At 64.1% G+C, this 57,671-nt stretch carries 40 protein-coding genes (1 of these 40 running past the window's edge); 20 read left to right on the top strand and 20 right to left on the bottom strand.

Annotated elements, in window-relative coordinates; translation table 11 throughout:
* From CAF78_RS26385 to CAF78_RS26355, 7 genes are all read left to right on the top strand, one after another.
* A protein-coding gene (locus CAF78_RS26385; RefSeq protein ID WP_085673034.1) for a DMT family transporter crosses the window boundary here: on the top strand, window positions 1-23 show its 3' end. The gene continues 928 nt to the left of window position 1, outside the view; the window shows 23 of its 951 coding nt (coding positions 929-951); its start codon lies off the left edge, out of view; the stop codon is at window positions 21-23.
* A gap of 149 nt (window positions 24-172) precedes the next feature.
* The gene (locus tag CAF78_RS26380) at window positions 173-3,088 is read left to right on the top strand and encodes a monovalent cation/H+ antiporter subunit A (protein ID WP_085673032.1); all 2,916 of its coding nucleotides are present in this window, start codon (window positions 173-175) and stop codon (window positions 3,086-3,088) included.
* Window positions 3,088-3,432 carry a Na+/H+ antiporter subunit C gene (locus tag CAF78_RS26375; RefSeq protein WP_003250128.1) on the top strand — a complete coding sequence of 115 codons (345 nt, stop codon included), beginning with the start codon at window positions 3,088-3,090 and terminating at the stop codon, window positions 3,430-3,432. The genes CAF78_RS26380 and CAF78_RS26375 overlap by 1 nt, the downstream gene beginning before the upstream one ends.
* Complete coding sequence (locus CAF78_RS26370) at window positions 3,429-5,108, top strand: monovalent cation/H+ antiporter subunit D (RefSeq protein ID WP_085673030.1); 1,680 nt, start codon at window positions 3,429-3,431, stop codon at window positions 5,106-5,108. The genes CAF78_RS26375 and CAF78_RS26370 overlap by 4 nt, the downstream gene beginning before the upstream one ends.
* A complete protein-coding gene (locus CAF78_RS26365; RefSeq protein WP_085673028.1) occupies window positions 5,105-5,593 on the top strand; it encodes a Na+/H+ antiporter subunit E in 489 nt (162 codons plus the stop codon). The genes CAF78_RS26370 and CAF78_RS26365 overlap by 4 nt, the downstream gene beginning before the upstream one ends.
* Complete coding sequence (locus CAF78_RS26360; protein WP_003250109.1) at window positions 5,590-5,868, top strand: K+/H+ antiporter subunit F; 279 nt, start codon at window positions 5,590-5,592, stop codon at window positions 5,866-5,868. Before CAF78_RS26365 ends, CAF78_RS26360 begins: the two co-directional genes overlap by 4 nt.
* Window positions 5,865-6,230, top strand: coding sequence for a Na+/H+ antiporter subunit G (locus tag CAF78_RS26355; protein WP_085673026.1), 366 nt, complete (start codon window positions 5,865-5,867; stop codon window positions 6,228-6,230). The genes CAF78_RS26360 and CAF78_RS26355 overlap by 4 nt, the downstream gene beginning before the upstream one ends.
* Before the next feature lie 10 nt (window positions 6,231-6,240).
* Here the strand turns inward: CAF78_RS26355 and CAF78_RS26350 are convergent, their stop codons facing one another.
* Window positions 6,241-6,453: a hypothetical protein gene (locus CAF78_RS26350; protein ID WP_085673024.1), complete on the bottom strand. Its 213-nt coding sequence runs from the start codon at window positions 6,451-6,453 to the stop codon at window positions 6,241-6,243.
* Entirely contained in the window at window positions 6,450-6,920 is a 471-nt protein-coding gene (locus tag CAF78_RS26345) for a hypothetical protein (RefSeq protein ID WP_085673022.1), read from the bottom strand. The genes CAF78_RS26350 and CAF78_RS26345 overlap by 4 nt, the downstream gene beginning before the upstream one ends.
* 307 nt (window positions 6,921-7,227) lie before the next feature.
* On the opposite strand from CAF78_RS26345, the gene CAF78_RS26340 reads away from it, so the two are divergent.
* A complete protein-coding gene (locus CAF78_RS26340; protein WP_085673020.1) occupies window positions 7,228-7,425 on the top strand; it encodes a hypothetical protein in 198 nt (65 codons plus the stop codon).
* Window positions 7,426-7,431: 6 nt separating this feature from the next.
* Here the strand turns inward: CAF78_RS26340 and CAF78_RS26335 are convergent, their stop codons facing one another.
* Together CAF78_RS26335 and CAF78_RS26330 are read right to left on the bottom strand one after the other, a co-directional pair.
* Window positions 7,432-7,626, bottom strand: a complete 195-nt coding sequence (locus tag CAF78_RS26335; protein WP_085673018.1) for a hypothetical protein — start codon at window positions 7,624-7,626, stop codon at window positions 7,432-7,434.
* Between the two features lie 187 nt (window positions 7,627-7,813).
* A complete protein-coding gene (locus CAF78_RS26330) occupies window positions 7,814-8,218 on the bottom strand; it encodes a TraR/DksA C4-type zinc finger protein (RefSeq protein WP_027919101.1) in 405 nt (134 codons plus the stop codon).
* 299 nt (window positions 8,219-8,517) lie between these two features.
* Here CAF78_RS26330 and CAF78_RS26325 point away from each other — a divergent pair, with 299 nt between their 5' ends.
* Window positions 8,518-13,056: a hypothetical protein gene (locus CAF78_RS26325; RefSeq protein ID WP_085673016.1), complete on the top strand. Its 4,539-nt coding sequence runs from the start codon at window positions 8,518-8,520 to the stop codon at window positions 13,054-13,056.
* Between the two features lie 37 nt (window positions 13,057-13,093).
* Here CAF78_RS26325 and CAF78_RS26320 read toward each other — a convergent pair whose 3' ends face one another.
* The 9 genes from CAF78_RS26320 to CAF78_RS26280 form a co-directional block, all read right to left on the bottom strand.
* Window positions 13,094-13,867, bottom strand: a complete 774-nt coding sequence (locus tag CAF78_RS26320) for an enoyl-CoA hydratase (protein ID WP_085673014.1) — start codon at window positions 13,865-13,867, stop codon at window positions 13,094-13,096.
* Between the two features lie 13 nt (window positions 13,868-13,880).
* Window positions 13,881-15,008 (bottom strand): acyl-CoA dehydrogenase, encoded by a 1,128-nt coding sequence (locus CAF78_RS26315; RefSeq protein ID WP_085673012.1) that lies wholly within the window; start codon window positions 15,006-15,008, stop codon window positions 13,881-13,883.
* An 8-nt stretch (window positions 15,009-15,016) separates the two neighbouring features.
* On the bottom strand, window positions 15,017-16,210 hold the full coding sequence (locus CAF78_RS26310) for an acetyl-CoA C-acyltransferase (protein ID WP_085673010.1): 1,194 nt from the start codon (window positions 16,208-16,210) through the stop codon (window positions 15,017-15,019).
* An 11-nt stretch (window positions 16,211-16,221) separates the two neighbouring features.
* On the bottom strand, window positions 16,222-16,989 hold the full coding sequence (locus tag CAF78_RS26305; protein WP_085673008.1) for an SDR family NAD(P)-dependent oxidoreductase: 768 nt from the start codon (window positions 16,987-16,989) through the stop codon (window positions 16,222-16,224).
* 14 nt (window positions 16,990-17,003) lie between these two features.
* Complete coding sequence (locus tag CAF78_RS26300) at window positions 17,004-18,650, bottom strand: acyl-CoA synthetase (protein ID WP_085673006.1); 1,647 nt, start codon at window positions 18,648-18,650, stop codon at window positions 17,004-17,006.
* A 128-nt stretch (window positions 18,651-18,778) separates the two neighbouring features.
* On the bottom strand, window positions 18,779-23,329 hold the full coding sequence (locus CAF78_RS26295) for an NEL-type E3 ubiquitin ligase domain-containing protein (RefSeq protein ID WP_085673004.1): 4,551 nt from the start codon (window positions 23,327-23,329) through the stop codon (window positions 18,779-18,781).
* A 72-nt stretch (window positions 23,330-23,401) separates the two neighbouring features.
* Complete coding sequence (locus tag CAF78_RS26290) at window positions 23,402-27,919, bottom strand: NEL-type E3 ubiquitin ligase domain-containing protein (protein WP_085673002.1); 4,518 nt, start codon at window positions 27,917-27,919, stop codon at window positions 23,402-23,404.
* Window positions 27,920-27,997: 78 nt separating this feature from the next.
* Complete coding sequence (locus tag CAF78_RS26285) at window positions 27,998-29,011, bottom strand: AraC family transcriptional regulator (protein WP_085673000.1); 1,014 nt, start codon at window positions 29,009-29,011, stop codon at window positions 27,998-28,000.
* Between the two features lie 64 nt (window positions 29,012-29,075).
* Window positions 29,076-29,939 (bottom strand): LysR substrate-binding domain-containing protein, encoded by an 864-nt coding sequence (locus CAF78_RS26280; protein ID WP_085672998.1) that lies wholly within the window; start codon window positions 29,937-29,939, stop codon window positions 29,076-29,078.
* Window positions 29,940-30,051: 112 nt separating this feature from the next.
* Between CAF78_RS26280 and CAF78_RS26275 the strand changes: the two genes are divergently transcribed.
* On the top strand, window positions 30,052-31,158 hold the full coding sequence (locus tag CAF78_RS26275; RefSeq protein WP_085672996.1) for a 2-aminoethylphosphonate--pyruvate transaminase: 1,107 nt from the start codon (window positions 30,052-30,054) through the stop codon (window positions 31,156-31,158).
* Between the two features lie 34 nt (window positions 31,159-31,192).
* Window positions 31,193-32,020 carry a phosphonoacetaldehyde hydrolase gene (gene phnX, locus CAF78_RS26270; RefSeq protein WP_085672994.1) on the top strand — a complete coding sequence of 276 codons (828 nt, stop codon included), beginning with the start codon at window positions 31,193-31,195 and terminating at the stop codon, window positions 32,018-32,020.
* A gap of 86 nt (window positions 32,021-32,106) precedes the next feature.
* On the opposite strand, the gene CAF78_RS26265 is transcribed toward phnX, so the two are convergent.
* Window positions 32,107-36,564, bottom strand: a complete 4,458-nt coding sequence (locus CAF78_RS26265) for an NEL-type E3 ubiquitin ligase domain-containing protein (protein ID WP_085672992.1) — start codon at window positions 36,562-36,564, stop codon at window positions 32,107-32,109.
* 124 nt (window positions 36,565-36,688) lie between these two features.
* The gene (locus tag CAF78_RS26260) at window positions 36,689-37,249 is read right to left on the bottom strand and encodes an NADPH-dependent FMN reductase (protein WP_085672990.1); all 561 of its coding nucleotides are present in this window, start codon (window positions 37,247-37,249) and stop codon (window positions 36,689-36,691) included.
* Between the two features lie 158 nt (window positions 37,250-37,407).
* On the opposite strand from CAF78_RS26260, the gene CAF78_RS26255 reads away from it, so the two are divergent.
* Window positions 37,408-37,626, top strand: coding sequence for a hypothetical protein (locus CAF78_RS26255; protein ID WP_085672988.1), 219 nt, complete (start codon window positions 37,408-37,410; stop codon window positions 37,624-37,626).
* Here CAF78_RS26255 and CAF78_RS26250 read toward each other — a convergent pair.
* The 4 genes from CAF78_RS26250 to CAF78_RS26235 form a co-directional block, all read right to left on the bottom strand.
* Entirely contained in the window at window positions 37,610-39,859 is a 2,250-nt protein-coding gene (locus CAF78_RS26250; protein ID WP_085672986.1) for an Orn/Lys/Arg decarboxylase N-terminal domain-containing protein, read from the bottom strand. The two genes, CAF78_RS26255 and CAF78_RS26250, sit on opposite strands and share 17 nt — an antisense overlap.
* A gap of 158 nt (window positions 39,860-40,017) precedes the next feature.
* Window positions 40,018-40,773, bottom strand: a complete 756-nt coding sequence (dnaQ, locus tag CAF78_RS26245; protein ID WP_085672984.1) for a DNA polymerase III subunit epsilon — start codon at window positions 40,771-40,773, stop codon at window positions 40,018-40,020.
* A gap of 51 nt (window positions 40,774-40,824) precedes the next feature.
* Window positions 40,825-41,271, bottom strand: a complete 447-nt coding sequence (rnhA, locus tag CAF78_RS26240) for a ribonuclease HI (RefSeq protein WP_054884018.1) — start codon at window positions 41,269-41,271, stop codon at window positions 40,825-40,827.
* A 13-nt stretch (window positions 41,272-41,284) separates the two neighbouring features.
* Entirely contained in the window at window positions 41,285-42,058 is a 774-nt protein-coding gene (locus tag CAF78_RS26235) for a class I SAM-dependent methyltransferase (RefSeq protein WP_085672982.1), read from the bottom strand.
* An 85-nt stretch (window positions 42,059-42,143) separates the two neighbouring features.
* On the opposite strand from CAF78_RS26235, the gene gloB reads away from it, so the two are divergent.
* The 7 genes from gloB (at window position 42,144) to CAF78_RS26200 (ending at window position 51,920) form a co-directional block, all read left to right on the top strand.
* Entirely contained in the window at window positions 42,144-42,923 is a 780-nt protein-coding gene (gene gloB, locus CAF78_RS26230; RefSeq protein ID WP_085672980.1) for a hydroxyacylglutathione hydrolase, read from the top strand.
* 100 nt (window positions 42,924-43,023) lie between these two features.
* Window positions 43,024-44,448, top strand: coding sequence for a lytic transglycosylase domain-containing protein (locus CAF78_RS26225; RefSeq protein WP_085672978.1), 1,425 nt, complete (start codon window positions 43,024-43,026; stop codon window positions 44,446-44,448).
* A 177-nt stretch (window positions 44,449-44,625) separates the two neighbouring features.
* The gene (locus CAF78_RS26220) at window positions 44,626-46,398 is read left to right on the top strand and encodes an extracellular solute-binding protein (protein ID WP_085672976.1); all 1,773 of its coding nucleotides are present in this window, start codon (window positions 44,626-44,628) and stop codon (window positions 46,396-46,398) included.
* Window positions 46,395-48,221: an extracellular solute-binding protein gene (locus CAF78_RS26215; RefSeq protein ID WP_085672974.1), complete on the top strand. Its 1,827-nt coding sequence runs from the start codon at window positions 46,395-46,397 to the stop codon at window positions 48,219-48,221. The genes CAF78_RS26220 and CAF78_RS26215 overlap by 4 nt, the downstream gene beginning before the upstream one ends.
* A gap of 1 nt (window position 48,222) precedes the next feature.
* The gene (locus CAF78_RS26210; protein WP_085672973.1) at window positions 48,223-49,296 is read left to right on the top strand and encodes a microcin C ABC transporter permease YejB; all 1,074 of its coding nucleotides are present in this window, start codon (window positions 48,223-48,225) and stop codon (window positions 49,294-49,296) included.
* 1 nt (window position 49,297) lies between these two features.
* Window positions 49,298-50,317: an ABC transporter permease gene (locus tag CAF78_RS26205; protein ID WP_085672972.1), complete on the top strand. Its 1,020-nt coding sequence runs from the start codon at window positions 49,298-49,300 to the stop codon at window positions 50,315-50,317.
* A gap of 1 nt (window position 50,318) precedes the next feature.
* Window positions 50,319-51,920: an ABC transporter ATP-binding protein gene (locus tag CAF78_RS26200; RefSeq protein WP_085672971.1), complete on the top strand. Its 1,602-nt coding sequence runs from the start codon at window positions 50,319-50,321 to the stop codon at window positions 51,918-51,920.
* A gap of 286 nt (window positions 51,921-52,206) precedes the next feature.
* On the opposite strand, the gene CAF78_RS26190 is transcribed toward CAF78_RS26200, so the two are convergent.
* Window positions 52,207-54,396: a TonB-dependent siderophore receptor gene (locus CAF78_RS26190; RefSeq protein WP_085680010.1), complete on the bottom strand. Its 2,190-nt coding sequence runs from the start codon at window positions 54,394-54,396 to the stop codon at window positions 52,207-52,209.
* A 193-nt stretch (window positions 54,397-54,589) separates the two neighbouring features.
* On the opposite strand from CAF78_RS26190, the gene CAF78_RS26185 reads away from it, so the two are divergent.
* On the top strand, window positions 54,590-57,520 hold the full coding sequence (locus CAF78_RS26185; protein WP_085680013.1) for an aminotransferase: 2,931 nt from the start codon (window positions 54,590-54,592) through the stop codon (window positions 57,518-57,520).
* Window positions 57,521-57,671 lie beyond the last annotated feature (151 nt).

Raw genomic sequence — 57,671 nt, 5'->3', positions numbered from 1 at the left:
GCGAACAGGAAGCCGGCCTGTAAAGCGCCCGGCAACGTCTATGCTCTGTAAAAAACTGTTATAAAAAAACAGCTTGTCACAGCGCTTTTGTACGATTCTGCGACAGCTTGCGTGTTGGTGATCAACGGCCCGGCACGTATGATCCTTGCGAACCTTTCCAGAATAGAACGCTATGTCCTTGATAGTGCTACTGCTTCTGCCGTTCGTGGGCAGTTGCCTGGCAGCTGCGCTGCCGCACAACGCACGTAACGCCGAGTCCATCCTTGCCGGGCTCGTGGCCTTGGTCGGCACCGTCCAGGTAGCACTGCTGTACCCTCAGATTGCCGATGGCGGCGTGATCCGCGAAGAACTGCTGTGGCTGCCCAGCCTGGGCCTGAACCTGGTCCTGCGCATGGACGGTTTCGCCTGGCTGTTCTCATTGCTGGTTCTGGGCATCGGCACGCTGGTGTCGCTGTATGCGCGCTACTACATGTCGCCACAGGACCCGGTGCCGCGCTTCTTCGCCTTCTTCCTGGCATTCATGGGTGCCATGCTCGGCCTGGTGATCTCCGGCAACCTGATCCAGCTGGTGTTCTTCTGGGAACTGACCAGCCTGTTCTCGTTCCTGCTCATCGGTTACTGGCACCACCGCGCCGATGCCCGCCGCGGCGCCTACATGGCCCTGATGGTGACGGGGGCCGGGGGCCTGTGCCTGCTGGTCGGGGCCCTGCTGCTCGGCCATGTGGTCGGCAGCTACGACCTGGACAAGGTCCTGGCTGCCGGCGAAACCATCCGCCAGCACGCATTGTACCCGGTGCTGCTCCCTCTTATCCTGATCGGCGCACTGAGCAAGAGTGCGCAATTCCCCTTCCAGTTCTGGCTGCCCCATGCCATGGCGGCCCCCACTCCGGTTTCCGCCTATCTGCACTCGGCGACCATGGTCAAGGCCGGCGTGTTCCTGCTGGCGCGCCTCTGGCCGGTGCTGTCGGGCAGTGACGAATGGTTCTGGATCGTCGGCGGCGCGGGCGCCGTGACCCTGTTGCTGGGCGCCTTCGCGGCAATGTTCCAGAACGACCTCAAGGGCCTGCTTGCCTACTCGACCATCAGCCACCTCGGCCTGATCACCTTGCTGCTGGGCCTCAACAGCCCGCTGGCCGCAGTCGCCGCGGTGTTCCACATTCTCAACCACGCCACCTTCAAGGCCTCGCTGTTCATGGCCGCCGGCATCATCGACCATGAAAGCGGCACCCGTGACATCCGCCGCCTGAGCGGCCTGATACGCCTGGTGCCCTACACCGCGACCCTGGCCATGGTGGCCAGCGCCTCGATGGCTGGCGTGCCGTTGATGAACGGTTTCCTGTCCAAGGAAATGTTCTTTGCCGAAACCGTGTTCATCTCCTCCACTGCCTGGGTCGAAGCCGCACTGCCGGTGATCGCCACCCTCGCCGGAACCTTCAGCGTCGCCTACGCCTTGCGCTTCACCGTCGACGTGTTCTTCGGGCCCAAGGCCGAGGACCTGCCACACACGCCGCACGAGCCACCACGCTGGATGCGCGCGCCGGTCGAACTGCTGGTGCTGACCTGCCTGGTGGTGGGCATCTTCCCGGCGCAGTCGGTCGGCCCGCTGCTGGCCGCCGCTGCACAGCCGGTAGTGGGCGGCACGCTGCCGGAGTACAGCCTGGCCATCTGGCATGGCTGGAATGCGCCACTGATCATGAGCCTGGTGGCCATGAGCGGCGGTATCGTCCTCTACCTGCTGCTGCGCAACCAGCTGCGCCGTGGACGCTTCCCGTATCCGCCGCTGATCGAGCGTTTCAATGGCAAGCGCCTGTTCGAACACGGCCAGGTCCGGCTGATGCTGCTGGCGCGACGCGTCGAGCGGTTGCTGACCAGCCGCCGTCTGCAGTCGCAACTTTTCATGCTGGTGCTGGCGGCCTTCATTGCCGGCCTCACGCCGATGCTGTACAGCGGCCTGAGCTGGGGCGAGCGGCCGAAAATCCCCGGTTCCGGCGTGTTCGTCGCGCTGTGGCTGATCGCGATCGCCTGCGCCATCGGCGCCGCCTACCAGGCCAAGTACCACCGCCTGGCAGCATTGATCATGGTCAGCGTCTGCGGCCTGATGACCTGCATCACGTTCGTCTGGTTCTCCGCCCCGGACCTGGCCCTGACCCAGCTGGTGGTCGAGGTGGTTACCACGGTACTGATCCTGCTCGGCCTGCGCTGGCTGCCGCGGCGTATCGAAGGCGTCTCGCCGCTGCCCGGCAGCCTCGACCGCGCCCGCGCCCGGCGCCTGCGCGACCTGCTGCTGGCGGTGCTGGTCGGCGCCGGCATGGCGGTGCTGTCGTACGCCATGCTGACCCGGCCGACGCCCAACGACATCTCGTCGTTCTACCTCAGCCGCGCCCTGCCGCAAGGCGGCGGCACCAACGTGGTCAACGTGATGCTGGTGGACTTCCGTGGTTTCGATACCCTCGGCGAGATCACCGTGCTGGTGGCCGTGGCGCTGACCGTATTCGCCCTGCTGCGGCGCTTCCGCCCGCCGAAGGAGAGCATGCAGTTGCCAGCCCAGCAGCGTCAGTTGGCGCCGGATGTGGTCACCGACCTGATCAACCCGCGGCATGCCGCCGACACGGCCCTGGGCTTCATGATGGTGCCCGCCGTGCTGGTACGCCTGCTGCTGCCAATCGCCCTGCTGGTGTCGATGTACCTGTTCATGCGCGGCCATAACCAGCCGGGCGGCGGTTTCGTTGCCGGCCTGGTGATGTCGGTGGCGTTCATCCTTCAGTACATGGTGGCCGGCACCCAGTGGGTCGAAGCACAGATGAGCCTGCGGCCACTGCGCTGGATGGGTACCGGGCTGCTCTGCGCGACCTTGACCGGGGTCGGCGCCATGCTGCTCGGCTACCCGTTCCTCACCACCCATACCGCTCACCTGCACCTGCCGCTGCTCGGCGACGTGCACGTGGCCAGCGCGCTGTTCTTCGACATCGGCGTGTTCACCGTGGTGGTCGGCTCGACCCTGCTGATCCTCACCGCCCTCGCGCACCAGTCGGTGCGGGCCTACCGCCCGGGCAACCCGTCGAAGTCCAGCCAAGCAGGAGCCGCCTGATGGAAGAAGTCATTGCAGTCGCCATCGGTGTACTGGCCGCCTCGGGGGTGTGGCTGATCCTGCGCCCGCGCACCTACCAGGTGATCATGGGCCTGTGCCTGCTGTCGTACGGGGTCAACCTGTTCATCTTCAGCATGGGCAGCCTGTTCATCGGCAAGGAGCCGATCATCAAGGACGGCGTGACCCAGGACCTGCTGCACTACACCGACCCGCTGCCGCAGGCGCTGGTGCTCACTGCCATCGTCATCAGCTTTGCCATGACCGCACTGTTCCTGGTGGTACTGCTGGCATCGCGCGGCCTGACCGGCACCGACCATGTGGACGGCCGGGAGCGTGACGAATGAGCGGCATGAGTCAACTGATCGTCGCCCCTATCCTGCTACCGCTGCTGACGGCGGCAGTGATGCTGTTGCTGGGCGAAAAACACCGTCAGGTCAAGGCCCGCCTGAACCTGCTTTCGACCTTTGCCGGGCTGGCCATCGCCGTCAGCCTGTTACTGTGGGTGCGCACCCAGGGGCAGGCGGAATCGATCGGTGTCTACCTGCCTGGCAACTGGCCTGCGCCCTTTGGCATCGTGCTGGTGGTGGATCACCTGTCAGCGCTGCTGCTGACCCTGACTGGCGTCATCGGCATCAGCGCCCTCTTGTTCGCCCGCGCCCGCTGGGATGGCGCCGGCGCCAGCTTCCATGCGCTGTTCCAGATCCAGCTGATGGGCCTGTACGGCGCCTTCCTGACCGCCGACCTGTTCAACCTGTTCGTGTTCTTCGAGGTGTTGCTGGCCGCCTCCTACGGCCTGCTGCTGCACGGCTCGGGCCGCGCACGGGTGCGAGCCGGGCTGCATTACATCGCCATCAACCTGTTCGCCTCCTCGCTGTTCCTGATTGGCGCAGCGATGCTGTATGGCGTAACCGGCACCCTCAACATGGCCGACCTGGCCCTGAAGATCCCGCTGGTGCCAGAAGCCGACCGCGGCCTGCTGCACGCGGGCGCAGCGATCCTGGCCATGGCCTTCCTGGTCAAGGCCGGCATCTGGCCACTGAACTTCTGGCTGGTGCCTGCCTACGCCTCGGCCAGTGCGCCGGTTGCCGCGCTGTTCGCCATCATGACCAAGGTTGGCCTTTACGCCGTACTGCGCCTGTGGACCCTGCTGTTCTCCGGGCAGGCCGGTGCGTCGGCGCATTTCGGCGGCCAATGGCTGGTCTACGGGGGGCTGGTCACCCTGGCCGTGGCGGCGGTGTCGATACTGGCCGCGCAACGCCTGGAGCGCATGGCCGCGCTGAGCATCCTGGTTTCCGCCGGCACCCTGCTCGGCGCGGTCGGTTTCGCCCAGCCAGCACTCACTGGCGCGGCGCTGTTCTACCTGGTCAACTCGACCCTGGCGCTGTGCGCGCTGTTCCTGCTCGCCGAACTGGTGGAGCGCTCGCGCTCGGCCAACGAAGCGCCGCTGGATGAAGAAGAAGACGCCATGCCTTCACCGCTCGAGTCGCTGCACCCGCCCAAAGGCATCAACCTCGACGACGAGCAGAAGGTGGTCATCGGCCAGATCATCCCCTGGACCATGGCGTTCCTCGGCCTGAGCTTCATCGCCTGCGCCCTGCTGATCATCGGCATGCCGCCGCTATCCGGATTCGTCAGCAAGCTCAACCTGATCAGCGCGCTGTTCAATCCACAGGGGCTGGGCATGCCAGCGGAGCAACCCCTGTCGGCGGCGGGCTGGGTGCTGGTAGCCTTGCTGATCCTCTCGGGCATGGCCTCGCTGATCGCCTTCGGCCGGGTCGGCATCCAGCGCTTCTGGAAGCCCGAGGAGCGCCCCTCACCTGTACTGCGCCGCTATGAGTGCCTGCCAATCGTGGTCCTGCTCGGCCTGTGCATCATCCTCAGCTTCAGGGCCGAGCCGCTGCTGCGCTACACCCAGGACACCGCCGCCAGCCTGCAGGCACCAGACACCTACATCGAAGCCGTGATGGCCGCCCGCCCCGTCCCTGGCCCGACCACACTCGACGTACAGGTGCAGCCATGAGCCGACTGTTCCCCGCACCGCTGCTGTCGGCCGCATTGTTCGTGCTGTGGCTGCTGTTGAACCTCTCGGTCAGCCCCGGCAATCTGTTGCTGGGCGCAGCACTGGGCGTGCTGGCCCCGCTGCTGATGGCACCGCTGCGCCCGCAACATGCGCACGTGCGCAAGCCGTGGGTGGTGGCAAGGCTGATTGGCCGGGTCGGCATCGATGTCGTCCACTCCAACCTGCTGGTGGCCATCGGCGTGCTGCGCGCCGGGCAACGCCCGCCCCGTTCCGCCTTCGTGCACATTCCACTGGACCTGCGCGACGCCCACGGCCTGGCGGCACTGTCGATGATCACCACCGTGGTACCCGGCACCGTGTGGTCGGAACTGGCCCTGGACCGCAGCGTACTGCTGCTGCATGTGTTCGATCTGAGCGACGAAGCGGCCTTCATCGAGCACTTCAAGCGCACCTACGAACGCCCATTGATGGAGATCTTCGAATGACAGGCCTGCTCGCCAACGCAGTCCTCGCCAGCCTGTTCATCTTCGCCCTGGCCATGGGCCTGGCGTTGATCCGGCTATTTCGCGGCCCCTCCGCCCAGGACCGGGTGCTGGCGCTGGACTATCTGTACATCCTGGCCATGCTGACGATGCTGGTGCTGGGGATCCGCTATGCCAGCGACACCTACTTCGAGGGCGCATTGCTGATTGCCCTGTTCGGCTTTGTCGGATCGTTCGCCCTGGCCAAGTTCCTGCTGCGTGGCGAGGTGATCGAATGACCGAAACCCTTGAACTGCCGTTCTGGCTGGAACTGGTCACTGCCGCGCTGCTGCTGATCGGCAGCCTCTTCGCCCTGATCGGCGCCATTGGCCTGCTGCGCCTGAAAGACTACTTCCAGCGCATGCACCCACCGGCGCTGGCGTCGACGATCGGTGCCTGGTGCGTGGCACTGGCGTCGATCATCTACTTCTCCTGGCTCAAGGATCGCCCCGTGCTGCACGCCTGGCTGATCCCGATCCTGCTGTCGATCACCGTACCGGTCACCACACTGCTGCTGGCTCGGGCGGCGCTGTTCCGCAAGCGCATGTCGAAAGAGGCTGTACCTGAAGAAGTGAGCAGCGGCCGCGATCACGGCCACTGAACGGCTGGCCTCAGCCTTGAGCCAGGCGCTGCAACTCGCGCCGGACCATGGCGGCATAGGGTGGCGGGCTCAGCTGATACAGCTGGGCCGCTACCCAGCTCAGCCAGCCCCCAGCCATCACCTCACGCTGCGCCAACAGGCGCTGAGCCTCAGCCAGGGCTTGCGCCTGGTACTGCCGATGAAACTCGGCACGCGTACCCGGCGCTTCGTCACTCGTGTTCATTCACTGGCCTTGAAGGTGGTCAGCTCGCCCTTGCGCCACTTGGCGACCTTGCCGGTCACCGCCTTGAGCAACTTGCCCAGGCCTTCCTGAACCTGCTGCTGCGCGGCGAACACCAGCATCACGCCCTGGCCTTCGCGGAACACGATGCCCTCGCCTTCCGGCACCGAAACAAACGCGTAGTCGCCCACACCGTAGACGTTCAGCTTGATTTCGCGAAAGCGCATTTCCAGTTTGCCACCTTCGCGGCTAGGCAACACGGCGGCGCGGAAGTGATCACCGACCTTCAGTTCCAGGCGCTGCTTGTCATCGACCACCAAGGCACTTTCGGTGTCGATCTCGGCCATGTACAGGCCTTCGGGGTTCTGTTCGGTGACATAGATGAAACGGCCCTGAAACAGCTTGGCCAACTTACCGCGCAAATCGCCCAGGGCAAACAAGGCGTGGGTATCCAGTGTACTGACTGCCAATGAAGTAATCCTCAAACCGGTGACATCCGCCCTCACTCGGAGTCGGTGAGGCGCGGCCATTTCAATTCGATAGGCGAAAAGAATAATAAAGTGATGCACGAAACGTCTGTGCCTGCTGACGATGCAGCACGCAGGAAACTTTACTCTGGCTTGCCAGATATGGCCTCTAAGCAGGCTTTCGGCATATTCCCCGTCAGGGAAGCGTAATGTCTGACAACAAACCCGCCAGAAAAGATGCAATAGATAACTGCAAGCCCCTCGGCAGAACGGGCTCAGGTATCCATCAGCGTATTACCGGGGAATGAATATGCACGAAAACACTGAAATCCGTCGAGAGGTAAAGAACATTTCTTACCTCACATGCGCCAGCAACAGGCCACGCTATGTGGTCATCCCTGCCGGTATCGAGTTCTTCCACGTTACCGAAAGCGCCACGGGCAGGGTCAAGGGTTTTCGCCGCCTGCACCGCGATGCCTGCGCACTGGCCCGCAGCCTGGAAGCCTGAAACCGCTCAGGCCGCGTGGCCTTCTTGCATGAGCTGCAACCAGGCGGCCTGGCATTCCATGGCCTCCCCACGGGTGGCGAATGCTGTACCTCGGCGCTCGCCATTGACCAGGACCACCCAACATACCCGCTTGCCCAACGCCTGCAGGCTGGCTGGCACACCTGAACCGATCATGACCGCTACATCGACTCGGCTGTTCATCATTCCCTCCGGCACTTAGATAGCACCCTAACGATAAGGTCATGATACGCCCAGCCAATGCCGTGTAACAGCGCATCCTGGTACAAGCAGTGTTACGCCTTGAGCAATAAATGCCGCAAGGCCCTTCAGGCAGCAAACGCAAAAAGCCCCAAGGATTGCTCCATGGGGCTTTGCACACTGCGCCGGGTCAGACCTGGCGCTGGTGGCGGTCGAGCTGCTCGTGGCGCTCCTGGGCCTCGATGCAGTACTTGGTGGTCGGGCTGATCAGCAGACGTTTGAGGCCAATCGGCTCACCGCTGTCATCGCACCAGCCGAAGCTCTCGTCGGAGATGCGGTCCAGGGCCATTTCCAGTTGCGGCAGCAAGCGCTGGTCGCGGTCGATGGCATTGACCAGCCAGCTACGCTCTTCTTCGACCGACGCCACGTCGGCAGGATCCGACGGGGTATCCAGGCCTTCGATGGTGGCACGGCTCAGCTCGATGCGTTCATGGGTTTCGACTTTCATCGCCTGCAGCAGGCCAGCGAAGAAAGCCAGCTGGTCAGCGTTCATGTAGTCATCGGCCGACATGGCCAGCAACTGTTCCTTGGTCATCGATTTCTCTATGAAAAAATGTGCATTTGGGCGATTCAGGTGCCGCCGGCGCCTTGGCATCGGCAGCGGAATTCTTCAAGCGCCAACCGGCACTCTTTTACAGGGGGCGGCAGTCTAAGGCGCCAAGCCGCCATGAGCAACAGCAATCACCGGGGAAATTACCCCAAAGGGCTGGAATCTGCTCGCCGGCACCCTGAGGCACAGCACGTAACAGATGCCCCGCGGGTGTCAACGGGCTAATACAGCCACCCGGATCAAATGTCGCCTGATGACTGTTTCCAGCAGATGAGCGACAGATCATGACCGACACCCTCGTCCAGCGCCTGGCGCTGCACACCAATCTCGACTGCCAGGTGGCCCGCCGCTTCGCAAAACGCCCCACGCTGCTTGACACAGCCACCTCCATGGTGCGGTCACGATGGCGGCAACACGGGCTGAGCGCGACTCTGGAGCCAGCCAGTCTCAATCTGGTCAGTTGGGTGCCATGGCACGGCACGGTGTGGATCCGGCCATTGGCGCAAGCGGTGGTTGAAGCCTACTGCAGCAAACTCACCCTGCATCTTACTGAAGGCGATGATTATCTCACCCATCATCATCAGCCTGACCCCGCCTGGGCCCTGACTGTCGAACTTTCCGCGGTAGAGCAACTGATCAATCAGGTCGCCCCGTGCCTGATCGATGAGCACCTGCAGCAACTGATCGCCTACTGGGACCAGCCCGATGAAAGCGGGCAATCGCCCTGGAACTGGTATGCGGGTTACCTGCGACGAGTATTCGGGCAATCCATCGACAGCCACTATCAGACAGGTAGCCTGCCCTCGCTGGCCCTGGGCACCGCTCGGCTGCTGCACGATTATCCAAAAGCCGCCTCGCGGCAAGCCTGGAGCAACACGGCGATGCTGGCGGTCAGTGAACTGAGCATCGATTGCTCGAGCGACGGCAAGCTGGATGTCGACCTGGCCAGCGCCCTGCTCATCGAGCGCGCCGACAGCCAGCCGACAGCCGCCATCACGCTGCTGTACACGCTGACGGGCAGGCTCCTCGATTTCAGCTCCCGCCAGGCGCTGCTGGAAGACATAGGCATCCGCTGGCCTGCAGCAGCTCGTAACGCGCCGCGCAGGGTCACCCTCCAGCCGTCCACGGGGGATGCGTTCGAGCACCAGTCGCGGGGCATGCTGGCGCAACAACTTCGAGCGATCCAGCACGTCGGCAAGCAGTCCACCCCAGTACCGGACCCGATTGCCCTGACCCTGCTGGTCGATCAACTCAGCGCCATGTTCGACCAATGCGATGACCTTGAAACCGCCCGTCGCGCCTCGCTCAACGAGCGCCTGCCCGACTGGCTGCGTAACGCCGACAGCCCTGTTTTGCTGCATTACAGCAATCTGCTGGCCGACATCGCTGAAGGGTATGACCGGGCGCAGGGCCAGTTCTGGCTGGACGGCATCGACAACGCTGAAGACTTTGCCAACCATCGACTTTCAACACGCATGCAGCACGATCACCCCGACAGCGCGCCTGAGCCCAGCCAGGTGAAGGTGATCAACCACCAGGTCACCGCCACTGCCGTGCCCGGGCAAGGCGGAGTGATCCAGGCCGGTGAAATCACGCCTGTCACCTTCAGCCTGGCCCAGCTGGCCATTGGCAACCTGGGCTTGCTCAAGCCGGGCAAAGTCACCCTCACTCGCGACGGCGGCGCGCTCCCGGCCTGGCTGAGCGAAAGCTACCTGCGCACGATCATCACAGAACTCGACATCGGCAGCGCGTACCCGGCCATGCTCCGCCAGAAAATGCTCGACGATCCGCTTCAACGACAGGAGCGCGTGCAATTGCTGACCCGGCAACTCCGTTCCCAGCTGCCCGCGCAAGCGTTGGAAATGCACCTGAGGGGTCAGGACATCGACAAGGATGCTGCCGAACGCATTGCCCTGGCGCTCAACCCGCAACTGGCGACCGGCTCGCCACGCTGGGTGATCCGGCCACTGGGCTTCATCAGCTCGCCAGGAGCAACCGCTGATCACCCGCACAACACCTGGTTGATCGAAGCAGAGACCCCCGCGCGGTTACCGTGCCTTCTGTACCGGCCGCTGCATACCCCCACGCTCCTGCAATTCGCCGACCGCCTGGCGCTGTTCGTCGCGCTCGGCACGCCGGGCGAACTGCAGACCGACATGCTGCAGCGGCTGGCGCCGGACGTGCGGAAAATCTACGCCCACGGTGGATTCCTCGAACCGCATCTGTTCCACCCGCTGGATGACACCAGCCAGATCCCGCTGAGCACCCCCGCCCCTGTCCAGCTGACCATCGAACCCGCCTCGACCGACCCCGGCGCGGCGATCTACCAGGCGTGCGTGGAAGAAACCATCGACCGCTTCCGCCAGCATGCAGCGACCAGCGAGCAAACCCGGGTGCTGAGCTGGGGAAAACTCGGCTGGCTGTTGCTCAACTCAGTGCTCCCCGTGGCCGGCAAGCTGGTCAACACTATCGCCTGGCTGGCGCAGATGGAGGTGGCACTGGCGGCATACGTCGAATCTGCCGACGAGCAGAACCCGACCGAGCATCGCATGGCGTTGGTGAACCTGTTGGTCAATATCGCCATGTTGCTGTTTTCCCACGCGCTGTTTCGGGAACGCCTGGAACTGCTGCCAGAACCACCCGCCGAACCAGGCGGACAGACTCCGCCAGCCTCTGCCGCCGCTTCGATGCCGCAAACCAGCATTACGCCAGCGCAGCCCGAGCTTCTGGATTTCAGCTGGGCATCCGCCAGGCGCAAGCTCTCGGCCAGCCAACGGCAACAACTGAAGTCCCTGCAGGCCGTCGTAGCGGTATCGCAGTTGCACAGCCCCGCGCCGAGCGGGCCGCTGGGCGGGCTGTACCTGCACGAAAACCGCTTGCATGCCGTCATCGACGGACAGCCCTTCGAGGTGACGGCAGATTCGGACACCGACCAGATTCGCATCATCGGCCCCGACCGCACGCCTGGCCCCTGGCTCAAGCGCGACCAGAACGGCAGCTGGCAGCTGGACCTGGGCTTGCGCCTGCAGGGCGGCATGCCCCTGGGCAAACGTATTCAGCAAACCCGGGAAGCCAACCGCCAGGCCCTGCAAGAGGTGACGGCGCGTATCGGGGCGACCAGCAGTCGCGCCCACGCGCAAACCGACGCGCTGGCGGCCGAAGTGGCAAAAATGGATACCGCCGACCCCGCCACCCTGAAAGCTTCGCTGGCCCGGGTGCAAGCCTTGGCCCAGTTCTGGGAGCAGTATCTCGACGACTTCGAACGACTGGATACACTCACTGGCGGAACCCGTGACTTCAAGCTCAACCGTGCCAAGCTGCTGTATCAGGCCGGCATGGCGCGGCAAACCATGCTCAGCGCGCTGCATGAGCTCTACCAAGGGCAACGGGAGCAATTACTCAAGCTTGCGCACAAGCAGACACTGGGGGAGTCACTCAGCGATGCGGACAGCAGGATCGCCGGGCAACGCCTGAGCGAACTGGCGCCGTTGCTCGATCAGCTGATGGACACCACCCGTATCCTCGGCCAACATCAGGCCCGGCTGCAGCAGTCCAGTAGCCGTAGCCAACCCGACATCAACCGATGGTACGAGTCGATCACGCAACTCAAGGTTACCCGTGAGCAGCCCGTGGCGCTGCGGTTCCTGCATGTCGAGACGCTGATCAATCGCCTGACATTCGTGCATGCGCTGGGTGAAGAGGGCCTGTACTGGCTGGAACGCCTGTGGAACGGAATCCAGCTGGTGATGGGCCAGCGCGTTCAGTTCCTGACCACCGACATCGCCAGTGACGAGGCCAAGGTCCGTTTGCTGCAAGGCCTGGGCGAAAAGCTGGCCAGCGTGCGCCGGCAACTGCAGAACCTTGACGCTACCCAGGCCGACACGGCGACCAAACGCACCCTCGCCGAGCTGGCCAATGACCTGGATGACATCGACAATGGCGTCAAGGCCGATCTCGATGAGCTGCCTTCCTACCCGCCCACCGTGACCGTGGCGCAATTGCGCCGGCAATTGCCAGGCCTGATCGAAACCCAGGAACATGGCCTTCTGCTAGGTGAACCACGCAAGAACGATGCTTCGATTGTCGATGTCACCGGGCCAGACGAGCATGTGCCCAGCCGGGCCTACCGCCTGGAAGATGGCAACTGGGTAGAGATTGCCCATCAAAGCGAACCGCGCCCTGCCACCGCCGGCAAGTCGCTCAAACGCCTGCTCAAGGAAAGCAGCGCGCTGATGCGCAGGGCCGATGAACGCCTGCAAAAGCTTGAAGCGCACACCAGCGGCACGTTCCTGCCGGTGGAAATCGAGGAGCAGGTCAACCAGCAGCGTGAGGAACTGCTGGGGCAGATCAACGCCATCGAAGCCCGCCTGACCGCTGCAAACCAGACCGACGCGGCACCTCGCGAAGAGGACGCCGCCTTCGTGATGCAGGCCTTGTACCAGCAGAGCGAGCGGCTCAGCCAGGCGGCGCCTCGCCTGCGAACCCGCGCCGCCCTGGCGCAGTTGCCGCGCATGGGCGATGTGCAGTACCTGATTGAACACGACCAGGTGCAGGTCAGCGCAACACCCGGCCGCACACGCCTGGCCAAGGTCAAGGGCCGCCCTGCCGACTTCATGGACGAATACGCCATCAGCCATGACGGTGAAGTGCTGTGGTATGCCCACTTCCACTACCCGGCACTGGAGACGCCCAAGGCGGGTTTCATCGTGGGTCACCTCAAGACTGCAGCGCAGCGCTACCTGACCAGCAACGATCCGGGTAGCGTCTACCGCGCTGGCATCACACCTGCGGCGGCGCAGCGGTTCTTCTTCAACGCGCAGTGAAGGAACGGGCACTGCCACGCGCAGTGCCCGCTGTTCTTCAGCAGTCCTTGAACTGCGCCTCGCGCTTGGCAATGAAGGCGGCCATGCCTTCTTTCTGGTCTTCGGTGGCGAACGCGGCATGGAACACCCGGCGTTCGAAACGCACACCTTCACTGAGGGTGACCTCGAAGGCACGGTTGACGCTTTCCTTGACCATCATGCTGACCGGGATCGACTTGCTGGCGATGGTCGCCGCCACTTTCAGCGCCTCTTCCAGCAGCTCGGCCTGCGGCACGATGCGCGCCACCAGGCCTGCGCGCTCGGCCTCTTCTGCACCCATCAGGCGCCCGGTCAGGCACAGCTCCATGGCCTTGGCCTTGCCCACCGCCCGCGTCAGGCGCTGGGTGCCGCCCATGCCCGGCAGCACGCCCAGGTTGATTTCCGGCTGGCCGAACCTGGCATTGTCGGCAGCGAGGATGAAGTCGCACATCATCGCCAGTTCACAGCCACCGCCCAGGGCGAAGCCAGACACCGCAGCGATGATCGGTTTACGGCGATTGGCTATGCGGTCCGAGTCGCTGAACAGGTCATCGACGTAGATCTGCGGGTATTGCAGTTCGGCCATTTCCTTGATGTCGGCACCTGCGGCAAAGGCCTTGGCTGAACCGGTCAGCACCACGCAGCCGATGTTCGGGTCACGCTCGAGCTGGTCCAGGGCCTGGTTGATCTCGCCGACGATCTGCGCGTTCAGCGCGTTCAGCGCCTGGGGGCGGTTCAAGGTGATCAGGCCGACCTTGCCGTGGATGTCCAACAGGATGGTTTCGAATGCCATGCAGTCTGCTCCTTCAAAGATTGCGCGCAATGACCATGCGCTGAATGTCGCTGGTGCCTTCGTAGATCTGGCAGACCCGAACGTCGCGGTAGATCCGCTCCAGCGGGAAGTCGCTCAGATAGCCATATCCGCCCAGGGTCTGCAAGGCATCCGAACAGACCTTTTCGGCCATTTCCGAGGCAAAAAGCTTGGCCATGGACGCTTCCACCAGCGCCGGGCGCCCGGCATCACGCAGTGCGGCGGCGTGCAGCACCATCTGCCGGGCCACGGCAATTTTCGTCGCCATGTCGGCCAGGCGGAAGGCCACGGCCTGGTGCTCGATCAGCGGCTTGCCAAAACTCTGCCGCTCGTTGGCGTAGTCGCGCGCCACTTCGAACGCCGCGCGGGCCATGCCGACTGCCTGCGAAGCAATGCCGATGCGACCGCCTTCAAGGTTGGCCAGGGCGATCTTGTAGCCCTCGCCTTCCGCGCCCAGGCGGTTGGCCACCGGTACGCGCACATTGTCGAAGATGATCTGGCAGGTGTCGGAGGCGTGCTGGCCGAGCTTGTCCTCGACCCTGGCCACCTGGTAGCCCGGTGTGTCGGTGGGCACGATGAAGGCGCTGATGCCCCGCTTGCCCGCCTGTGGGTCGGTCACGGCGAAGACGATCACCACGCCGGCATTCTGCCCGGAGGTGATGAATTGCTTGCTGCCATCGAGCACGTAGTGGTCACCGTCAAGCCGCGCGCGGGCTTTCAGGCTGCTGGCGTCGGAACCGGCCTGCGGTTCGGTGAGGGCGAAGGCCCCCAGCATCGAGCCCATGGCCAGCGGCGTGAGGAACTGCTCTTTCTGCTGCTCGGTGCCAAAACGCAGGATCGGCACGCAACCCACCGAGTTGTGCACGCTCATGATGGTCGAGCAGGCACCGTCACCCGCCGCGATCTCCTCCAGCGCCATGGCGTAGGCCACGTAACCGGTGTCACTGCCGCCCCATTGCTCCGGCACCAGCATGCCGAACAGGCCAAGCTCGGCCATTTCCTCGATGGCCTCCTTCGGAAAGCGGTGCTCCTTGTCCCATTGCTCGGCAAAGGGTTTGAGGCGCTCCTGGGCAAAGGCGCGGACCGCATCGGCGATCTGTTGTTGCTCTTCAGTTACCAGCATGGTTCACCTCAATACAGGCATTCGACAGCCATGGCCGTGGCCTCGCCACCGCCGATGCAGATGGCCGCCACACCGCGACGCAGGTTGTTCTGGCGCAGGGCCGACAGCAGGGTTACCAGGATGCGTGCGCCCGAGGCGCCGATCGGGTGGCCCAGGGCGCAGGCGCCACCATGGATGTTGACCTTGTCGTGCGGCAGGTCGAGGTGCTTCATGGCGGCAAGGGTGACCACGGCAAAGGCTTCGTTGATCTCGAACAGGTCGACTTCGCCCAGGCTCCAGCCCGTACGCTTCATCAGCTTGTCGATGGCGCCGATCGGCGCGGTCGGGAACAGTGCCGGGGTGTCGGCGAAGGCGGCGTGGCCGTGGATCACCGCCAGCGGCTTGAGGCCGCGCTTGTCGGCTTCGGAGCGACGCATCAGTACCAGCGCGGCGGCACCGTCGGAAATCGAACTGGCGTTGGCGGCGGTCACCGTGCCCCCTTCGCGGAAGGCCGGCTTGAGCTGAGGGATCTTGTCCAGGCGTGCCTTGGGCGGCTGTTCGTCATCCTTGATGACGCGCTTCTCTTTGCCCTCGGTGACCTCGACCGGCACGATCTCGGCGGCAAAGCGGCCGCTCTTGATCGCGTCCTGGGCGCGGGTCAGCGAGGCGATGGCGAACTGGTCCTGGGCTTCGCGGCTGAAGCCATCGGCCTGGGCGCAGTCTTCGGCGAAGGTGCCCATCAGGCGGCCCTTGTCGTAGGCGTCTTCCAGGCCGTCCATGAACATGTGGTCGATGATCTTGCCGTGACCCATGCGGTAGCCGCCACGGGCCTTGTCCAGCAGGTACGGTGCGTTGGTCATGCTCTCCATGCCACCGGCCACCACCACATCGGCCGTGCCGGCCAGCAGCAGGTCATGGGCCATGATCGCCGCCTGCATGCCCGAACCACACATCTTGTTCAGCGTGGTGCAGGTGGTGTGCCTGTCCAGCCCGGCACCGAGTGCCGCCTGGCGCGCCGGTGCCTGGCCGAGGCCTGCGGGTAGCACGCAGCCGAACAGCACCTGCTCGACACTGGCGGCGTCGATGCCGGCGCGCTCGACGGCACCACGGATGGCAGCGCTGCCCAGCTGCGGCGCGGTCAGGCTCTTGAGGTCACCCTGCAGGCCGCCCATGGGCGTGCGCACGGCGCTGACGATAACGATCGGGTCATTGGCGAGGGTCATGTGCGTTCTCCTTACTTGGCAGCCATGCGCAGTGCGCCGTCGAGGCGGATCACCTCGCCGTTGAGCATGCTGTTCTCGATGATGTGGCGGGCCAGGGCGGCGTATTCCTGCGGGCGACCCAGGCGCGGCGGGAACGGCACGCCCGCCGACAGCGAAGCGCGTACCTCCTCGGTCATGCCGGCCATCATTGGCGTTTCGAAGATACCCGGGGCGATGGTCATCACGCGGATACCGAAACGCGCCAGCTCGCGGGCGGCCGGCAAGGTCAGGCTGGCGATGGCGCCCTTGGAGGCTGCGTAGGCGGCTTGGCCGATCTGGCCATCATAGGCGGCGATCGAGGCCGTATTGATGATCACGCCACGCTCGCCGCCGTCATCGGCCAGCCCTTCAGCCATGGCCGCGGCAGCCAGGCGCAGCAGGTTGAAACTACCGACCAGGTTGACGTTGATGACCTTGGCGAAACTGGCCAGGCCATGCGGCCCCTGTTTGCCGAGCACTTTTTCGGCGCCGACGATGCCGGCGCAATTGACCAGCCCGTGCAGGCTACCAAAGGCGCTGACAGCTGCATCCACCGCCGCCTGAGCGGCCTGTTCGTCACTGATGTCGGCCACCGCGAAGCGGGCGTTGTCACCCAGTTCGCGTGCCTTGGCCTCGACGGCCTGGGCATTGAGGTCGACCAGCATGACCTTGGCGCCGGCCTCGACCAGCATCTGCGCGGTGGCCGCGCCCAGGCCAGAGGCCGCGCCGCTGACGATGAAGTGTTTGTTGGCTATCTGCATGATCGTGTTCCTTGTCAGGCGCTGGCAGGGGTGGCCTGTTGCGCGCGTTGTTTGGCGACTTCCTGGTTGCGCAGGATGAAGCGTTGCAGCTTGCCGCTCGGGGTTTTGGGCAGCTCGCTGACGAATTCGATTTCCCGGGGGTAGGCATGGGCGTACAGGCGCTGGCGCACGTGCTGGCGCAGGGTTTCTTGCAGTTCGTTACTGCCTTGGTAACCGCTGGCCAGCACCACGAACGCCTTGATCAGTTCGGTGCGCTCCGGGTCCGGCTTGCCGATCACGGCGGCTTCGATCACCGCCGGGTGCTCGATCAGCGCGCTCTCCACGTCGAATGGGCCGACGCGGTAGCCGGAGGTGGTGATCACGTCGTCACTGCGGCCGACGAAGCTGATGCTGCCGTCCGGGTTCAATTCAACGGTGTCGCCGCTGAGGTAGTACTTGCCGACGAAGGCCTTGGTCGGCAGGCCGTGGTAGCCGCCGAACCAGCACAGCGGCGACTGCTCGCGGTCGACCGCGAGAATGCCCGGCTGGCCGGCGGGCAGTTCGTTGCCCTGCTCGTCCAGCACCACGATGCGGTGGCCGGGGATGGCGAAGCCGGCAGACCCCACATGTACCGGGTGCTGCAGGCCATGATGGTTGCACAGCACCATGCCCAGTTCGGTCTGGCCATAGTGGTCGTGAATGGTGACGCCCAGTTCATCGGCGAACCAGCGGATCACTTCCGGGTTGAGCGGCTCGCCGGCACTGCTGACGACACGCAGGCGGCCTTTGATCGGCGCCGAAAAGTCATCACCGGCAGCGATCAGCAGGCGGTACGCGGTGGGCGAGCCTGCCAGGTTGGTGATGCCCAGTTGGTCGATCACCCGTGCACAGCTTTCGACGCTGAACGGGCCGTCGTAGAAGGTGGTGGCATGGCCCAGCGACAATGGGCCGGTGACAGCGTAGTACAGGCCGTAGGCCCAGCCCGGGTCGGCCAGGTTCCAGAACTGGTCGTCAGGGCGCAGGTCGATGGCATCGCGCATGTAGCCCTGGAAGGCGACGATGGCACGCAGCGGCACTTCCAGCGGTTTGGCCGGGCCGGTGGTGCCGGACGTGAACATCAACAGGAAGGGGTCATTGCCAGTGCGCATGACCGGCTCGCAATCGGCCGAGGCCAGCGCCAGGCATTGCTGGAAATCCAGCTCACCGCTGCGGGCCTTCACGGTGATGATCGTCGGGCAGGCGTGCACTTCGTCCAGCTTGGCGCGGTTGTGGCTATCGGTGACCACGACCCGGGCGCGGGATTGTTCCAGCCGATGCTCGATGGCCTTGGGGCCGAAGGCGGTGAACAGTGGCTGGTACACCGCACCAAGGCGCCAGGTGGCCAGGATGGTCACCAGCAGTTCGGGCGTGCGCGGCATCAGCCCGGCAACCCGGTCGCCGGCGCCCACGCCCTGCGCCCTGAGCACGTTGGCAAAACGGGCTGCCTGCGCCTTGAGCTGGTCGAAGCTGTAGTCGCACGGGTTGCCCTCGCGGTCTACATGCACCAGTGCCAACTTGCCGGCACCGGCATGGCGGTCGCAGCATTCGACACAGGCATTGAGGGCATCGAGGTCGCCATGCAACGCTGCTGTGGCGGCCTGGGCATGGTCGAACGCTCGAGCGGCCTCGGCGTAATCGCGCATCGTCGGACTCCTGATTTGTTGTTTTTGGAGTTGAACAATCGGTCCGACGATGTTCGCGCCACCCGGGCGTGGCGACAATGGCCAAAGCTGTCAATCTGGATGACCGGTTTGGCCGCAGGCCACGAGCGCTACACCGGGGTTTCGATTGCTTCGCGGGTCAGTTTCAAGGCCAGGGTGGCCAACGCCTGCTCGCGCTCCTTGCGCAGGTTGGTAGCCTGGCGCAGGTACTCCTGATGCCCCAATGCCGCTTCGCTGGCAACGCTCGATTCCCATTGGGCTTCAACGGCTTGCCAGCTTTGCTGGAACCGCTCATCGATGGCGTCGAATGCTTCAGGGTGCAGTTCGCGCAACGCGGCCACCCAGAACTCACGTTCACTGATGAAGACAACCCGTTCCTCGGTCGCTTCGGCGCTCAGTACCTGCTGATAGGCTTTGTCCAGATCCGCCTGGGTAACGCCGGCCAATGTGCCGAACAACATGTGCCTTGGCTGCCCCAACAGGTTGAGGCGCTCGGCCAGGCCGGTGCGGTAGGCCAGGCTCACTTCCACCTCCTCTTCGTCACGGGTCCCCCGCCACTGACCGTTTCCGTAGCGCTCATCCATCACCGCCCGCGCCAGGGCATTGACCTTTTCCAGGCGGAACAGGCGCTGGGCAAGCTGCAATCGCTCGCTGCTGGTGGCTGCGGGTGCACCGTTGTGGGTGAATTGCGACACGTGCATCTGCACTTCAAGGTTGCTGAAACAGTGCGCCACACTGTCGGCACAGGTACGCGGATCAGCGGCGATGTCGAAGAGGTCCTGACGAATGCGCTCGTCCCCGGCGGCTGCGCCGACGACCTGCCAGACCCGCTCTGCAGTGGCCTGCGCAGCAGCCCTGAAGTCGGCACTCTCGACCAGTTCGTCGAGCAAGCCGAAGAATGCGTCGCTACCGGGTGTGGCGCGCAGCGTGTCCCACTGCGCGCTGCGGGCCGCGTATTCAGTTGCATCGAGCGTGGCCAGCCACCTGCTGCCGGACAAGGCAGGTTCGGCATCCTCGATGGGCGTCAGGCGATGCCGGGACAATTGAGCGCTCAGCGTCGCAGCAACCGGGTTGCCGGAGAGGACCATCACCTGGCGACGTTGCACCGGGGAGTTCAACAGTATGGGAGGAAAGGCTTCGATCTGGTTGTTGCGCAGATCGACGAGCGTGAGCTGTTGGCAGCGCTCGAGTCCTTCAGGCATCGCTTGCAAGCCGGCGCTTCGTACAACCAGCGCGTGCAAGTCGGCCAGCTGCCCAACCCGCAAGGTAACAGCACCGATCGGGTTGTCACTCAGGTTCAGGTGGCGCAACTCAGTCAGACCAGCCAGCACATCAGCCTGTGCCTGGGTCAGGCGAAGTCGATTGCCAGCCAGGTTCAGCTCGCGCAGATCGGTTAGGCGCTCCAGGCCCTGTGGCAATGCATGAAGTTCATTGAATCTCAAGTCCAGGCTCCGCAGGGAGGCGAAATTTTCAAGGAAGCCGGACGGCACCACCGTCAATCTCAGGTTGACCAGGGTCAAACGCGTCACATGAGAGAAATCGGTGCCCGCAGGGATGTCGGGCAGGTCCCCTAACGGTGAAGCAGCAAGGGTCAGGCGCGTGCTCCAGCGCGCCTCCGTTTCGCCATGCGCGCCTTCCACGTCTTCCACGATCCGTGGCCCCTCCAGCCGCCAGGCTCGGCGAATTTCGTCGCTGGCCAGTGTGCGCAGCCGCCATTGCTCGGCAGAGCCCTGCCTGGCCCAGGCTCTCAAGCTGCGGTCCAGCGCGTCATACTCCATTTCCTGACGCAGCAAGGTGGTAAAGGGGGACGACCTGCGCAGGAGCAGGAAGTGTATGAACCGCTCCACCTGAGCCTCGCTGAAGCCCGGATAAAGGCTGCGCACCCGGCGCCGCAAAATGGTCCCAGGTGAATCCAGGCATGACAGCACAGGGCCCAGAGGGTAACCCACGCGGCCATCGTCCAGCCGCTGAATGGAGGCGCCCAGCGGCCTGGCTTCGCGCCAGCCCAGCAATGCCAGCAGGCCCTCACGATCCTGTGGCAACAAGGCCTGCATCCTTGTTCTGATGTGGCCGGCCAGGTTCTCACCGCTCCCGCCCAGGCGCGCTAGCACAGTGTTCGATAGCGTAGCCGCCAGTACCTCGAACAACCCCTGCGGCTCGGCCACCTCAAGATCGCTGGCCAGGCCTCTTTCGTCATACAGTTGAAAACTGCCGTCTTTCCATACCAGGTCGAGGGTCTGCGGTGCATCGCCAAAAGCCGGCAACAACCGCGCTTGTACCGCTCCGCTGGCGCTGCGCTCACGCAGCACCAGATTGATCTGCCCTGCACTCAAACCCTGGCGCCGAAGCAGGGCAAACACCAGGCGCACCATGTCTGGGCCATAGCTGCCGCGCAGGTACAACGCCTCGCGCATTCGCACCTGGCGCGCTTCCAGCAGCAGGACCCGCGCCTGCTGGGCCAGCGCCAGCGGCAAGCGGATGTCCTCGACCATGCGCTGGCGCATTTGCGGCGAAGCGGCCTTGAGCAAGTCCAGTGCATAGGCTTTCGGCAGGCCCGGGAAGTCGCGCCGGATCACGGCAAGTGCCGGATCGTCTGGCAGCCCGGCGTCGGCGAAGTGGTCAAGCATGGGTTGGCGCAAGCGTTGTGCGGCATCGCTTATCGCAGCGAGCTGTGCGTCTGGCGCCTGCTCGTGCAGCCATAACCTGTCGAGGCACCAGGTCAGCCGCTCGGCGTACTTCTGCCCCGCGCCTGACGGTTGGAAAAATGCTTCATTCTCGGCCTGCACCTCGAAACGTCGCAGAGTGTCTCGTAGCCCGACCGGTAGCCGCCGGCTCTCCACCAGCAGCTGCCGCAGTTGCGCCTCGTCCACGCCAGCCACTAGCAGAATCTGCTCGACCTGTTCGGCAGTCAGGCTCCTCGCAGCCGGCCACAAGCTGGTCAGCAACCTGGAGCTGCCTTGCCATTCCAGCGGCCGGTCGTACCGCAACCACCAGCCACGCTCGCCGTTGCCTCGCAGTCTTGGGCCGAAGCGTTCAACACCACCCTGGTGCAACAGTCGCCAGGTGCCATCACTGTCCTGGCGCACAGCGTAAAAAACCCCCTGATTGTGCCACCAGAGCTGATCATCGCCAGAGAACAAGCCGTCGTGCCGCTCGGTCAGGGAAATGTCGGATGCCGCGGTGCGATAAGGCGTCAGATCATTCAGCCAGAGCCGCTGCAAGCCCGACTCGGTAGTCACAGGTTCCAGGGTGTCGACGAAGGCACTGCGCAGGGCATGTACCCCGAATGTGGCAGTGCCTAGCAGCACGGCAGATTCAGCAAGGCCTACCAGATGCTCCAGCGCCTCGTGCTGATGCCCATGGGCCCAGTGCTCGGCGCCGTCATACACCTGGCTCAGCAACTGCCGGGCAAGGTCCCCCAGCAGCACGGCATTGATGGCGGGCACGAACAGCCCGGCAAGGTCAAGCAAGCTCAGCCCTACGCCTTCCAGCGCAGCGAGGCGCTCAGCGCTGGCGCGGCGGTCCACGTCGGCCGTGGGCACTGCAAGAAAGCGAGCGTCCTCCCTGATACGCCGGGTGTGTCGCCTGGCCATGGCGGTGAAGACATCATCCTTTTCCGCTAGCCAGGACGGTTGCAGATCCGGTTCATCGTCGCCCATGCGCTTGCCTAGCAACGCCAGGAAACCAGCCCGCTCATGCAATGCGATGCGCTGGGTGAATGCGCTTTTGAACACCTGACCACGCATGTTCCGCACCAGCGCACTGTTGAGCGCATCCCAGTCCGCGAAACGCCGCAACGGCCGCTCATGGTCATCAGGCAAGTAAATGATCACACCCTTGACTCTGCGCAGTGGACCAACCGGGAAATCACCCTGGCGACGCGGCGGCTCGATCAGCTCGAAGGCCATGGCGCCGTCGACCTGGCAGTCGAGAACCCGCAACGCCCTGGCAGCACCCACCCAACCCTGGGCATGCCGGGCGCTCTTGCCCTGGATGAGCAGGCGAAGCATGTTCAGATCGCTGCTGTGGAGCTGCTTTCGCAATGCGGCGACTTCCACCACCAGCGCCAGACGGGTGCGCAGATCGTTAGCCAGGGCCGTGGAAAGCTCCGCAGTCAGCACCTTGTCAAGATGCTGCAGATACGCGCCGCCAACATCGGTCTCACGACTCAGGCTGACGAGGTCATCGATCTGGCTGCTCAGCACCTGTGCCGATGAGCCTTCGGCTGGCTGCTGCTTGATGACCGCCGTCCCTTCGAAAAACGACTCGCCATCCGTAAAGTTTTGCAAGAGTGTCTGCAGCAGCGGCTGGTAGACCAGCACTTGCTCATAATCAGGGGGCAACACGCCCAAACCCGGGTCAAAAGGCCGCGGGTTGAGGCGAAGGCGCTCTTCACGCCACACCACGGTATCCAGGTCCAGCGGCATCTGCAGTTTCGCTTCGATGGCAGGGCCCAGTCGCGCTTTGGCGAAGCGGTCCAGAGGCTGCAGGTGCTTCAGCAGTGCTGTCAGCGTGGTGCGGCTCGCCAGGTGATTGGCCACTGCTGCACGCAGCGCCTTGATCGGCACCGCCCCAGCACTCTTAAGCCAATCAGGCAGTATCTCGACGATGAAATCGTTGACCGGGTGGGCGAGCTTGGGGTGTTCACTCAGTTGAGGCATGGCGATCTCCAGGCAATGACAAAGGCGCTCAAATTGCGCCTGCACGAGCACCTCGTGCAGGAGGAATTCCGCCTAGGGACGGGCGTCCGCCGTCGGCCGGGAAGGCCCTGATTCCGGGGTGTTCAGCTCGTGCTGGGTAAGCCGCAGGGCAAGCGCTTCGAAGGCTTGCTCGGTATCCCGACGCAGTTGTTCGCAGCGCTGGGCATAAGCGCCACTACCCAATGCCTCTTTGCCTTCGTCCAAGGCGTCCAACTGCTTGTCGAAATGCTCGGCAATCTGCTTGAACGGCTCGGGGTATCGCTCACGCAGGTACGCGATCCAGTAATCGCGCTGACTGATGTAACGCACCCGCTCATCACTCGCTTCAGCAGCAAGGACTGCCTGGAAGGCTCGATCCAGATCGCTTTGCGCCACACCGGCAATCGCACCAAATTGCAGGGTCTGCGGCTGCCCGATCAGACTCAGTCTGCCCGCCAGGCCCGTGCGGTAGGCCAGATTGACCTCGACCTCATCCAGGCCAGGCTCGCTTGGCTCACGCACCAGGAACTCGTTACGCGCAAAGCTTTCGACCTGATCGAGACGGAAAAGGCGCTGGGCCAGCTGCAAGCGCTCGTCACGCGTGGCGAGCGCAGTCCCCCCGCAAGTCACCTGGAGAACCCGCATGCGCACCTCGAGCTGGCTGAAACAGTGCGCCACGCTGTCGACACAGGTTCGGGGATCTGCAGCCCGTTCGAACAGTTCCTCACGGATCAGCGCGCTGTTATTCGCGGCGTCGATCATCGACCACACCCTGCGCGACAGATCCTCCCTTGCCAGACGAAAATCCGAGCTCTCGATCAGTTCAACCAGAAGCTGAAAGAACTGCGCGTTGCCGGGTTCGCCCTGCAAAGCATCCCATTGCGCGGCATGGGCCGCCTGCTCGGCATCGGCAAGGGTACCAAGCCACGCAGTTCGGGCTTGCAAGGGCGTGGCGCCGCCCGCTGGCACATCCTCGATCACCTGGCCTGGGGCATGGAGACGCTCACGGTCAGCCACGGCCAACGGGTTGCCGTCGACCCACACCGCCCGGCGCAAGGCCAGCGGTGCTTCCAGCAGCTCCTGGGGCAGGCTGGCTATCTGGTTGCCGCGCAGGTCGGCATATTCGAGCAGGCCACACCACGCCAGCCCCCTTGGCACGGCGTGAAGCCCCGTCCGACTCAGATGAAGCTCACGCAGGCGCGATAGCTGGTTGAAGCTCAAGCTGATCGAGCCCAATGTGTTTTCACTCAAGTCCAGAACGCGCAGGCGGCCCAGGCCGGCCAACGCCTCGACGTGTGGCTCCGTCAGGCGAATCCGGTTGCGCGGCAGGCGCAGGTGGCGCAGGTGGGACAACCCGGCCAGGCCTTCCGGAATTGCCCGCAAGGCATTGTTGCTCAGGTTCAGCCGGCGCAGTTCGGGGAAGCTGTGCAGAAAACCGGCGGGTAGCGACTCCAGGCGCAGCCCGATCAGCACCATGTCAGTGATGTGGGCAAAGTCCGTACCCACCGGCAAGGCAGGCAAACTGCCCGTCGGCACACCGACGAGGCGCAGCCGCATGCCACCTGGCTGACCGTTGCTGTAGATCACCCGCTCGCCCTCAAGGCGCCAGGCCCGCAGAAAAGCATCGGCAACCGCTTGCCGGTGACCACGGCCGGGGTCGGCAACGGCGTCAGCCCAGAGCCGTAAACTTTGCGCAAGCTGTCGATAGTCCTGCTCTTGGCGCAAGAGCGTGGCATAGACCGACTGCGACTGGGTCAACAACAATTGCAGGTAGCGTTCTATCTCTTCATCGTCGAATGACGGATAGAGGCTACCGATACGGCGGCGCAGAATCGCCCCCTGCCCAGGGCTTGAAGGCCCTCGCCCACTGAGCAGATAGCCCACTCGCCCATCGTCCAGGCGATGCATGGCCGATGCCACAGGCCGGGACTCGCGCCAGCCAAGCAGCCGTATCAGCTCCAGGCGCTCGCGTGGCAGCCATGCCTGTAATGATGTCCGGATAAGCCCAGCGGCGTTTTCTCCGGTCCACCCTTGCTGTTGCAGGAAAGCGGATGGCAAACAGGCTGCAAGCACCTCGAAAAGCCCCTGAGGCTTCGCAACTTCGATTTCGCTGGCACGGCCCATGGCGTCGAACAGTTCGAAGCTGCCGTCACGCCAGACCATTTCCGTCACGCGTTGCGCACCTGCGCCCTCAGGGAACAGCCGCTCCAGCACCGGCCCCGTAGCCGAACGCTCACGCAGTAGCAGATTCACACTGCCAGGGGTCAAACCGCGGCGACGGAGCAAGGAGAACGCCAGGGTTACCCCATCGGCACGGTAGCTGTTATGCAGAAAGAGCACTTCGCGCGCCCGGGTCAGGCGGGCCTGCTGCAGGACGCCACGGGCCCGCTCGGCCAATGCCAGCGGCACGCGCGCCGCACTTACCATGCGTTCGCGCAGTTCGGCACCGGCGCTCTTCAGCAAATCCAGCGCGTAAGCATCTGGCAACCCGGGGAAGCTGCCCTTGAGCGTGGCCAGCAGCGGATCATGTGCAAGGTAACCCTCGGCGAAATGCTCCAGCATCGGCCCGCGCAGCGCCTCGGCCGACTCAAGGATCGACTGCAATTGCTCTGTCAGGCTTTCCCCTTGCAGTTTCAATCTGTCGATAGACCACTGCAACGCTTCGGTGTCGTCACCAAGCACATCCGCTTGCGCGAAGAACGCATCGACCCGGGCATCGGCAGCAAAGCGCTCCAACGTATCGCGCAGCGTGATGGGCAACGGTCGCCCTTCTACCCACAACCCACGCAAATGCGCCTCGTCGATGTCCGCGACCACCAGCATTTGCCCGATCCGCGCCGAATCAAGCTGCGCAGCGCCCGGCCACAGGCGCTTGAGCATCATCTCGGCGCCCTGCCACGCCAGCGGCCGCTCCCAGGCAAGCCGCCAGGCACGCTCGCCATTGCTTTCCAGTGCGGGCCCGAACACCCCGGGCCCGTCGCGATGCAGCAATCGCCAAGTACCCGCCGCATCGCGGCGTACCCGGTAAAGCACACCGTCGCGCCGCCACCAGTGCGCCTGGCCATCACTGAGCAGGCCATTGTCCAGTTCGGTCAGCGAGCCCGGGGTCGAGGGCTGCTCGTAAGGCTGCAGCGCATGGCACCACAGGCGTTGCTCGCCCGTCTCGGTGGCAACCGGCTCCAGTTGCTCGACGAAAGCACTGCGCAGCACCCTTGCACCACCTGCGACGCCAATGCCGGTGACCAATGTCGCGACGAGCTCGAGCAGGTGCTCCACCGCCTCATGCTGGTGGCCCTGCGCCCAGTCGCCGCCCCCCTCGAACACGTCGGCGAGCACCTGCCGGGTCAGATCAGCCAGCAACAGCGCGCCAACGACAGGTACGAACAGCCCTACTACATTCAGCAGCACCAGCCCCGCCGTTTGCAGTGCCTCCAATCGCGCTGCCGACGCGCTGGCATTGGCCTTTGCCGTCGGCACAGCCAGGAAGGCCGCGTCCGCCAAGATACGTTGCACATGGGCGTCAGCCAGGTCAGTGAAGCGCTCACCTGCTGCGGTCACCAGCCCAGGCTCCAGGTCCGGCTCATCATCCTCAAGGCGCTTGCGCAGCAGTAGCTGATAGTCCAGTTGGCCTGCCAGGCTAATGCGTCGGGCAAGCGCCTTGCGGAAATCGGCACCGCTCATGCGCCTGGCCAGGGCGCGGTTCGCCGATGGCCAATCGTCGAAACGGTGAAAGGGTTGTTCATGGTCATCTGGTAGATAGAGCAGCACAGCCTGCACGCGGTCCGGATTGAAAATCAGGCCAGGTATACCGCTCACGGTGCCGGTCAATTCAAATGCCAGCGCACCATTCACTGTCTGACCGAGCACCTTCAAGGCACCCATGCCCAGGCGCAGGCTCGAAGGCAATTGCACGGTTTCACCCTTGCCGATCTGGCGCAACATCCGCAGATCGCTGACTGCCAATTGGCCCTTCAAGCCAGCGATCTCGACTGCGGCGGCCAGGCACAACCGCGTATCCTCGGCCAACTGGCGCTTGAAGGCGGGCGTAAAGATTTGCTTCAGGTGCTCCTGGTAGGCTTTGCCCACATCCACCTTGCGGCACAGAGCGACGATGTCGTCGATCCGCTGAGTGAGGATCCTGTCGCCTTCACCGGCAGCCTGCACCTCACCGATCACAGCGGTCTGTTCGAAGTAGGACTCACCGTTCTTGAAGTTCTGCAGGAGCTTCTGCAACAGCGGCACAGTCACGAAATACGACTCGAAATTGCGCACCGTACCCTGGACCACCTCCAAGCGCCGGCGCTCCTCCCGCCACCGTGCCGTGCTCACATCGATATCCAGTTGCAGCTGGTCTTTGAGCGCCTGCTGCAAAAGACCGGCAGCGAAGCGCTCGAGCGGCTGCAGTTTGTGCAAGGCCAGCGCCATGGCCTTCTGGCTTTGCAGGTGCGCTGTCATGCAGGCACGCAAGGCCTCAATCTGTGCATGCGTGGCGCTTTTCAGCCATGAGGGCAAACGTTCGCCGATGAAGTCATCAGCCGGGTACAGCAGTTTCGCAGGGACCTGGTCGGGCATGGTCGATTACCTCAGGATGGTTCGACCTGCCAGCCTGCGCTTGCTCGGACCCACCCTGCAGCAGGAAGAACTGTCTCTTCAGCGCTGCGCCTGGTTCAGGGCCCGGTAGTGCCCCGGGTTGCAGCCGAACCATTTGCGAAATGCCTTGTAGAACGAGCTGCTGTCGGCAAAACCCAGGCGCTCGGCGATCTCCGCCATGGGCCGCTCACCCTGGCTGAGCCAGGCAATGGCCAACTCGCGCCGTACGCTGTCCTTGAGCCCTTGGTAGGTCTGCCCCTCCTCGCCCAGGCGGCGGCGCAGGGTCGAGGGTGACAAGCTCTGTTGCCGCGCCACGGCGTCGGCGTCGGGCCACGCCCCGGGGTCCAGGTGCAGCAGGTGGGTGCGGATGCGCCGGCCCAGGCTGGCCGGATCACGGTACTTGACCAGGATGTTGCCAGGCGCCTCGGCCAGAAACCGCTGCAGGTCATCGGCCGTGCGCCGCAGCGGCAGGTCGAGGCTATCGGCGGCGATGATCATGCGCGTACACGGGCGGCCGAACTGCAGGTTTTCGGAGAACATCACCCGGTAGTCATCGCAGAACGGCGGCTCCGCGCAGCGCAGGTCGATGGCCAGGATGGGAATGCGCCGCCCCGCCAGCCAACAGGCCACACCGTGCACGATCATCCAGAAGGTGAAGTAGGTGAAGGCACGCCGCGGGTCGTCACGCGGCTCGTTGATCACGATCTCGGCCAGGCTCTGCTGCCGCACCAGGCCCGGCTGCAAGTCTTCGAGCATCAGTGCAAGAAACGCCAGCAGGGTTTCCAGGCCCTCGCCCAAGGTCGGCTGGGCCATGCTTGCCCGGCACATGAACGCCAGGCTGCCGCTGCGCAGGCCACGGGGGTCCATGGCGAAGAACTCGTCATTGCAGCGCCGCGCCAGCAGCCGCCAGAGGCTTGCATAGGATTCTGCGCTGACCCGGGCCTCTGGCCGTTCGAGTTGGCCGATATCGATACCGGCGCGGGCCAGCAGGCCAACATCGGGTTGCCCGGCCGGGCAGGTCTGCAACAGTGCCTCGCGCACCAGTTGCATGGAGATGGTGTCTTTTTCGCTCATCGGCCATCCAGTCTGCTCTATGCCGGCCATCTTAGGCCCGCCGGGGAAAAACGCCAGCCCCGCCTTACAGGCCGGCAGCCAGCCCCAGGAAGGCCTGGATCAGGCGCAGTTCTCGGCGCCGCTCCAGGCAGCCGAGCATGTGCTGATTGACCAGCCCCGCGCCGGCCAGCGGGCGCGCCACGACCCTCGGGTCATTGGCCACCTCGGTGGAGGACACCACGCCGATGCCCAGCTCCGAAGCCACCGCCTCGGTGACCGCCTCGCGGCTGTCCAGCTCCAGCAGCACCCTGGGCTGCACAGCCGCCTTGCTGCAGGCCTGGTCGAAGGTGCGGCGGGTGGTGGAGCTCGGTTCGCGCAACACCATGATCTGCTGATGCAGCTCGGCCAGCGGCAAGTCGCCCGTGCCGCTGGCCCAGGCATGCCCGACGGGCAGCAAGGCGCACAGGCGCGACTCGCAGAGGTTCTGCAGGTGCAGGCCCTTGCGCGGCTCGATCTCGGTCAGCACCGCAACATCGGCATGCTCACTGAGCAACGCACTCAAGGTTTCCTGGGCATTGCCCAGGCGCAGGTTGACGGTGATGCCCGGGTAACGTTCGCGCAGCAGGGCCAGCATCGGCATGACCCGGTGCGGGCCGTCGGCGGCCACTTCCAGGCGCCCGGTGAGCAACTGCCGGTTGGCTTCGAGCATGGCCTGGGCTTCCTCGGCCAGGCCGAACATGGCACGGGTGATGGCCGCCAGGCGCGTGCCCTCCTCCGTCAGTTCGACGCGCCTGGCCGTGCGCCGCAGCAAGGTGATCTGGTAGTGCTCTTCCAGCGCCTTGACGTGCCCGGTGACCGCCGGCTGGCTGATGAACAGACGCGCAGCGGCGCGGGTGAAGCTGCCTTCACGGGCCACGGCATCGAAAGCACGCAACTGGAACAGGTTCATATCTATCGGCCTGACTTATAGCTCGGATAACAACAAACAATTTGATTGATGGCAGAGCGAATTGCAACCTAGGCCCCGTAGTTTCACGCCACCGCTTGTGAGGAATAACGGAATGAGCAATGCACCAATTCTGCTGACCCCAGGTCCCCTGACCACTTCAATCCGCACCCGCCAAGCCATGCTGGTGGACTGGGGTTCCTGGGACCGCGACTTCAACCAGCTGACCGCCAGCGTCTGCGAGCAACTGCTGGCGATCATCGACGGCAGCGCCAGCCACCACTGCGTGCCTCTGCAAGGCAGCGGCACCTTCGCCGTGGAAGCCGCCATTGGCACCCTGGTGCCACGCGACGGCAAGGTGCTGGTACTGATCAACGGCGCCTACGGCCAGCGCCTGGCGAAGATCTGCAAAGTGCTGGGCCGCACCTTCAGCACCTTCGAAACCGCCGAAGACCAGCCCACCACCGCTGCCGATGTCGACCGCCTGCTGGCCGCCGACCCGGCCGTGACCCACGTCGCGCTGATCCACTGTGAAACCAGCACGGGCATTCTCAACCCACTGGCGGAAATCGCCCAGGTCATCAAAGACCATGGCAAGCGCCTGATCATCGATGCCATGAGTTCGTTCGGCGCACTGCCCATCGATGCCCGGGAAATCCCCTTCGAAGCACTGATCGCAGCCTCGGGCAAATGCCTGGAAGGCGTGCCCGGCATGGGTTTCGTCTTTGCCGAAAAAGCAGCCCTGGCCGCCGCCGAAGGCAATGCCCACTCGCTGGCCATGGACTTGCACGACCAGCACGCCTACATGGCCAAGACCGGCCAGTGGCGCTTCACCCCGCCGACCCACGTGGTCGCCGCCCTGCATGAAGCGCTGCAGCAATACAACGAAGAAGGTGGTCTGCCCGCCCGCCACCAACGCTACGCCGACAACTGCAAGGCGCTGCTCGACGGCATGGCCGCCATTGGCCTGCGCAGCTTCCTGCCGGCCGAGATCCAGGCACCGATCATCGTCACCTTCCACGCGCCGAAGGATGCCCGTTACCAGTTCAAGGACTTCTACGAGCGGGTCAAGGCCAAAGGTTTCATCCTCTACCCAGGCAAGCTGACCCAGGTCGAAACCTTCCGCGTCGGCTGCATCGGCGTGGTCGGCGCCGCAGGCATGCAGGCCGCCGTGAATGCCGTGGCCCAAGTGCTGCGGGAAATGGAAGTGCTGGACATCTAACCCTTTGCCCACCCGATTTCAGGAATAAGCGCACATGAACTACAGCAACCCCACCCAGCTGCAAGCCGCCATCCTCGACTGGGCCGGCACCGTGGTCGATTTCGGCTCCTTCGCCCCCACCCAGATCTTCGTCGAAGCCTTCGCCGAATTCGACGTGCAGGTTTCCATCGAAGAAGCCCGTGGCCCGATGGGCATGGGCAAGTGGGATCACATCCGCACCCTGTGCGACGTGCCGGAGATCGCCGAGCGCTACCGCAAGGTGTTCGGCCGCACCCCGACCGACGATGACGTCACCGCCATCTACAAGCGCTTCATGCCGCTGCAGATCGAGAAGATCGCCGTGCACTCGGCGCTGATCCCCGGCGCCCTGGACACCCTCACCGGCCTGCGCCAGGAGGGCCTGAAGATCGGCTCGTGCTCGGGCTACCCGAAGGTGGTGATGGACAAGGTAGTGGAACTGGCGGCGCAGAACGGCTACGTCGCCGACCACGTGGTGGCGACCGACGAAACCCCGAATGGCCGCCCGTGGCCGGCCCAGGCGCTGGCCAACGTGATTGCCCTGGGCATCGATGATGTGGCGGCGTGCGTGAAAGTCGACGACACCGTGCCGGGCATTCTCGAGGGGCGCCGCGCCGGCATGTGGACCGTGGCACTGGTGTGCTCGGGCAATGCCCTGGGGCTGACCTGGGAAGGTTACCGGGCCTTGAGCGCCGAGAAGCTGGAAAGTGAGCGCAAACGCATTCACCAGCTGTTTGCCGGTTCGCGGCCGCACTACCTGATCGACACCATCAACGAGCTGCCAGAGGTGGTTGCCGATATCAACCGCCGCCTGGCCAAAGGCGAGATGCCGCAGGCGTTCTGACCGTCGCGGTCGGACCGATGGCGGGCAAGCCCGCTGCCACAGGTTCACCCCTCACCTGTTGCAGCGGCTTTGCTCGTACGCTGCGCTCAGCCCCGGCTTCGCGCCAGGCTGCGGATGGCCTGCAAGGTGAGCTGTAACCTCAAGGCATGGGTATCGGCATCCAGCTCGTCGTCCAGCTGGACAAGATGGTGCTGGTACTCAGGCTCGCCCAATTGTGCGCGTTGCCCGGCGAGCAGGTTGCGCCTTTGTTGGTAGAGTTGAGCCAGATTATTGAAAGCATCAGCATTCACCAGTGCCAGGTAACGTTGCCAGAACTGGCGGCGACAAAGACTGGCAGCCAGGTTTTCATCCGTTTCGATTTCCCGTAGGCCTCGCGTTGCCGCCAGCAATTGCTCAGCACTTATCCGGCCGTCCTGCGACTCTCGCATCGCCAGGGGCTGCTCCGGCAGGTTCAAGCGTTGACGTAACCGCACCCGATAACCAAGGACGATGGCCGTTCGGTCTACAGGGTTGCGCAACGCCACACGCCGTGCGACTTCGCGTCTGGCGTGCTGGTCGAGAAACTCCAGACGCATCAACGCCCGCCCCAGGTCCAGCAGCTCGGTACCGCTTCCCACAGCCACACGGCCTGTCGCCCGCGCAACGCGCAAACGCAATGACAACTGGCTGAAGCGATCGATGGCCGCATTGTCGTCGGCCACCGGCTGCTCCATCAGCGCGTTGACAGCCTGACGAAATTCGGTATTGCTATCCCATTCGCTCAACACGGCCCATCCCCGCTCGAGCAGGTGCGACTGCGACCAGCTGAAACCGGCGAACTCAATCAGCTCGCCCAACAGCGCCACGAGCCTCGCCCCGGGTTCAGTTGCTTGCACCGCAGCCCAGAGATGACTACGAACCGTCGGGGCGTCGGCATCTTCGCCGACCCACCATTCACGTACAGCGATCGCCGACCGGGGCAATTCATGGGGCTCTTCAGGGACGTTTTCCAAGGCATAGAAACGTTTCACTGCCACGCTGCTCATCGGATTGCCGTCGAGCTGGACCACGCGACGAAACTCATAGGGCATCTGCAGCAAGACATCCGGGGCAGCCGGCAACTGGTTGTCACGCAAGTCTGCCACCTCGAGGAAACCGCAGAGCTCCAGCCCTGTCGGCCAGGTACCCAGGCGGCAGTTGCGCAAATAGAGGCGCACCAGGTGCGGCAGGTGATTGAACCTCATCGCGAATTGGCCGAGGGGATTTTGGCTCATGTCGAGATAGGTGAGGCGCGGCAACCCGGTCAATGCCTGCTGGGCTGCGGCATCGAGCCGAATACTGTTACGCGCCAGGCGCAGCTCGCGCAGCTCGGTGAGGTAGGCAATACCCGCTGGCACACGCAGCAAGGCATTGCCGGCCATGTTCAAGGCCCGCAGGTGAGTGAACGAGCCGAGGAATTGGGCCGGCACTTCGTTGATTGCCATGCCGCTTACCACCAACGAGGTGATGTAGGTGAAATCCAGTTTTAACGGAAACTCTGGGAGGGTAGTGATATTGAGGTCGGTCAAGGTCAGGCGCTGCCCTGCCACACCGTGATCGTTCGCGGGCATCGACTCGGCCTGCGCAGCCCAGGCCCTGCGCAGGCGCTGGACGACGTGCCCACGGATTTGCCGCCGGGCATCGTTGAGCTCGCTGCCTCGCCAGCGCTGCAGGGCCCTTTCCAGCTGCTCATGGTCGTCCTGCAACGCCGTCAAGAGCTCATACGCCGACTCCCGCCCTGCAAGCATGCGGTGCAGTTCGGCATCGATCTGCACCTCGCTCAAACCTGGGAAATACCGGCGCAGGCCATCTCGCAACACCTCCCTCGAGCGCCTGCGCTGGCCGGCACCACGCCCGCTGAGCAGATAACCGACGCGACCGTCTTCCAGGCGGTGCCCGGGGTTCATCCAGCGCTCCCGGTCGGGCCATTCCAGAAACCGTGCAATCTGTTCATGCGTTGCCGGCAGCTGCTCCAGGGCACGGGCTCGCAGCGCCTGAGCGACCCGTTCATCCCCCTCGATTCCCAGTTCAGCCTGCTGAGCGGACGTCAGCAATGCGGCGATAACTTCGAAGAGGTCCCCAGGGTCGCGCACAGTAACGGCAGCCTTGCTGCCGTCAACCTCGAAGACATTGAACTGCCCGTCCTGATATACCAGTGCCAGCCTGGGCGTCCCTTGCTCCTGCGCCACCAGGCTGGCCACGAAGCGACCGTCGAACTCCCCTTCACACAGGTTGATGTTGATGGTCTGCGGGCCCAGTTGATTGATCAATGCGAAGATCAACTCGCCTGTTTCAGTCGAGTACGCGCTGGCCAGGTAGAGGCCAGCCAAGGCTTTGCTGATCCTTGCCACGCGCAGCAACGAAGCCGCTTTGCTCGCCACCGCCAGGGGAAGCTTGCCGGTTCTTAGCGCTTCGTTGTGCTCAACCGTGCCGGCCTCGCTTTCCAGCTGCCTGGCAAAGGCATCTCCCAATCCTGGGAAATCCCTGTTCAGCAGCTTCAGCAGCGGCTCATTGCCAACCGGGCCCAGGTGCGTCAGATGCGCGTAGAGCTGCCCTCGCAGTTGCTGCTTTGCCGCCAGCACCTGTTCGATGCCTTTGTCCACATCGGGCAGGGCCTCGCACCATGCGAGCAGCTTCTCGTCCTGTTCATCGAGGCGTCTGGCCTGCAGATGCTCGAAAAACCGCCCGATCTGCTCATCCGCATCAAAGCTGCGCAGCGCTTCTCGAAGATTGACAGGCAGCACCCGGTTTTCCATCAGGATGCCACGCAGCTCGTCCTGATCGACCCCGGCCACGCTCAGTATCTGCTCGGCCCGCTGGGCGCCGACCATCGGGTGTTGCGGCCACAGCCGATCGAGCATCCGGCTGCTGTCATCCCACTCCCATGGCCGTTCGCAAATCGGCCGCCAGCAGCGCTGGTCGTTATGCAGCACGGCAGGCTCGTATGCCCCTGAACGCCGTTGATGGCGTAACCGATACGGGCCATCAGGGTCGGGCCGATGCACTTCATAGTAACGTGAACCGGCGCGCAGCCAGCGCTGCTTGCCATCGCCATACAGGCCATCGGGGCGCAGGACAATGTTCTCGGGTACCGACTCGTAAGGCATCAGGTTGTCGTGCCACAACCGCGCAACGCCGCTCTTCACATTGACCGGCTCCATGGCCGCAACCAGGGCACTGCGCACGGCACTCACGCCAATCACGGTTGCCGTGGTCGCAGCCAGTGCTTCAGCCACGCCCAGCATATGCTCCAACGCCTCATGCCGATGGCCCTCGTACCAGTCCTGTGCACCTTCGAAAACATCACTCAGGGTCTGCACCACCAGTTGCCCCAGCATCACGGCACCCACCACTGGGATGAACAGCCCGGCCAGATTGCTCAGGTTCAACCCGGCTGTCTTCCAGGCCTCGTGCCTGGCACGCGCGGCACGGGCATCGGCCTCATCGGTTGGCACCAGGAGTAACCGCGCATCGTCCTTGGTGCGCTTGACCTGGGCTATGGCCAGCGCCGCGAAGATGCTGCCCGAGACCACAACCCCTTGCATTTCAAGATCAGGCTTCGGGTCTTTCAGACGTTTGCCGAGCAGTTGGACAAATTCGGCACGGGTGCCCAGGCTGATCAACTGGGAAAAAAAGGAATGGTAGGTTTCGTCTTGCAACAACGTAGCCATGGCGCTGTTCATCGACGCTTCGTCATCGAAATAGCGCAAGGCCTGCAGCGGGTCGCCAGGCAAAAAGAGCAGGATGCCCTTCTGCTTGCTTTCCACATCGCGCAAGCGCACCAGCATCCCATCGCCAGCCACCTGACCGAGGACCTTCAATGTTCCGCCATAGGCGCGCAGCCCCGAATGCTGGAAATGTATGTCCTCACGGGTCATCTCGAGCAGGGCGACCTCGACTGCGGCTGATATGTCGCCTTTCATCGCTGCGATCTTGCTGGCCAGCGCGAGCCCGGAGCGCTTGTCGTCGGCCAGGATAGTGAGCGCAGCGGAATTGAACACCTGGTCCAGCTCGTTCTGGTAGTGCTTACCCGCATCCAGCTTTCGGCACTCGGATGCAAACTGCGCCGCCGAGATCGACAGGACGTCGTCGTGCCCAGGAGCAACCAGCCCGGATCCCTCATAAAATGAGCTATCCGCCTTGAAATTACTCATCAACCTCAAGATGCCGGAGGTGCGCGTAGCCCTGTAGCCAAACTGCTGCATGTCGCTACTGCCGAGCGTGCCGACCCACGGGGTCACCACCAGCCATTCAAGCTGTGAAAACGTCACCCCCTTGGGCAGAGGCTTGGCCAGTAGTGACTTGAGGTGTTTCTCGGCGAATACGTCCAGCGGTTCAAGCTTGAGGGTGAGCCCACGCAGGCGTGCCTGGCTGGCCTGGTGGGCATTGAAAGCGGCATGCAGCGCTGCCATCTGGCCGCGGGAGGCATGCCGCAACCAGGCCGGCAGCCTGGCACCGATAAAGTCATTGGTGGCGACGGCGATCTTTTCTTCGACCGAGCGCGTCGCCGCGCAATTGTGGGTCATGGTCACTCCAGCGGTCAGGTTCAGGAGTGCCAATACTGTTGCAAGCCATCGGTATCACTGCAGCTGGAATGGATACCGCTAACACCGCTGACAAGGCCGGGCCGGCCCTTCTCCAGGAGGCGGTTCAGACCGCCCGGTTCAGTTTCACCCAGGACGCGAACTTGTCGATGAAGCCCTGCAGGAACGGCCGCGTCTTGTCATTGAGTTTGCCACTGTCCTCGAACAGGCTCGCTGCCCCGCCAATATAGGCCTCGGGCATCTGCATGCAGGGCATGTCGAGAAACACCAGCGACTGGCGCACGGCATGGTTGGCGCCAAACCCGCCGATGGCCCCCGGCGAGACACTCACCACCGCCGCTGGCTTGCCACTCCAGGCGCTCTGCCCATAGGGCCGTGAGCCCACGTCGATGGCGTTCTTCAGGCCACCCGGCACCGACCGGTTGTATTCCGGGGTGACGAACAGCACCGCATCGCTGTTGCGGATCTCATCGCGAAAGCGCTTCCAGGCTGCAGGGACGCCCTCGGCCTCGACATCCTCGTTGTACAGTGGCAAGTCGCCGATCTCGACGATCTTCAGGGCAAGGCTGGACGGCGCCAGCTCCGAAAGTGCGCGGGCCACCTTGCGGTTGTAGGAATCCTTGCGCAAGCTGCCGACGACAACCGCTACCGAATACACCTGGCTCATGGCGATTTCCAACCTTTGCTGGGAAAAGGGTCGTCAGTAGTTATAGATGACCGTTCCTCGGCGGCCCGGTTTTTTTTCAATCGCCTGAAAACTTCCGGGGGCCTTTGACGGTCTATCCCTGCAGACATTTCCCACGTAATTCAGAGGTTTCCCCCCAAATGGCAGCAGTAATGGTCGGCCAATTCCACGCCCGTGACGCCGAAGGCCGTATCTACCCCGTCCATGAGTTCCAGGAGTCCACCCTCCAGGCGGACGGCAGTGCAGAGGGTGCCCCGATCACCACCTACCGCCTGGCCATCGGCGATCGCGTCAACCATCTGGGTGAAGACCGCTTCGAACTGGCACAGACCGGCGTCGAGATCATTCGCATTCCTTGATGCAATCCACCGTGTACTGGCCGCTTTCATTCTGCAGGCCATGCACATCGGCGACGAAGCCCGGGAAACCGCTGTTGAAGGCCCGGGCGAACGCCAGGTAGTCGAGGATCGAGCGGGTCGCTTCGGTGAACCGCTCGCCCGGCATGATCAGCGCAATGCCAGGGGGATACGGCACCAGCATCACCGCTGCAACCCGCCCCGGCAGTGCCTCGATCGGCACCGCTTCCACCTCTCCCCGCACCATCAGGTCATAAGCCCGCGCCGGGCTCACGGCCACTTCCGGCAAACGCGTGAACAACCGCTTGAGCTGCTTGGCCGTGGCATTGGCGCGGTAGCAGTCATGCAGCTGGTCGCACAAGTCGCGCAGGCCCAGGCCCTGGTAACGGGACGCATCGACGGCCACCACGCTGGGCAGGCAGGCACTGAGTGCACTGTTGCCGTCGTAATGGCGCTTGAACTCCAGCAGCTCGGTCAGCAAGGTACTCCACTTGCCCTTGGTGATACCCATCGAGAACAGTACGAGAAAGCTGTACAGGCCTGTCTTCTCCACCACCAGCCCGCGCTCCCAGAGGAACTTGCTGACCACGGCAGCAGGGATGCCACGCTCACCCAGCACGCCACCGGCACTGAGCCCGGGCATCACCAAGGTGACCTTCAACGGGTCGAGCAGCACGTAGTCGTCGTTCACCTCGGCAAAACCGTGCCACCCCGCACCCGGCTGCAGCAACCAGTCGTGCACGGCCAACCGATGGATGCCCTCCGCCGCTGGCGGCTGCCAGATGCTGAACCACCAGTCGTCTGCCGCGATGTGTTCACGCAGGTTGGCCAGGGCACGGCGAAAACTCAAGGCTTCATCGAACATCTCCTGCAGCAGCGAACGACCCGCCGGGCCCTCCATCATGGTCGAGGCCACGTCCAGCGAGGCGAGGATGCTGTATTGCGGTGACGTGGAGATATGCATCATGAACGCTTCGTTGAAGCGGTCACGGTCCAGTTGGCGCTGGGCGCCATCCTGCACGTGAATCATCGAGGCCTGGCTGAAAGCCGCAAGCAGCTTGTGCGTCGAATGGGTGCTGAACACCAGCGGGCTGCTCGCGCTGCGCGAAGTGCCCATGGCGTAGCGGCCTTCGAAAAAAGGGTGGAACGCCGCATAGGCGAACCAGGCCTCGTCGAAATGCAGCACCTCGACGCTGGCACCCAGTGCCTGCTTGATCATCCCGGCGTTGTAGCACAGCCCGTCGTAAGTCGAGTTGGTCACCACCACCAGCTTGATTCGCGGTTCACGCCCCTTGGCCAAGGGGTGGGCCTGTACCTTGGCCTGGATCGACTCAGGGCTGAACTCACTCAGCGGGATCGGGCCGATGATGCCCAGCTCGTTGCGCTCGGGGCACAGGTAGAGGGGGATGGCACCCGTCATGATGATGGCGTGGACCACCGACTTGTGGCAATTGCGGTCCACCAGTACCAGGTCGTCACGGCCGACCATGGCGTGCCAGACGATCTTGTTGGCCGTGGAAGTGCCGTTGATGACGAAGAAGGTGTGGTCGGCGCCGAAGTTTCGCGCGGCGCGAGCCTCGGCTGCGGCCAGAGGACCGGTGTGGTCGAGCAGTGACCCCAGCTCCGGGACCGAGACCGACAGGTCCGAACGCAGCGTGTTCTCGCCGAAGAACTGGTGAAACGCCTGGCCGACCGGGCTCTTGCGGTAGGCCACGCCACCGCCGTGGCCAGGCGTGTGCCAGGAGTAGTTGGACTGGGCCGTATGCTGCACCAGTGCCTTGAAGAACGGCGGCAGCAGGCCGTCGAGGTAATTGTGCGCAGCGCGCGCCACCTGGCGAGCGAGAAATGGCACGGTGTCTTCGAACAGGTAGAGGATGCCGCGCAACTGGTTGAGCTCGCTCATGGCCTCGGCGGGGGCGTTTTCCAGGGTGACCTGCTCGCCCAGGGCGAAGATCGGCAGGTCTGGTGCACGCAGGCGGGCCAGGCGGATCAGCTCGGCCATGTTCTGCAGCAGGTGGGTGTTGTCGCCGACGCCTTCGGCGGCGATCAGCATGCAGGCCAGGCCGTGGTGGGTGGTGGTGACCAGGCGCGCCTCGGCATGGTCGGCAGCCTTGATGATGGCAAAGCCGTCCTGGCTCAGCTCCTCGGCGATGCCACGGATGCGCTCGCCGGCGACGCTGTCGGCCTTGATCGCACGGTGGACGATGAGGATGGGGAACTTGAGGTCCTTGTACATCCGGCTACTACCTCCGCAGGACTGGTTGTCCTATTGAGGGTAGTAGGCCTTGTGCTGCCCGTGCCGGCCTCTTCGCGGGCAAGCCCGCTCCCACAGGAGTCATGCGATCCCTGTGGGAGCGGGCATGCCCGCGAAAGGGCCGGGTACAGGCTTGCGGATCAGCCAGCAGGTGTCTCGGTCAGGGTTTGCCACATGGACGGCCCACCCGCTGACTTGGCCACTGCCGCCAAGCGCTCGGCATGCGCCTCGAGTTCTTCGGCACTGGCCATGATCACCCGCCCCGGCGCCCGCCCGACGATGCGGCGGATCTCGCTGCCACCACCGCCCTGCCCCTCACTGTCCTCGGCCCCATGCCCGGCCAGCGACAGGCTGGTCTGGCCACCGGTCATCGCCAGGTAGACGTCGGCCAGCAACTCGGAGTCGAGCAATGCGCCGTGCAGCTCACGGCCGGAGTTGTCGATGTCGTAGCGTTTGCACAGCGCATCGAGGCTGTTGCGCTGCCCCGGGTGACGGGCACGGGCCAGCAGCAGGGTATCGAGGATGGTGCAGTGGTTGGCGATGTCGGCGCGGTCGCCCTGGCCCAGCAAGGCGAACTCGTTGTTGATGAAGCCAACGTCGAACGCCGCGTTGTGGATGACCAGGGTGGCGCCCTGGATGAACTCGAAGAACTCTTCGGCCACATCGGCGAAGCGCGGCTTGCCGACCAGGAACGCGTCGGTAATGCCGTGGACGTTGATCGCGCCCTCGTCACTTTCGCGGTCTGGCTGCAGGTAGACGTGGAAGTGCCGCCCGGTCAGGCGCCGGCCCATGACCTCGACACAGCCGATCTCGATGATCCGGTGGCCTTCGCTGACCGGCATACCGGTGGTTTCGGTATCGAGAATGACCAGGCGTTTATCTTGCTGCTGCTCCACGCGGGGCGCTCCAACTTGCATCGGTTACAAAGGCGGCGATTGTACCGCAGCTCAACGCTTGGCGCGCACTTCCTCGACGCCGCGGTTGGCCAGCTGGTCGGCGCGTTCGTTGCCGGGGTGGCCGATGTGCCCGCGCACCCACTTCCAGGTGACCTTGTGGCGGTTGACCTGCTCGTCGAGCAACTGCCACAGGTCGGCGTTCTTCACCGGCTCCTTGGCCGCGGTCTTCCAGCCGCGCTTCTTCCAGTTGGCCATCCATTCGTTGATGCCTTTCATCACATACTGCGAGTCGGTGGTCAGCACCACCTCGCACTCACGCTTGAGGGCCATCAGCCCCTGGATCGCGGCCATCAGTTCCATGCGGTTGTTGGTGGTTTCGCGCTCGCCGCCCCACAGTTCCTTCTCGACGCCCTTGAAGACCAGCAGGACGCCCCAGCCGCCCGGGCCGGGGTTGCCCTTGCAGGCGCCATCGGTATACATCTCGACGCTATCGCTCATGTACCACTCATGTTCAGTGCTTTTCGGTATCCGGGTTGGCGGCGGTGCGGTTGACCTTGGCCAGCGGCAGCGGCAACAGCTTGCCCATCGGCTCGCGGCGCACCTGGCGCAACGGCCGCAGGCCGACCACCATCTTGCGCGCCACCAGCAGGTAGACCCCGCCGCCAGCACTCTGCCAGCCCCCCGCCATCCGTTCCCAGCCTGCCAGGCGTTGCTGCCAGGCCGGCGAAGTGAGCGGCGGACGATAGCACCCGAAGCGGCGTTTCTCCAGCGCAAAGCCCAGCAGGTTGAGCCAGTCACCGACCCGTGACGGCGAGATGCAGCGCGCCTTGCGCAGGGCGCCATGGCTGAAGAAATGGCGCATGCCCCAGCCACTCCAGGGGTTGATGCCGACGATCAGCAGGTGCCCGCCGGGGCGCACCGCGCTGGCCGCCTCGCGTAGCAGGCCATGGGGCGACAGGCTGAAGTCCAGCCCATGTTGCAGCACCACCACGTCGGCGGCATGCTCGCTCAATGGCCAGGCCTGCTCCTCGCAGACGATCTCCACCCCCGGCAGCGGTGCGCCAAGGCGCACGTTGCGCTGCACCTGTGGCGCGCTGGGCGGCGCCTCGGCACAGGGGCCGTAGTGCACGAGGTAGCCACCGAAGAAGCGCCCGAGCTCTTCTTCCAGCAGTTTTTCCTCTTCCTTCAGCATCAGCTGGCCGAGTGGGCCGTTGAACCACTCACGGGCCAGGCTGATCAGCTCGACCCACTCCGGGTCGGCCTGAGCAAAGGCTTGGTCGGTCATTGCGCTCTCCCTCGAAGGTTCTCGCACCGCGCCATCGCGGCTAAGATGCCCTCATGTGCCACGCCTGGCGATACGGATCCGCACCATGATACAGATCGACGCTCTTCCCGCTTTCTCCGACAACTACATCTGGTTGTTACAGGATACTGCCAAACGCCGCTGCGCGGTGGTCGACCCCGGCGATGCCGGCCCGGTGGAGGCCTGGCTGGCCGCCAACCCCGACTGGGCGCTGGACACCATCATGGTGACCCACCACCACCATGACCATGTCGGCGGTGTCGAACGCCTCAAGCAGAAGACCGGTGCCCGCGTCTGTGGGCCGGCCCACGAGCAGATCCCGGGCCGCGACCTGGCGCTGGACGAGGGTGACCAGGTCAGCGTGCTGGGCGTGACCTTCCGGGTACTCGCCGTGCCGGGCCACACCCTGGGGCACATCGCCTACTACAGCGATGATCCGGCAACGCCGTTGCTGTTCTGTGGCGATACCTTGTTCGCCGCCGGTTGCGGGCGCATGTTCGAAGGCACGCCGGCGCAGATGCAACCTGCCCTCGCCCGCCTGGCAGCGCTGCCGGAACAGACCGAGGTGTACTGTGCCCACGAATACACCCTGAGCAACCTGCGTTTCGCCAAGGCCGTGGAACCCACGAACCCGCACGTTCTGCAGCGGTTCGATGAAGTTACCCGGTTGCGCGCAGACAATCGCATCACCTTGCCTTCGACCATCGGTCTCGAGCGCCTGACCAACCCCTTCCTGCGTACCGCTGAAACATTAGTTAAACAAAAAGCAGACGAATGGAAGGGACATTCAAACGACTCGCAGGTCACTGTTTTTGCTGCTTTGAGGTCTTGGAAGGACACCTTCTGATAACCTCAAGATATATCGCAACGGGTTCACAACGGTTGACCCAGGCGGGTGCGGTTTCTAGAATCGCCGAAATTTTTCGCCCGGAAACCTGTCTCAGCCGATGTCTTCCCGTAGCCGCAGAACCGCTCATTCAGTCGCCCTGACGCGCCTGGCCCAAATCAGTGCGCTGGCGCTGGCCGCCACCCTGGTGGGCTGCCAGAGCACCCGTCAGCTCGACGAAGCCGACAGCGTTCGCGCGCACAGCTACCAGGCACGGATCAAGCACAAGCCCTCGCCACTGGCGGTCAAGCCTGCCGAGCCGCCGCAGGATGTGTGGGAGCGCATGCGCCAGGGCTTCGCCCTGCAGGACAACATCGACGTCAACCCGCGCATCGAGCAGCAACGGCTGTGGTTCGCCAGCAACCCGACGTTCATCGAAACCGCTGGCGAACGCGGCAGCCTTTACCTGCACTACATCGTCGAGCGTCTGGAAGAGCGTGACATGCCGCTGGAACTGGCCCTGTTGCCGGCCATCGAAAGTGCCTACAACCCGATGGCCTACTCGCGCGCCAATGCTGCGGGCATGTGGCAGTTCATGCCGGCGACGGGCCGTCACTTCAACCTGCGCCAGACCAATTTCTACGACGGCCGCCGCGACATCACCGCGTCGACCAACGCCGCGCTGGACTACCTGACCCGCCTGCACGACATGTTCAACGGCGACTGGCTGCTGGCCCTGGCGGCCTACAATGCCGGCGAAGGTACCGTCAGCCGGGCCATCGAGCGCAACGAGAAGCTCGGCCTGCCAACCGATTACTGGAACCTGCCGCTGCCACAGGAAACCCGCGACTACGTGCCCAAGCTGCTGGCGCTGTCGCAGGTGGTGTCCACGCCTGAAGCCTATGGCGTTAACCTCAACCCGATCGCCAACGAGCCTTACTTCGAAGCGGTGGCGATCAACGACCGCCTCGACCTGTCGCGGGTCGCCGCCTTCGCCAACATCGACGAAGACGAACTGATCCAGCTCAACCCGGCCTTCAAGAAACGCATGACCGTGGATGGCCCCAAGCAACTGCTGGTGCCCACCGCCAAGGCGCAACTGCTCAGCGACAGCCTGTCCAACCTCAAGCCTGAGCAACTGGTCAGCCTGCAGCCGAACAAGGCCGTGTTCGCCGCCGCCGTGGCCGAAGCCAAGGCGCCTGCAGGGCGCAGCTACCGGGTCAAGCGTGGCGACAGCCTGAGCAGCATCGCCAAGGCCAACCGGGTTGCGGTCAAGGACATCCAGCGCTGGAACAAGCTGCCGGGCAACCGCGTCAAGGCTGGCCAGGTCCTGGCCCTGCGCGGCGGCAGCGCACCGAGCGCTGCGGGTAACCGCGTGGCAGCCTCCGGGCAGCGTTCCACCCAGTACAAGGTGCGCAAGGGTGATTCACTGTATCTTGTAGCCAAACGTTTCAATGTCGAAATGCAGCACCTCAAGCGCTGGAATCCACGCAGCGGCCATGCGCTCAAGCCAGGCCAGACGCTGACTGTCTACCTCTCGCATTGATCAGACGTCGGGGCCGCACCGCGGCCTCGACAACCACCTGCAAAACCTCTCTTTTTCCATACCCGCCAAGCTGTTACTGTACCCCGACCCAAGCCCAACGCCTCTGGATCGGATGCCGACTTGATACGTCCCCTCCTGCTGTCACTCAGCCTGGCCTTGAGCTTCCCCGCCGTCGCGATGGTGAGCGAAAGCCACGGATACGCGCAGTTCGGCACGCTCAAGTACCCAGCCACATTCACCCACTTCGACTGGGTCAACCCGCAAGCGCCCAAGGGCGGTACCTTGCGGGCCATGGCATTCGGCACTTTCGACACGCTCAACCCTTACACCTTCAAGGGCACCAGCCCGGTCACCACGCCGAATTTCCTGCAGTACGGCGTCAGCGAGCTGAACGAAACGCTGATGGTCGGCACCGGCCAGTACGACCCGTCCGGTGACGAGCCCACCTCCAGCTATGGCCTGATCGCCCGCTCGGTGGAGTACAGCGAAGACCGCAGCTGGGTGGTGTTCAACCTGCGCCCGGAGGCACGCTGGCATGACGGCACGCCGATCACCGCCGCCGACGTGGCGTTCTCCTACCGCACCCTGCTCAAGCAAGGCCATCCGATCTACCGCACCAACCTGCAGGAAGTGCAGCGCGTCGACATCCTCGGCCCGCTGCGCATCCGCTTCGTCTTCAAGCGCGCCGGCAACCCGCTGCTGATCCTGCGCCTGGGCGAAATGCCGGTGCTGCCCAAGCACTACTGGCAAAAGCGTGACTTTCAGGCCACCACCTTCGAGCCGCCGCTGGGCAGCGGGCCGTATCGCATCACCCAGGTGGAGCCGGGCCGGCGCCTGGTATTCGAGCGGGTGAAGAATTACTGGGGCAAGGACCTGGCGGTAAACCGCGGCAAGTACAACTTCAACCGCGTCGAGTTCGAGTTCTACCGCGATGCCACGGTGGCCTTCGAAGCGTTCAAGGCCGGCGAATTCGACATCTATATCGAGCACCAGGCAAAAAACTGGGCCAACGGTTACCACTTCCCGGCCGTGCGCCGTGGCGAGGTGATCAAGGCGCAGATCCCGCATCGCATCCCGACCCAGACCCAGGGCCTGTTCATGAACAGCCGCCGGGCCACCTTCAGCGACCCCAGGGTGCGCCAGGCGCTGGGCCTGATGCTGGATTTCGAATGGACCAACCGCGCCCTGTTCAGCAGCGCCTACCGCCGCGCGAGCAGCTACTACCCCAACAGCGAGTTCGCTGCCAGCGGCGTGCCCACCGGCAAGGAATGGCTGCTGCTGGCGCCGTTCCGCGACCAGCTGCCCGACAAGCTGTTCACCCAGCCCTACCAGGTCAGCCATACCGACGGGCGTGGCATCGGCCGCCAGACCCTGCGCCAGGCCCTTGGCCTGCTCAACCAGGCTGGCTGGAAGCTGGACGGCCAGCGCCTGGTCAACGCCAAGGGCCAGCCGTTGCGCATGGAACTGCTGCTGGTGAACCCGAGCCTCGAACGCATCCTGCAACCTTATGTCGAAAACCTGGCCAGCATCGGCATCGAAGCGCGCTTGCGCACCGTAGACCGTGCCCAGTACAAACAACGCCTGGACCAGTTCGACTTCGACATGATCCTGATGACCCTGAACCAGACCTTGAGCCCCGGCCTCGAGCAGTGGCTGTACTTTCATTCCAGCCAGGCCTCGACCAAGGGCAGCAAGAACTATGCTGGGGTCAAGGACCCGGTGGTCGACCACCTGCTCGACACCCTGCTGGCCGCGCGCACCCGCGACGACCAGGTCGCCGCCGCCCGCGCCCTGGACCGCGTGCTCTCATGGCAGTACTACATGATCCCCAACTGGTACCTCGACAATCACCGCCTGGCCTACCGCAACCGGTTCGCCTTCGTCACCACGCCGCCCTATACCCTCGGGCTGAATACCTGGTGGATAAAGCCTTCGGAGAAAACCCAATGAAGCCAACGCATCGCCTGGCCTGCAGCCTGCTGTTCGCCTGCCTGAGCCTGCCCGCGCTGGCCGCGCCGCAACACGCGCTGACCTTGTATGACGAGCCGCCGAAATACCCGGCCGACTTCAAGCACTTCGACTACGTCAACCCCGACGCGCCCAAGGGTGGCACCTTCCGCCAGTCCAGCTTTGGCGGTTTCGACAGCCTCAATCCGTTCATCAACAAGGGCGTGTCGGCCGACAACGTCAGCATCATCTACGACACCCTGATGCGCCAGAGCCAGGACGAGCCGTTCACCGAATACGGTCTGGTCGCCGGCAAGATCGAGAAGGCGCCGGACAACAGCTGGGTACGCTTCTACCTGCGCCCTGAAGCACGTTTCCACGACGGCCACCCGATGCGCGCCGAGGACGTGGTGTTCACCTTCAACACCCTGATCAAGGATGGCGCACCGCTGTATCGCCAGTACTATAACGACGTGGCCGAAGTGGTCGCTGAAGACCCGCTCAAGGTGCTGTTCAAGTTCAAGCACACCAACAACCGGGAATTGCCACTGATCCTCGGCCAACTGCCGGTATTGCCCAAGCACTGGTACGAGAACCGCGAATTCACCCGGGGCAACCTCGAACTGCCGCTGGGCAGCGGTCCCTACAAGGTCGCCGACGTCAAGGCCGGGCGCTCGATCCGCTATGAGCGGGTCAAGGACTATTGGGCCAAGGACCTCCCGATCAACCGTGGCTTCTACAACTTCGACGCCATGACCTTCGATGTCTACCGCGACAACAACGTGGCACTGGAGGCACTGAAGGCCGGTGCCTTCGATTACGAACTGGAGATGAGCGCGAAGAACTGGGCCACCGCCTACGACGTGCCCGCCGTGCGCGACGGGCGCCTGATCAAGGAAGAACTGCCCAACGGCAACCCGGTGGGCATGCAGGGCTTTGTCTTCAACCTGCGCAAGCCGGTGTTTCAGGACGTGCGGGTGCGCAAGGCGCTGAGCCTGCTGTTCGACTTCGAATGGACCAACAAGCAGTTGTTCAACGGCGCCTACATTCGCACCGACAGCTACTTCGAAAACTCTGAAATGGCCGCCAGCGGCCTGCCCTCGCCGGCCGAGCTGAAGATTCTCGAGCCGCTGCGGGGCAAGGTACCTGACCAGGTATTCAGCGAGGCGTTCGCCAACCCGGTAAGCGACGGCAGCGGCATGATCCGCGAGCAGCAGCGCCAGGCCTACAAGCTGCTGCAGGAAGCCGGCTGGAAGATCGTCGACGACAAGATGGTCGACAAGGATGGCAAACCGGTCAACCTCGAGTTCCTGCTCGCGCAGACCCAGTTCGAACGCGTGCTGTTGCCATACAAACGCAACCTTGCCGACCTGGGCATCGGTTTCGAGATCCGCCGCGTGGACGTCTCGCAGTACATCAACCGGCTACGCTCGCGCGACTTCGACATGATCGTCAGCGGCTACCCGCAATCCAATTCGCCGGGTAACGAACAGCGTGAATTCTGGTCGAGCACCGCCGCCGACAACCCCGGCAGCCGCAATTTCATGGGCCTGCGCGACCCTGCGATCGATCAACTGGTGGAGGCGCTGATCAATGCCGACTCGCGCCAGAGCCTGATCGAGCACTGCCGTGCCCTCGACCGCGTGATGCAGTGGGGCTACTACGTGGTACCCAACTGGCACATCAAGACCAACCGCGTGGCCTACTGGAACCACATCGGCCACCCCAAGGTATCGCCGAAGTACGACGTCGGCATCGATACCTGGTGGGTCAAGCCCAACGTGACGCCGGCGGTCAGCGAAGCCCCGACGGATGAGGGCAACTGACATGCTGGCCTACATCCTGCGTCGCCTGCTGCTGATCATCCCGACCCTGTTCGGCATCCTGATCATCAACTTCATCATCGTCCAGGCCGCCCCCGGCGGCCCGGTGGAACAGATGATCGCCAAGCTCGAAGGCTTCGAGGGCGCCACCAGCCGCATCGCCGGTGGCGGTGCCGAAGTCTCGGTGGCCGGCTCCAATTACCGCGGCGCCCAGGGCCTGGACCCGGCGCTGATCGCCGAGATCGAGCACATGTACGGCTTCGACAAGTCGGCGCCAGAACGCCTGTGGATCATGGTCAAGAACTACGCCACGCTGGACTTCGGTGACAGTTTCTTCCGCGACGCCAAGGTCATCGACCTGATCGCCGAGAAGTTGCCGGTGTCGATCTCGCTGGGGCTGTGGAGCACGCTGATCATGTACCTGGTGTCGATCCCGCTGGGGATCGCCAAGGCGGTGCGTCACGGCAGCCACTTCGACGTCTGGACCAGTTCGGCGATCATCGTCGGCTATGCCATCCCGGCGTTCCTGTTCGCCATCCTGCTGATCGTGCTGTTCGCCGGCGGCAGCTACTTCGACTGGTTCCCGCTGCGTGGACTGACCTCCAACAACTTCGACGAACTGTCCACCACCGGCAAGGTGCTGGATTACTTCTGGCACCTGGTGCTGCCGATCACCGCGCTGGTGATCGGCAACTTCGCCACCATGACCTTGCTGACCAAGAACAGCTTCCTCGACGAGATCAACAAGCAGTACGTGGTCACCGCCAAGGCCAAGGGCCTGAGCCGGCCGCGGGTGCTGTACGGGCATGTGTTCCGCAACGCCATGCTGCTGGTGATCGCGGGCTTCCCGTCGGCGTTCATCGGCATCTTCTTCACCGGCTCGTTGCTGATCGAGGTGATCTTCAGCCTCGACGGCCTGGGCCTGATGAGTTTCGAAGCGGCGATCAACCGCGACTACCCGGTGGTCTTCGGCACCCTGTTCATCTTCACCCTGCTCGGGCTGGTGGTGAAACTGATCGGCGACCTGACCTACACCCTGGTCGATCCACGCATCGACTTCGCCAGCCGGGAGCACTGACATGGCCCTTTCTCCCCTCAACCGCCGGCGCTTCGAGCGCTTCAAGGCCAACCGCCGAGGCTGGTGGTCGCTGTGGCTGTTCCTGATCCTGTTCGGCCTGAGCCTGGGCGCCGAGCTGATCGCCAACGACAAACCAATTGCCGTGCGCTACGAAGGCTCATGGTATTTCCCGGCGTTCAAGCGCTACCCGGAAACCACCTTTGGCGGCGAATTCCCGCTGGAGGCCAACTACAAGAGCCCGTACATCCGCGACCTGCTGGAAAAGAAAGACAGCTTCGTGGTCTGGGCGCCGATCCCGTTCAGCTACCAGAGCATCAACTACGACCTGCGTGTACCGGCGCCGGCGCCACCCTCGGCGGACAACTGGCTGGGCACCGACGACCAGGGCCGCGACGTGCTGGCGCGGGTGATCTACGGCTTCCGCGTTTCGGTACTGTTCGCCATCACCCTGACCGTGCTGAGTTCCATCATCGGCGTGATCGCGGGCGCCTTGCAGGGCTTCTACGGCGGCTGGGTCGACCTGGCCGGTCAGCGCTTCCTGGAAATCTGGTCCGGCCTGCCGGTGCTGTACCTGCTGATCATCCTCGCCAGCTTCGTGCAGCCCAACTTCTGGTGGCTGCTGGGCATCATGCTGCTGTTCTCGTGGATGAGCCTGGTGGACGTGGTGCGCGCCGAGTTCCTGCGCGGGCGCAACCTGGAGTACGTGCGCGCAGCCCGCGCCCTTGGCATGCGCAACGGCGCGATCATGTACCGGCACATCCTGCCCAATGCCATGATCTCGACCATGACCTTCATGCCGTTCATCCTCACCGGTGCCATCGGCACCCTGACCGCGCTGGACTTCCTTGGCTTTGGCCTGCCCCCCGGCGCGCCATCGCTGGGTGAACTGGTGGCGCAAGGCAAGTCCAACCTGCAAGCCCCGTGGCTGGGCATCAGCGCCTTTGCCGTGCTGGCGATCATGCTGAGCCTGCTGGTGTTCATCGGCGAATCCGCCCGCGACGCCTTCGACCCGAGGAAGTGAAATGAGCGAACAGAACCTGATCGAAGTGCGCGACCTGGCCGTGGAGTTTGTCACCGGCGAGCAGGTCAACCGCGTGGTCGACGGCATCAGCTTCGACATCCGCAAGGGCGAGACCCTGGCCCTGGTCGGCGAAAGCGGTTCGGGCAAATCCGTCACCGCCCACTCGATCCTGCGCCTGCTGCCCTACCCGCTGGCCCGTCACCCCAGCGGCAGCATCCGCTACCAAGGCAAGGACCTACTACAGCAGAACGAAAAGACCCTGCAGCGCATCCGCGGCAACCGCATCGCGATGATCTTCCAGGAGCCGATGACCTCGCTGAACCCGCTGCACTGCATCGAGAAGCAGATCAACGAGATTCTCCTGCTGCACAAAGGCCTGACCGGCAAGGAAGCCACGGCGCGCACCCTGGAACTGCTGGAAATGGTCGGCATCCCTGAACCGCACAAGCGCCTCAAAGCCCTGCCCCACGAGCTGTCCGGCGGCCAGCGCCAGCGGGTGATGATCGCCATGGCCCTGGCCAACGAGCCGGAGCTGCTGATTGCCGACGAACCGACCACGGCGCTGGATGTGACCGTGCAGTTGAAGATTCTCGATCTGCTCAAAGACCTGCAGGCGCGGCTGGGCATGGCATTGCTGCTGATCAGTCACGACCTCAACCTGGTGCGCCGCATCGCCCATCGTGTGTGCGTGATGCAGCGCGGGCAGATCGTCGAACAGGCCGAGTGCGCCACGCTGTTCAGTGCGCCGCAGCATCACTACACGCAGATGCTGATCAATGCCGAGCCCAGCGGGTTGCCTGCGCACAACCCGATTGGCGCGCCGTTGCTGGAGGTGAAGGACCTGAAGGTGTGGTTCCCGATCAAGAAGGGGCTATTGCGCAAGACGGTCGACCACGTGAAGGCGGTGGACGGGATCAACTTCAGCCTGCCCCAGGGGCAGACGCTGGGGATCGTCGGCGAGTCCGGGTCGGGCAAGTCGACGCTGGGGTTGGCGATACTGCGCCTGATCTCCAGCCAGGGCGGGATCCGCTTTCATGGCCAGCAGCTGGAGGGGATGAACCAGAAGGCCGTGCGGCCCCTGCGGCGGGAGATGCAGGTGGTGTTCCAGGACCCCTTCGGCAGCCTGAGCCCGCGCATGTGCGTGGCGGACATCGTTGGCGAGGGGTTGCGGATTCACAAGATCGGCACGCCTGCGGAGCAGGAGGCGGCGATCGTTGCGGCGCTGGAGGAAGTGGGCCTGGATCCGCGCACCCGCCATCGCTACCCGCATGAGTTCTCCGGTGGCCAGCGCCAGCGCATCGCCATTGCCCGGGCGCTGGTGTTGAAGCCTGCGCTGATTCTGCTGGACGAGCCGACCTCGGCGCTGGACCGCACGGTGCAGCGGCAGGTGGTGGAGCTGCTGAGGAACCTGCAGGCCAAGTACAACCTGACCTATTTGTTCATCAGCCATGACCTGGCGGTGGTGAAGGCGTTGAGTCACCAGTTGATGGTGATCAAGCATGGGCATGTGGTGGAGCAAGGGGATGCGCGGGAGATCTTCCATGCACCGCAACATGTTTATACGAAACAATTGTTGGAGGCGGCGTTTTTGGGGGATGTCTGACGTATTTGAGCCACCGGCGTCGATCCTGATGATGGCATGATGTGCGGGCGGGTCTGGCCTCTTCGCGGGCACGCCCGCTCCCACAGGGTAAAGCGGCGCTTGCTGAGGCTTTGTTCTCTGCGCGACAGCGCAGCCCAAAGGGCTGGGTGATCTCCCACAGGTACAGCGCAAGTCTTCAGGCCTGTGATGATCCCTGTAGGAGCGGGCTTGCCCGCGAACACCGGCGAAGCCGGTGCCATCCACCGCGTCGTCCTCTTCGCGGGCTTGCCCGCTCCCACACGGATTATCAGAAATCGATGGTGCCAGAGAACTTCACCAGGCGTGGATCGCCCTGGGTCAGGTAACCGCCGTTGGCCGAAGCCCAGTAGTTCTTGTCAGTCAGGTTCTCGACGTTGACCCGCAGGGTCAGGTCCTTCTCTGCCACTTTCAGCTTGTAGCGGGCACCGGCATCGAAGCGGTTCCAGGTCGGCAGGCTGACGTTGTTCGCCGCGTCGACGAACTGGCCACCGGTGCGCAGCATCCGCGCATTGAGCGCCAGCCCCGGCACACCCGGTACATCCCAGTCCACGCTGGCATTGACCTGGAAGGTCGGCACACCGATGGCGTGGTTGCCGTCGTTGGTGCCGTTGGCGGTGTTCTTCTGCTCCGAGGTCATGCGCGTGCCACCGGCCATCAGGCGCAGGCCTTCGATGGGCTCGCCGAACAGGCTCAGCTCCAGGCCTTTGTTGACCTGCTCGCCATCGCGGATGAATACGTTGTCCAAGGTGTAGCCGTCCGACGGTTTCTCGATGCGGAACACGGCCAGGTTCGCGCCATAGGTCTGGCGATCGAACTTGATGCCGGCCTCGAGCTGCTTGGTGCGGCCAGGCGGGAACATCTCGTTGGCGTTCGACACGTTGCTCGGTGCTGTCGGGCCCTGGGCCAGGCCTTCGATGCGGTTGGCGTACAACGAGATACTGTCGGTGGCCTTGAACACGATGCCGTACACCGGCGTGGTGATCGACTCGTCGTACGGGTCGCCTTTGCGGCTGCCATCGTTGGCCGGGTTGGCTACGCCTTTCGAGGTGGTGCCATCGTAGGTGTAGCTTTCCACCCGTAGCTGCTGGCGGCGCAGGCCGTAAGTCAGCAGCAGGCGGTCATCGAACACACCGATAGTGTCGGAAATGGCGATGCTGCGGGCACGGGTCTTGCCGGTCACGCCAGGATCCCCCATGGCCCCCCCCGTGCTGGTCACAGTGGCCGGTTTGGACTGCTGCACCGTGTTGTAGATGTCGGTGCTGATCGGCGAATAGAACGTGTAGGCGTTCTCGGCCTGGGTCCACATCGTGTTGGCACCCAGCGCGATCTGGTGGCTGATCGGGCCTGTCTGCACGCGGCCGTTCAGACCAGTGCTAAAGCTGGTGTTGTCTTCGCCGTGGACGATGTCGGACGGCGTCATGGTGGCAGCACCGCTGTTGCCGCTCAGCACTGGCGTGCCGTAGGTGCCCTGTTCACGGGTATGGCGTGCACCGCCTGCCAGGTAGGCGGTCCAGCTGTCGTTCAGGTCCCACTCACCGCGGACCATGCCGAAGGTGTCTTCCGACTCGCTGTAGCTCCAGCTCTGGCCATAGTTGTGGCTCGCGTCCGGTGCGGTCGGCACCTTGGTCGTGGCGCTGCTCAGACGCACGGAGTTACGCAGGTGGTTGATGCGCTGCTTCTGGTAACCGATGTCGGTCGAAACACGGAAGTTGTCACCTCGGTAGTCCAGGCCTGCGGTGAACAGCTTGGTGCGCTGGTCCTGGTCGTCGACGGCGGTCTCGCCTTCGCGCTGGCTGAGGTTCAGGCGGGCGCCGAAGCGGTTGTCCTCACCGAAGCGCTGGCCGATATCCAAATGCTCGCCGACACGACCATCGGCGCTGATGTCCTGGGTGTAGCGGCGGGTCGGCTCATCACCCGCGCGCTTGGGCTGCAGGTTGACGTTGCCACCCAGGCCCGTGCCGGTCGGGCTCACGCCGTTGAGAAAGGCGTTGGGGCCCTTGAATACTTCGACCCGCTCGACGCCGTCGGTAGACATTATCTGGCGCGGCAGGATGCCGTACAGGCCATTGAAGGAAATGTCGTCTCCCGCCAGCGGCAGGCCACGGATCACAAAAACCTTGGCCTGGTTGCCGAAGCCGTAAGACTCACGCACCGAGGGGTCGTTCGCCAATACGTCGCCGATGTCCTCGGCCTGCTGATCTTCGATCAGCTTGGACGTGTAGCTGGTCATGGTGAACGGCACATCCATATAGTCCTGGTTGCCCAGCACGCCCATCTGGCCACCGCGGGCGACCTGGCCACCGGCAAACGCCTCAGGCAACGCGCCGGGTTGCGCTTTCAAGGCATCGGCATTGACGTCGGTCGCCTCCAACTGGATCGGCTCGGCAGCTTGCGCCATCAGCGTTACGGAACAGCAAATCGCCAGTAATGCGGGGCGTGACGGAAAACGGGACGACATTGTTTGAGTCCTGATAGCGCTGAATTGAGAAAATTGGCACAAATGGTAATACTTCCCATATCCAAACATCAATCCGGCCAATAAGGCTAAGTGCCATCATTCGTCAGAAATTCTGATCACGATCGTCTTTCATCATCAGCCAGATCGGGAATAGATTCTGCGCAGTCAACTCCCAGCAACAACGGTAGCCCCCATGTCCAGCCAACAACAAAAGTCAGCCTCCCCCGCCCTCGACATGCTGATCCAGCGCTCCGGCCTGCCCAGCCCCTCCCTCAGCGAAGCCCGGACTCATGCGCTGTTGCAGGCGCACTACGGCCTTGATGGGGACTTGACTGCACTGGGCAGCCAGCAGGACCTGAACTTTCGCGTGGACGCGGCGCAAAGGCGCTTCGTGCTCAAGGCCTGCCATGGCAGCTACGCGCAGGTCGAACTGCAAGCCCAGCATGCTGCCCTGGCCTATTTGCGCGAGCAGGGCTTGCCGGTGCCCGCCGTGCAAGTTGCGCAAGATGGCGAGACCTTGCTGGCAGTGGACATCGATGACCAGCCCCTGCGAGTGCGCCTGCTCGAGTACATCGACGGCCAACCACTGACCCGCCTCAAACACATGCCGCCACGCCTGATGGCCGACCTGGGCAGGTTGTGCGCACGGCTCGACAAGGCCTTGGTCGACTTCGACCACCCAGGCCTTGAACGCACCCTGCAATGGGACCCGCAACATGCCAAGGCGCTGATCGAGCACCTGCTGCCGGTACTGCAGGACGCCGGGCAGCGCGCCCGCATCGAGCAGGCCACGCGCGTGGCCGGCGAACGCCTGGCGCCCTTGGCGGACCAGTTGCCGACCCAGGCCGTGCACCTGGACATCACCGACGACAACACCGTGTGGGCCCGCGACGACCAGCGCCAATGGCAACTGCAGGGTGTGATCGACTTTGGCGACCTGTCGCGCACCTGGCGCATCGCCGACCTCTCTGTGACCTGCGCGGCGCTGCTGCACCATGCCGAAGGCGACCCGCTGCGGATCCTGCCAGCCGTCAGTGCCTACCAGGCGCTCAACCCGTTGTCCGAAGCCGAGCTGCGTGCTCTGTGGCCGTTGGTGCTGAACCGTGCGGCGGTGCTGGTGCTGAGCAGCGCGCAGCAGTTGGCCGTTGACCCGGACAACCAGTACACCCGCGACAACGTCGCCCATGAGTGGGAAATCTTCGATACCGCCACGGCCGTACCATTCGCCTTGATGGAGGCGGCCATTCTCCAGGCGGCCGGCTTGCCAGCCGACACCGCAGAGCTGACTGGCTGTGCGCCGCTGCTTCCCGAGTTGGCCGGGCAGCCGGTCAAGCGGGTCGACCTCGGCGTGCTCAGCGCGCACTGCGAAGCCGGCAACTGGGAACAGCCGGGCTTCGACCAGCACCTGCTGACCTCGCAAGCTGCGCCGGCCTGCAGCCTGCACGGCCAGTATCGCTTGTCACAAACCCATATCGACCGCCCCGAAGAGCCTGCCACCTGCGCATTGGGCGTAGAGCTGCATGTGCCCAATGGCAGCCGGGTACAGGCGCCCGAGACGGGTACCTGGCAACGTCACGGCGATGGCCGTGGTTGCCTGCGCACGCCACACTGGGCCTTGTGGTTGCAAGGGCTGGAAGAGGCACCGGCGGATGGCCAGGCGGTGGCAAAGGGGCAATCCCTGGGCAGCAGTTGCGGCTTCCTCAGTGTCCAGCTGTGCCTCGATACCCACATCCAGCCGCCGTTCTTCGCCACACCGTCGCAAGCCGCCGCCTGGCTGGCGCTGTGCCCGTCGCCTGCCGCGCTGCTGGGTTTCGATTGCGATGCCGAGCCGTTGCCCGACCCGCAGGCCCTGCTGGCCCGCCGCGACGCCAGCTTCGCCCGCTCGCAAAAGCACTACTATGCGCAACCGCCGCAGATCGAGCGCGGCTGGCGCAACTACCTGATCGACCTGCAAGGCCGTTCATACCTGGACATGCTCAACAACGTCGCCGTGCTCGGCCACGGCCACCCGCGCATGGTCGCCGAATCGGCGCGCCAGTGGTCGCTGCTCAACACCAACTCGCGCTTCCATTACGCCGCCATCACCGAGTTCTCCGAGCGCCTGCTCGACCTCGCCCCCGAGGGCTTTGATCGGGTGTTCATGGTCAACAGTGGCACCGAGGCCAACGACCTGGCGATCCGCCTGGCCTGGGCCTACAGCGGCGGCCGCGACTTGCTCAGCGTGCTGGAGGCCTACCACGGCTGGTCGGTGGCCACCGATGCCATTTCCACGTCCATCGCCGACAACCCCCAGGCGCTGGAAACCCGCCCGGACTGGGTACACCCGGTGGAGGCGCCGAACACCTTCCGCGGCCGCTACCGCGGTGCCGACACGGCCGCCGACTACCTGCGCGACGTCGACGCCAAGCTGGCCGACCTGGATGCCCGTGGTCGCCAGCTGGCCGGCATCATCTGCGAGCCGGTTTACGGCAATGCCGGGGGCATTTCGCTGCCAGCCGGTTACCTGCGCGAGGCCTATGCCAAGGTCCGCGCCCGCGGTGGCGTGTGCATCGCCGATGAGGTGCAGGTCGGTTATGGCCGCCTGGGCGAGTACTTCTGGGGCTTCGAGGAACAGGGCGTGGTGCCCGACATCATTACCATGGCCAAGGGCATGGGCAACGGCCAGCCATTGGGTGTGGTGATCACCCGCCGCGAGATCGCCGAGGCCCTGGAAGCCGAGGGCTACTTCTTCTCCTCCGCCGGCGGCAGCCCGGTCAGCTGCCGCATCGGCATGGCGGTGCTGGACGTGATGCAGGAGGAAGGCCTGTGGGACAACGCACGCGACACCGGGCGCTATTTCAAGGCACGCCTGCAGGCACTGGTCGACAAGCACCCGCTGGCTGGCGCGGCCCATGGTTCGGGTTTCTACCTGGGGCTGGAGCTGGTACGCAACCGTGCAACCCTGGAGCCTGCCACCGAGGAAACCATGCTGCTGTGCGACCGCCTGCGCGAGCTGGGGATCTTCATGCAGCCGACCGGCGACTACCTGAACATCCTCAAGATCAAACCGCCGATGTGCACCACCCGGGCGAGTGTCGACTACTTCGTCGACAGCATCGACCGGGTGCTTGGCGAAGGCCTGTAGGGAATGGCGTAAGGGCTGGGGTGCTGGGCTTCAGATGTTCAGCGCCTGTGAGATCGAGCGCCGCCCGCGCGGCGCATCGCGAGCTGCGCTCGCTTGTGTCTTCGAAGGAGGTAAGGTGTTAGGTGAGAGGGGTGGACGGCAAGCTGCTAGC

The organism is Pseudomonas sp. R28(2017) (assembly GCF_002112505.1).
GTDB lineage: Bacteria > Pseudomonadota > Gammaproteobacteria > Pseudomonadales > Pseudomonadaceae > Aquipseudomonas.
This window is presented reverse-complemented; position numbering and strand designations above follow the sequence as displayed.

Coding starts and splice junctions, on each gene's coding strand:
- CAF78_RS26380 (WP_085673032.1), top strand. CDS start 173: ATGTCCTTGATAGTGCTACTGCTTCTGCCGTTCGTGGGCAGTTGCCTG.
- CAF78_RS26375 (WP_003250128.1), top strand. CDS start 3,088: ATGGAAGAAGTCATTGCAGTCGCCATCGGTGTACTGGCCGCCTCGGGG.
- CAF78_RS26370 (WP_085673030.1), top strand. CDS start 3,429: ATGAGCGGCATGAGTCAACTGATCGTCGCCCCTATCCTGCTACCGCTG.
- CAF78_RS26365 (WP_085673028.1), top strand. CDS start 5,105: ATGAGCCGACTGTTCCCCGCACCGCTGCTGTCGGCCGCATTGTTCGTG.
- CAF78_RS26360 (WP_003250109.1), top strand. CDS start 5,590: ATGACAGGCCTGCTCGCCAACGCAGTCCTCGCCAGCCTGTTCATCTTC.
- CAF78_RS26355 (WP_085673026.1), top strand. CDS start 5,865: ATGACCGAAACCCTTGAACTGCCGTTCTGGCTGGAACTGGTCACTGCC.
- CAF78_RS26350 (WP_085673024.1), bottom strand. CDS start 6,453: ATGAACACGAGTGACGAAGCGCCGGGTACGCGTGCCGAGTTTCATCGG.
- CAF78_RS26340 (WP_085673020.1), top strand. CDS start 7,228: ATGCACGAAAACACTGAAATCCGTCGAGAGGTAAAGAACATTTCTTAC.
- CAF78_RS26335 (WP_085673018.1), bottom strand. CDS start 7,626: ATGAACAGCCGAGTCGATGTAGCGGTCATGATCGGTTCAGGTGTGCCA.
- CAF78_RS26330 (WP_027919101.1), bottom strand. CDS start 8,218: ATGACCAAGGAACAGTTGCTGGCCATGTCGGCCGATGACTACATGAAC.
- CAF78_RS26325 (WP_085673016.1), top strand. CDS start 8,518: ATGACCGACACCCTCGTCCAGCGCCTGGCGCTGCACACCAATCTCGAC.
- CAF78_RS26320 (WP_085673014.1), bottom strand. CDS start 13,867: ATGGCATTCGAAACCATCCTGTTGGACATCCACGGCAAGGTCGGCCTG.
- CAF78_RS26315 (WP_085673012.1), bottom strand. CDS start 15,008: ATGCTGGTAACTGAAGAGCAACAACAGATCGCCGATGCGGTCCGCGCC.
- CAF78_RS26310 (WP_085673010.1), bottom strand. CDS start 16,210: ATGACCCTCGCCAATGACCCGATCGTTATCGTCAGCGCCGTGCGCACG.
- CAF78_RS26305 (WP_085673008.1), bottom strand. CDS start 16,989: ATGCAGATAGCCAACAAACACTTCATCGTCAGCGGCGCGGCCTCTGGC.
- CAF78_RS26300 (WP_085673006.1), bottom strand. CDS start 18,650: ATGCGCGATTACGCCGAGGCCGCTCGAGCGTTCGACCATGCCCAGGCC.
- CAF78_RS26295 (WP_085673004.1), bottom strand. CDS start 23,329: ATGCCTCAACTGAGTGAACACCCCAAGCTCGCCCACCCGGTCAACGAT.
- CAF78_RS26290 (WP_085673002.1), bottom strand. CDS start 27,919: ATGCCCGACCAGGTCCCTGCGAAACTGCTGTACCCGGCTGATGACTTC.
- CAF78_RS26285 (WP_085673000.1), bottom strand. CDS start 29,011: ATGAGCGAAAAAGACACCATCTCCATGCAACTGGTGCGCGAGGCACTG.
- CAF78_RS26280 (WP_085672998.1), bottom strand. CDS start 29,939: ATGAACCTGTTCCAGTTGCGTGCTTTCGATGCCGTGGCCCGTGAAGGC.
- CAF78_RS26275 (WP_085672996.1), top strand. CDS start 30,052: ATGAGCAATGCACCAATTCTGCTGACCCCAGGTCCCCTGACCACTTCA.
- phnX (WP_085672994.1), top strand. CDS start 31,193: ATGAACTACAGCAACCCCACCCAGCTGCAAGCCGCCATCCTCGACTGG.
- CAF78_RS26265 (WP_085672992.1), bottom strand. CDS start 36,564: ATGACCCACAATTGCGCGGCGACGCGCTCGGTCGAAGAAAAGATCGCC.
- CAF78_RS26260 (WP_085672990.1), bottom strand. CDS start 37,249: ATGAGCCAGGTGTATTCGGTAGCGGTTGTCGTCGGCAGCTTGCGCAAG.
- CAF78_RS26255 (WP_085672988.1), top strand. CDS start 37,408: ATGGCAGCAGTAATGGTCGGCCAATTCCACGCCCGTGACGCCGAAGGC.
- CAF78_RS26250 (WP_085672986.1), bottom strand. CDS start 39,859: ATGTACAAGGACCTCAAGTTCCCCATCCTCATCGTCCACCGTGCGATC.
- rnhA (WP_054884018.1), bottom strand. CDS start 41,271: ATGAGCGATAGCGTCGAGATGTATACCGATGGCGCCTGCAAGGGCAAC.
- CAF78_RS26235 (WP_085672982.1), bottom strand. CDS start 42,058: ATGACCGACCAAGCCTTTGCTCAGGCCGACCCGGAGTGGGTCGAGCTG.
- gloB (WP_085672980.1), top strand. CDS start 42,144: ATGATACAGATCGACGCTCTTCCCGCTTTCTCCGACAACTACATCTGG.
- CAF78_RS26225 (WP_085672978.1), top strand. CDS start 43,024: ATGTCTTCCCGTAGCCGCAGAACCGCTCATTCAGTCGCCCTGACGCGC.
- CAF78_RS26220 (WP_085672976.1), top strand. CDS start 44,626: ATGGTGAGCGAAAGCCACGGATACGCGCAGTTCGGCACGCTCAAGTAC.
- CAF78_RS26215 (WP_085672974.1), top strand. CDS start 46,395: ATGAAGCCAACGCATCGCCTGGCCTGCAGCCTGCTGTTCGCCTGCCTG.
- CAF78_RS26210 (WP_085672973.1), top strand. CDS start 48,223: ATGCTGGCCTACATCCTGCGTCGCCTGCTGCTGATCATCCCGACCCTG.
- CAF78_RS26205 (WP_085672972.1), top strand. CDS start 49,298: ATGGCCCTTTCTCCCCTCAACCGCCGGCGCTTCGAGCGCTTCAAGGCC.
- CAF78_RS26200 (WP_085672971.1), top strand. CDS start 50,319: ATGAGCGAACAGAACCTGATCGAAGTGCGCGACCTGGCCGTGGAGTTT.
- CAF78_RS26190 (WP_085680010.1), bottom strand. CDS start 54,396: ATGTCGTCCCGTTTTCCGTCACGCCCCGCATTACTGGCGATTTGCTGT.
- CAF78_RS26185 (WP_085680013.1), top strand. CDS start 54,590: ATGTCCAGCCAACAACAAAAGTCAGCCTCCCCCGCCCTCGACATGCTG.